Origin of the sequence: Desulforamulus aeronauticus DSM 10349, from assembly GCF_900142375.1 — a bacterium.
In the GTDB taxonomy this organism is placed as follows: domain Bacteria; phylum Bacillota; class Desulfotomaculia; order Desulfotomaculales; family Desulfotomaculaceae; genus Desulfotomaculum; species Desulfotomaculum aeronauticum.
Map to the genome: position 1 here is coordinate 1 of NZ_FRAR01000004.1, position 57,671 is coordinate 57,671.

Annotated in this window: 55 protein-coding genes, 1 pseudogene, 2 riboswitches and 1 other annotated feature (1 of these 59 running past the window's edge); of the genes and pseudogenes, 13 read left to right on the forward strand and 43 right to left on the reverse strand. The window is 43.1% G+C overall.

Going from position 1 to position 57,671, the window contains the following annotated elements:
* A pseudogene (locus BUA78_RS20020) lies at window positions 1–362 on the reverse strand (collagen-like protein); the annotation flags it as partial.
* Between the two features lie 260 nt (window positions 363–622).
* Between BUA78_RS20020 and BUA78_RS00030 the strand changes: the two are divergent.
* From BUA78_RS00030 to BUA78_RS20775, 4 genes are all read left to right on the forward strand, one after another.
* Window positions 623–1,012: a PadR family transcriptional regulator gene (locus BUA78_RS00030; RefSeq protein ID WP_072910235.1), complete on the forward strand. Its 390-nt coding sequence runs from the start codon at window positions 623–625 to the stop codon at window positions 1,010–1,012.
* Between the two features lie 44 nt (window positions 1,013–1,056).
* Complete coding sequence (locus BUA78_RS00035; RefSeq protein WP_072910236.1) at window positions 1,057–2,022, forward strand: biotin synthase BioB; 966 nt, start codon at window positions 1,057–1,059, stop codon at window positions 2,020–2,022.
* A gap of 359 nt (window positions 2,023–2,381) precedes the next feature.
* Complete coding sequence (locus BUA78_RS19810) at window positions 2,382–2,531, forward strand: sporulation protein YjcZ (protein WP_139257204.1); 150 nt, start codon at window positions 2,382–2,384, stop codon at window positions 2,529–2,531.
* 469 nt (window positions 2,532–3,000) lie between these two features.
* Window positions 3,001–3,135 carry a hypothetical protein gene (locus BUA78_RS20775; protein WP_274377359.1) on the forward strand — a complete coding sequence of 45 codons (135 nt, stop codon included), beginning with the start codon at window positions 3,001–3,003 and terminating at the stop codon, window positions 3,133–3,135.
* Between the two features lie 311 nt (window positions 3,136–3,446).
* On the opposite strand, the gene BUA78_RS00040 is transcribed toward BUA78_RS20775, so the two are convergent.
* The 17 genes from BUA78_RS00040 to pdxR form a co-directional block, all read right to left on the reverse strand.
* Window positions 3,447–4,904, reverse strand: coding sequence for a glutamate synthase subunit beta (locus tag BUA78_RS00040; RefSeq protein ID WP_072910237.1), 1,458 nt, complete (start codon window positions 4,902–4,904; stop codon window positions 3,447–3,449).
* Window positions 4,905–4,943: 39 nt separating this feature from the next.
* The gene (gltB, locus tag BUA78_RS00045; RefSeq protein ID WP_072910238.1) at window positions 4,944–9,470 is read right to left on the reverse strand and encodes a glutamate synthase large subunit; all 4,527 of its coding nucleotides are present in this window, start codon (window positions 9,468–9,470) and stop codon (window positions 4,944–4,946) included.
* Between the two features lie 290 nt (window positions 9,471–9,760).
* A complete protein-coding gene (gene glnA, locus BUA78_RS00050) occupies window positions 9,761–11,095 on the reverse strand; it encodes a type I glutamate--ammonia ligase (RefSeq protein WP_072910239.1) in 1,335 nt (444 codons plus the stop codon).
* Window positions 11,096–11,241: 146 nt separating this feature from the next.
* Window positions 11,242–11,826, reverse strand: a complete 585-nt coding sequence (locus tag BUA78_RS00055; protein WP_072910240.1) for an ANTAR domain-containing response regulator — start codon at window positions 11,824–11,826, stop codon at window positions 11,242–11,244.
* Between the two features lie 185 nt (window positions 11,827–12,011).
* The gene (locus BUA78_RS00060) at window positions 12,012–12,350 is read right to left on the reverse strand and encodes a P-II family nitrogen regulator (RefSeq protein ID WP_072910241.1); all 339 of its coding nucleotides are present in this window, start codon (window positions 12,348–12,350) and stop codon (window positions 12,012–12,014) included.
* An 11-nt stretch (window positions 12,351–12,361) separates the two neighbouring features.
* Entirely contained in the window at window positions 12,362–13,738 is a 1,377-nt protein-coding gene (locus tag BUA78_RS00065) for an ammonium transporter (protein WP_072910242.1), read from the reverse strand.
* A 322-nt stretch (window positions 13,739–14,060) separates the two neighbouring features.
* Window positions 14,061–14,864, reverse strand: a complete 804-nt coding sequence (locus tag BUA78_RS00070) for an ABC transporter ATP-binding protein (RefSeq protein ID WP_072910243.1) — start codon at window positions 14,862–14,864, stop codon at window positions 14,061–14,063.
* Complete coding sequence (locus BUA78_RS00075; RefSeq protein ID WP_072910244.1) at window positions 14,842–15,759, reverse strand: ABC transporter permease; 918 nt, start codon at window positions 15,757–15,759, stop codon at window positions 14,842–14,844. The genes BUA78_RS00070 and BUA78_RS00075 overlap by 23 nt, the downstream gene beginning before the upstream one ends.
* A gap of 10 nt (window positions 15,760–15,769) precedes the next feature.
* The gene (locus BUA78_RS00080) at window positions 15,770–16,753 is read right to left on the reverse strand and encodes an ABC transporter substrate-binding protein (protein ID WP_072910467.1); all 984 of its coding nucleotides are present in this window, start codon (window positions 16,751–16,753) and stop codon (window positions 15,770–15,772) included.
* Between the two features lie 218 nt (window positions 16,754–16,971).
* Window positions 16,972–17,217 (reverse strand) — a binding site (T-box leader).
* 102 nt (window positions 17,218–17,319) lie between these two features.
* Complete coding sequence (locus BUA78_RS00085; RefSeq protein WP_072910245.1) at window positions 17,320–18,063, reverse strand: ABC transporter permease; 744 nt, start codon at window positions 18,061–18,063, stop codon at window positions 17,320–17,322.
* Window positions 18,063–18,980 (reverse strand): ABC transporter ATP-binding protein, encoded by a 918-nt coding sequence (locus BUA78_RS00090; protein WP_072910246.1) that lies wholly within the window; start codon window positions 18,978–18,980, stop codon window positions 18,063–18,065. Before BUA78_RS00090 ends, BUA78_RS00085 begins: the two co-directional genes overlap by 1 nt.
* A 26-nt stretch (window positions 18,981–19,006) precedes the next feature.
* Window positions 19,007–20,416 carry a sensor histidine kinase gene (locus BUA78_RS00095; protein ID WP_072910247.1) on the reverse strand — a complete coding sequence of 470 codons (1,410 nt, stop codon included), beginning with the start codon at window positions 20,414–20,416 and terminating at the stop codon, window positions 19,007–19,009.
* On the reverse strand, window positions 20,409–21,095 hold the full coding sequence (locus tag BUA78_RS00100; protein WP_072910248.1) for a response regulator transcription factor: 687 nt from the start codon (window positions 21,093–21,095) through the stop codon (window positions 20,409–20,411). The genes BUA78_RS00095 and BUA78_RS00100 overlap by 8 nt, the downstream gene beginning before the upstream one ends.
* A gap of 274 nt (window positions 21,096–21,369) precedes the next feature.
* Window positions 21,370–22,116 carry a type I methionyl aminopeptidase gene (gene map / locus BUA78_RS00105; protein ID WP_072910249.1) on the reverse strand — a complete coding sequence of 249 codons (747 nt, stop codon included), beginning with the start codon at window positions 22,114–22,116 and terminating at the stop codon, window positions 21,370–21,372.
* 3 nt (window positions 22,117–22,119) lie between these two features.
* Window positions 22,120–23,124 (reverse strand): oxidoreductase, encoded by a 1,005-nt coding sequence (locus BUA78_RS00110; RefSeq protein ID WP_072910250.1) that lies wholly within the window; start codon window positions 23,122–23,124, stop codon window positions 22,120–22,122.
* Window positions 23,125–23,381: 257 nt separating this feature from the next.
* A complete protein-coding gene (locus BUA78_RS00115) occupies window positions 23,382–23,948 on the reverse strand; it encodes a flavin reductase family protein (RefSeq protein WP_072910251.1) in 567 nt (188 codons plus the stop codon).
* A gap of 303 nt (window positions 23,949–24,251) precedes the next feature.
* Window positions 24,252–25,769, reverse strand: a complete 1,518-nt coding sequence (gene pdxR, locus BUA78_RS00120; protein ID WP_072910252.1) for a MocR-like pyridoxine biosynthesis transcription factor PdxR — start codon at window positions 25,767–25,769, stop codon at window positions 24,252–24,254.
* A gap of 116 nt (window positions 25,770–25,885) precedes the next feature.
* On the opposite strand from pdxR, the gene BUA78_RS00125 reads away from it, so the two are divergent.
* Both BUA78_RS00125 and BUA78_RS00130 read left to right on the forward strand, forming a co-directional pair.
* Window positions 25,886–26,611 carry an AzlC family ABC transporter permease gene (locus tag BUA78_RS00125; protein ID WP_139257205.1) on the forward strand — a complete coding sequence of 242 codons (726 nt, stop codon included), beginning with the start codon at window positions 25,886–25,888 and terminating at the stop codon, window positions 26,609–26,611.
* A complete protein-coding gene (locus BUA78_RS00130; protein ID WP_072910253.1) occupies window positions 26,601–26,942 on the forward strand; it encodes an AzlD domain-containing protein in 342 nt (113 codons plus the stop codon). Before BUA78_RS00125 ends, BUA78_RS00130 begins: the two co-directional genes overlap by 11 nt.
* 49 nt (window positions 26,943–26,991) lie before the next feature.
* On the opposite strand, the gene BUA78_RS00135 is transcribed toward BUA78_RS00130, so the two are convergent.
* The 16 genes from BUA78_RS00135 to BUA78_RS00210 all read right to left on the reverse strand — a co-directional run bounded on the left by BUA78_RS00135 (window position 26,992) and on the right by BUA78_RS00210 (window position 42,320).
* On the reverse strand, window positions 26,992–29,079 hold the full coding sequence (locus BUA78_RS00135; RefSeq protein ID WP_072910254.1) for a DNA topoisomerase III: 2,088 nt from the start codon (window positions 29,077–29,079) through the stop codon (window positions 26,992–26,994).
* Between the two features lie 35 nt (window positions 29,080–29,114).
* Window positions 29,115–29,648, reverse strand: a complete 534-nt coding sequence (locus BUA78_RS00140) for a GNAT family N-acetyltransferase (protein WP_072910255.1) — start codon at window positions 29,646–29,648, stop codon at window positions 29,115–29,117.
* A 26-nt stretch (window positions 29,649–29,674) separates the two neighbouring features.
* On the reverse strand, window positions 29,675–30,457 hold the full coding sequence (locus BUA78_RS00145; RefSeq protein ID WP_072910256.1) for a DUF6544 family protein: 783 nt from the start codon (window positions 30,455–30,457) through the stop codon (window positions 29,675–29,677).
* A gap of 376 nt (window positions 30,458–30,833) precedes the next feature.
* A complete protein-coding gene (locus tag BUA78_RS00150) occupies window positions 30,834–31,589 on the reverse strand; it encodes a sporulation protein (protein ID WP_072910257.1) in 756 nt (251 codons plus the stop codon).
* A 15-nt stretch (window positions 31,590–31,604) separates the two neighbouring features.
* Complete coding sequence (locus tag BUA78_RS00155) at window positions 31,605–32,648, reverse strand: ATP-grasp domain-containing protein (protein ID WP_072910258.1); 1,044 nt, start codon at window positions 32,646–32,648, stop codon at window positions 31,605–31,607.
* 25 nt (window positions 32,649–32,673) lie between these two features.
* Complete coding sequence (locus BUA78_RS00160) at window positions 32,674–33,915, reverse strand: TerD family protein (protein WP_072910259.1); 1,242 nt, start codon at window positions 33,913–33,915, stop codon at window positions 32,674–32,676.
* A 39-nt stretch (window positions 33,916–33,954) separates the two neighbouring features.
* Window positions 33,955–34,641 carry a TIGR00266 family protein gene (locus BUA78_RS00165; RefSeq protein WP_072910260.1) on the reverse strand — a complete coding sequence of 229 codons (687 nt, stop codon included), beginning with the start codon at window positions 34,639–34,641 and terminating at the stop codon, window positions 33,955–33,957.
* Window positions 34,642–34,719: 78 nt separating this feature from the next.
* Entirely contained in the window at window positions 34,720–35,520 is an 801-nt protein-coding gene (locus BUA78_RS00170) for an HAD family hydrolase (protein ID WP_072910261.1), read from the reverse strand.
* Complete coding sequence (locus tag BUA78_RS00175) at window positions 35,517–36,770, reverse strand: cysteine protease StiP family protein (RefSeq protein ID WP_338011582.1); 1,254 nt, start codon at window positions 36,768–36,770, stop codon at window positions 35,517–35,519. Before BUA78_RS00175 ends, BUA78_RS00170 begins: the two co-directional genes overlap by 4 nt.
* A complete protein-coding gene (locus tag BUA78_RS00180; RefSeq protein WP_072910262.1) occupies window positions 36,709–38,052 on the reverse strand; it encodes a phosphoribosyltransferase family protein in 1,344 nt (447 codons plus the stop codon). Before BUA78_RS00180 ends, BUA78_RS00175 begins: the two co-directional genes overlap by 62 nt.
* Window positions 37,991–39,178: an HpcH/HpaI aldolase/citrate lyase family protein gene (locus BUA78_RS00185; RefSeq protein WP_072910263.1), complete on the reverse strand. Its 1,188-nt coding sequence runs from the start codon at window positions 39,176–39,178 to the stop codon at window positions 37,991–37,993. The genes BUA78_RS00180 and BUA78_RS00185 overlap by 62 nt, the downstream gene beginning before the upstream one ends.
* A complete protein-coding gene (locus BUA78_RS00190; protein WP_072910264.1) occupies window positions 39,175–39,933 on the reverse strand; it encodes a TerC family protein in 759 nt (252 codons plus the stop codon). The genes BUA78_RS00185 and BUA78_RS00190 overlap by 4 nt, the downstream gene beginning before the upstream one ends.
* Before the next feature lie 31 nt (window positions 39,934–39,964).
* Window positions 39,965–40,417, reverse strand: a complete 453-nt coding sequence (locus tag BUA78_RS00195; protein ID WP_072910265.1) for a tellurite resistance TerB family protein — start codon at window positions 40,415–40,417, stop codon at window positions 39,965–39,967.
* A gap of 82 nt (window positions 40,418–40,499) precedes the next feature.
* Complete coding sequence (locus tag BUA78_RS00200) at window positions 40,500–41,081, reverse strand: TerD family protein (protein ID WP_072910266.1); 582 nt, start codon at window positions 41,079–41,081, stop codon at window positions 40,500–40,502.
* A 28-nt stretch (window positions 41,082–41,109) separates the two neighbouring features.
* Window positions 41,110–41,727 (reverse strand): TerD family protein, encoded by a 618-nt coding sequence (locus tag BUA78_RS00205; protein WP_072910267.1) that lies wholly within the window; start codon window positions 41,725–41,727, stop codon window positions 41,110–41,112.
* Window positions 41,728–41,744: 17 nt separating this feature from the next.
* The gene (locus tag BUA78_RS00210; protein ID WP_072910268.1) at window positions 41,745–42,320 is read right to left on the reverse strand and encodes a TerD family protein; all 576 of its coding nucleotides are present in this window, start codon (window positions 42,318–42,320) and stop codon (window positions 41,745–41,747) included.
* A 178-nt stretch (window positions 42,321–42,498) separates the two neighbouring features.
* Between BUA78_RS00210 and BUA78_RS00215 the strand changes: the two genes are divergently transcribed.
* Window positions 42,499–42,792 (forward strand): helix-turn-helix domain-containing protein, encoded by a 294-nt coding sequence (locus BUA78_RS00215; protein ID WP_072910269.1) that lies wholly within the window; start codon window positions 42,499–42,501, stop codon window positions 42,790–42,792.
* A 71-nt stretch (window positions 42,793–42,863) separates the two neighbouring features.
* On the opposite strand, the gene BUA78_RS00220 is transcribed toward BUA78_RS00215, so the two are convergent.
* From BUA78_RS00220 to BUA78_RS00235, 4 genes are all read right to left on the reverse strand, one after another.
* Complete coding sequence (locus BUA78_RS00220) at window positions 42,864–44,495, reverse strand: GMC family oxidoreductase (protein ID WP_072910270.1); 1,632 nt, start codon at window positions 44,493–44,495, stop codon at window positions 42,864–42,866.
* On the reverse strand, window positions 44,482–45,087 hold the full coding sequence (locus BUA78_RS00225; protein ID WP_072910271.1) for a gluconate 2-dehydrogenase subunit 3 family protein: 606 nt from the start codon (window positions 45,085–45,087) through the stop codon (window positions 44,482–44,484). The genes BUA78_RS00220 and BUA78_RS00225 overlap by 14 nt, the downstream gene beginning before the upstream one ends.
* Window positions 45,088–45,094: 7 nt before the next feature.
* On the reverse strand, window positions 45,095–45,487 hold the full coding sequence (locus BUA78_RS00230; RefSeq protein ID WP_072910272.1) for a hypothetical protein: 393 nt from the start codon (window positions 45,485–45,487) through the stop codon (window positions 45,095–45,097).
* A gap of 119 nt (window positions 45,488–45,606) precedes the next feature.
* Window positions 45,607–45,942: a hypothetical protein gene (locus tag BUA78_RS00235; RefSeq protein ID WP_072910273.1), complete on the reverse strand. Its 336-nt coding sequence runs from the start codon at window positions 45,940–45,942 to the stop codon at window positions 45,607–45,609.
* Between the two features lie 309 nt (window positions 45,943–46,251).
* Window positions 46,252–46,311: riboswitch (Fluoride riboswitch) on the forward strand.
* Window positions 46,312–46,394: 83 nt separating this feature from the next.
* On the opposite strand from BUA78_RS00235, the gene BUA78_RS00240 reads away from it, so the two are divergent.
* The 3 genes from BUA78_RS00240 to crcB (BUA78_RS00250) are packed head-to-tail and all read left to right on the forward strand — an operon-like array spanning window position 46,395 to window position 47,924.
* Window positions 46,395–47,123, forward strand: coding sequence for a sulfite exporter TauE/SafE family protein (locus BUA78_RS00240; RefSeq protein WP_207650472.1), 729 nt, complete (start codon window positions 46,395–46,397; stop codon window positions 47,121–47,123).
* Between the two features lie 45 nt (window positions 47,124–47,168).
* Window positions 47,169–47,549: a fluoride efflux transporter CrcB gene (gene crcB, locus BUA78_RS00245; RefSeq protein WP_274377362.1), complete on the forward strand. Its 381-nt coding sequence runs from the start codon at window positions 47,169–47,171 to the stop codon at window positions 47,547–47,549.
* Between the two features lie 12 nt (window positions 47,550–47,561).
* Entirely contained in the window at window positions 47,562–47,924 is a 363-nt protein-coding gene (crcB, locus tag BUA78_RS00250) for a fluoride efflux transporter CrcB (protein WP_072910275.1), read from the forward strand.
* Between the two features lie 56 nt (window positions 47,925–47,980).
* Here the strand turns inward: crcB (BUA78_RS00250) and BUA78_RS00255 are convergent, their stop codons facing one another.
* On the reverse strand, window positions 47,981–49,213 hold the full coding sequence (locus tag BUA78_RS00255; protein ID WP_274377360.1) for an MFS transporter: 1,233 nt from the start codon (window positions 49,211–49,213) through the stop codon (window positions 47,981–47,983).
* A gap of 160 nt (window positions 49,214–49,373) precedes the next feature.
* Window positions 49,374–49,871, reverse strand: a complete 498-nt coding sequence (locus BUA78_RS00260; RefSeq protein ID WP_072910277.1) for a ferritin family protein — start codon at window positions 49,869–49,871, stop codon at window positions 49,374–49,376.
* Window positions 49,872–50,299: 428 nt separating this feature from the next.
* Here BUA78_RS00260 and ppsA point away from each other — a divergent pair, with 428 nt between their 5' ends.
* A complete protein-coding gene (gene ppsA, locus BUA78_RS00265) occupies window positions 50,300–52,915 on the forward strand; it encodes a phosphoenolpyruvate synthase (RefSeq protein WP_072910278.1) in 2,616 nt (871 codons plus the stop codon).
* 105 nt (window positions 52,916–53,020) lie between these two features.
* A complete protein-coding gene (locus BUA78_RS00270) occupies window positions 53,021–53,914 on the forward strand; it encodes a pentapeptide repeat-containing protein (RefSeq protein WP_072910279.1) in 894 nt (297 codons plus the stop codon).
* Between the two features lie 139 nt (window positions 53,915–54,053).
* Here the strand turns inward: BUA78_RS00270 and BUA78_RS00275 are convergent, their stop codons facing one another.
* Window positions 54,054–55,013, reverse strand: a complete 960-nt coding sequence (locus tag BUA78_RS00275; protein ID WP_072910280.1) for a 2-hydroxyacid dehydrogenase — start codon at window positions 55,011–55,013, stop codon at window positions 54,054–54,056.
* 226 nt (window positions 55,014–55,239) lie between these two features.
* Window positions 55,240–55,357, forward strand: a riboswitch (molybdenum cofactor riboswitch).
* Between the two features lie 138 nt (window positions 55,358–55,495).
* Here BUA78_RS00275 and BUA78_RS00280 point away from each other — a divergent pair.
* Window positions 55,496–56,386 carry an ABC transporter substrate-binding protein gene (locus BUA78_RS00280; protein ID WP_175548936.1) on the forward strand — a complete coding sequence of 297 codons (891 nt, stop codon included), beginning with the start codon at window positions 55,496–55,498 and terminating at the stop codon, window positions 56,384–56,386.
* Between the two features lie 90 nt (window positions 56,387–56,476).
* On the opposite strand, the gene BUA78_RS00285 is transcribed toward BUA78_RS00280, so the two are convergent.
* The gene (locus BUA78_RS00285; protein WP_072910282.1) at window positions 56,477–57,070 is read right to left on the reverse strand and encodes an HD domain-containing protein; all 594 of its coding nucleotides are present in this window, start codon (window positions 57,068–57,070) and stop codon (window positions 56,477–56,479) included.
* 24 nt (window positions 57,071–57,094) lie between these two features.
* On the reverse strand, window positions 57,095–57,671 hold the 3' portion of the coding sequence (locus BUA78_RS00290; RefSeq protein ID WP_072910283.1) for an ABC-F family ATP-binding cassette domain-containing protein. Its footprint extends 980 nt past the window's final position; 577 of the gene's 1,557 nt are visible here — the last part of the coding sequence; the start codon falls outside the window, past its right edge; it ends in the stop codon at window positions 57,095–57,097.

The following is a 57,671-nucleotide window of genomic DNA, read 5'->3' on the forward strand; positions in this document are numbered from 1 at the left end:
GGACCGGTGGGTCCGATTGCTCCGGTAGGTCCAGTTGGGCCAATAGGTCCAGTAGGACCAGTGGCACCGATAGGTCCGGTAGCACCCCTTGGGCCAGTGGGTCCGGTGGGACCGGTAGCACCTCTTGGGCCAGTGGGTCCGGTGGGACCAGTAGCACCTCTTGGGCCTCTTGGGCCGGTAGGCCCAATTAGACAGTCACAGCAATCATCAAAATCACAGCAGTCATCCCAGCCAGTACAGTCGTCAAAATCATTGCAGTCATCGTGGTCATTACAATGATCGCAATTATCCCATCCATAGTAATCAGTATCGCATGGTTTAGTACATTTATTTTTTTTATCAAACCACCTATTATTGCACAAAGTGAATCGTAACCTCCCCGCTTAATTAATGGTATTTTTTCCATATTACGGGGGAGTGGCGCAATAGGTTACACTCTTACAAAAATTTTTAAGATTACTCATTAAAAATATTTTATATCTCATAAGTGTTTTGTTTTCTGAAAACCACGACACATCCAGTTTCTTAAAACCAATTAATGAGTTTTTCTTGACAATCCAAATAAGGTAAATCATACTAAAGATATTAGTATCAGACTATATCTGTTATAGGAGAATATCTTATGTTAGATTTTGACAAGTGCCCTTGTTCGGGAAGTAACCTTGACAGATTAATTCAGCCAATGATTTTGATGAATCTGGCTCAGGAAGACCTATATGGCTATAAAATTGTTCAGCGAATTGCAGATTCACCTATGTTCAAAGGAAATAAACCAGATGGAACCGGTGTTTATCGCTCCCTTAAAGCAATGGAACAACGGGGATTAGTTGTGTCCTCTTGGTCTTTGGATAACACAGGACCGGCAAAACGATTTTACCATCTGACCAATGTGGGAGAAGAATGCCTCTCCCGTTGGCTGAGTACCTTGGAAGAATACCGCAAAGCCATCGGAATGTTGTTGGAAGATGTACATAAGGCATGTGCTCATACCAAGCGTGGTAAAGGGGATTGAAAAATCTAGGGAATTCATAGAGTAATCTGCTAAGGAGGAATAGTATGTCAATTTCTGATTTATTAGCATCAATAAAAAGTGGTGAAATCGTAAACAAAGATGACGCGATCAGTCTGTTAAATATTGATTGCCGGCATGATGATTTTTACAAACTGTTATCCACTGCAAATTACCTATCCCGTACTGAGTACAATAATCAAGGTTTGATTTTTGCCCAAATAGGTATCAATGCAGAGCCCTGTTCCATTAATTGCCGTTTTTGTTCAATGGGACAAGGCCATTACACCTTACCGGTTACAGGAAGGAAAAAGATCGATGAAATACTATCAGAATTAGAGTTATTGGTTGCCAATAACATTCATGATTTTTTCTTAATGACCACAGCAGATTATCCAGTTAATGCCTTTATGGATATTGCTAAAACTGTAAGAAAGAATTTGCCTGACCATATTAGATTTGTTGCTAATATAGGCGATTTTAATTATGAAACAGCTAAGAAGCTCAAGGAAATTGGATTTACTGGGGCTTATCATATTCATCGATTAAGAGAAGGCATTGATACTACGATAAGGCCTGAAATTAGAATAAATACCCTTAACGCTATTCGTGATGCCGGTTTGGAATTATACTATTGTGTTGAACCCATTGGTCCTGAGCATTCCTATGAGGAATTAGTGACAGAAATGATTAGAGCAAGGGATTATCATGTTAAGGTTATGGCAGTTATGCGACGTATCCCTGTAAAGGGAACACCCTTATATGATAAAGGGCAAATTACTGCCATAGAATTAAGCAAAATTGCTGCAGTAGCGAGACTTGTTACCCGTCCTAAGAGGGCTATGAATGCCCATGAGGTCACTCAAATGACTCTATTAGCTGGTGTTAATCAACTTTATGCTGAATACGGGGCCAATCCACGGGATACAGCATCCCAAACTGAAAAAAATCGGGGCTTTTCTGTACAGCAAGCTCAGAACATGCTGTGGGAAGCTGGTTATGTAACTACTTAAGCCGGCACACACCCCGAAAGGTATAACCAATCCAAATTTCTCTAAAAAATAAAGCTACTAGAATCCCTTTTTATCGGGTTTCTAGTAGCTTTTTGTTATGTGTTTACGAGTTTACTAATAAATGGGCTTCCCTTGCCCCCTTGACTGGTTAGCAGGGTTTTTGCAATTGGCAGTGGTCCTTCTTGTTAGTTGAGGTCTGCTCATGTAGGTGGGCAATCTTGTTGTAAATCAGTGCTGCTTTGCCCGTCTTCAGGATTCTTGGAGATAGTCAAAAATTAAAAATTACTATTTTAATATTGTAACACCTAAACTGGATTTCCATAGAATGTATTAATCTAAAAGCAAAGGAGGATATACTCATGGGATTTGGAATTAATGGCGGATGTGGCGGCGGCTGCAATGACGGTTGCGGATGTGGTGGATTTGATCCTGCATTTATTATCTTTTTAATCCTTATTCTACTACTCTTAGGTATGCCGAATGGTGGATTTTTTAGTGCAAATCAATAAGTAGAATTGGATTAAAATCTGTCCAGTAATACTCAAAAAATAACTAACCATTTATTTATGGTTAGTTATTTTTTGAACCCATTGGTAAGACAAAAAACACAAAAAAGAATGCAGCAATGTAACAACTACGTTGTTTTTCCATATAATGTATTATCATAAAGCAAAGGAGGAATATACATGGGATTCGGTTTTGGAGGCGTCGGTTTTGGAGGATGTTCTGATCCTGCGTTTATTATCTTTTTAATTCTTATTCTACTCCTTTTAGGTACACCCAGTGGTGGTTGCTGCAGAGCATAGTCGTAAGTGAACCCCCTAACAACGATACTCACCAAAATAACTAATCATAAATAAATGGTTAGTTATTTTTCATTCTTCAAGACCTAGCTTCAATAGGAAAAAATTCGTTACTGTAACACCTCATCAGCTCACCCATATACTGTACTAATCTATAAGCAAAGGAGGATTACCCATGGGAGACGGAGTTAAAAGCAGTTGTGGCGGAGGCGGCGGCTGTGGTTGTGGTGGAGGTTTTTTTGATCCTACGTTTATTATCTTCTTAATCCTTATTTTGCTCCTCTTAGGTACGAATGGTGGCTGCTGCTAGTCGTAAGTAAACCACGCCAACCATACATCCCAAAGGGGTGTTGCAAAACTACTTTTTTGCAACACCCCTTTTTTGGCATATCGGAAAGTATAAAACTTTCCGACATGCATAAGGGCAAACTTGGCTTCCGCCGGCGTCTAAAGACTTGGCGCAAGCCAAGTTTTTCTAATAGCAGGGGCGAACTTCATTCGTCCGAATGAACTACCCGCAGGGCTACACTGCTGTATCAAAATAATGAACGACCTCAGGTTGCCCCTAGGACACAACATCGGTTGATTGTGCAACAGTCCTATTTTTTATATGCTAATGGACTAAGAAAGATTGGTGCTACCCATTAAATAACGATCACATTCCCGCGCCGCGCCACGACCCTCGTTAATCGCCCAGATCACCAGACTTTGTCCCCGGCGCATATCCCCAGCAGCAAAAACACCCGGTAAATTGGTGGTAAATTGGCCATAGGCAGCCTGAACGTTACTGCGTTCATCCCGAGCTACACCCATTTGATCAAGTAATTGATCTTCCGGGCCGCTAAAGCCCATAGCTATCAACACTAAATTAGCAGGCCAGACTTTCTCAGATCCGATAACTTCCTTGGGTTCTAAACGATCTTGAGCATTCTTGACCCATTCAATCTGAACCGTATGCACCTCTTTAACTTGCCCCTGTGCATCACCAACCATTCTTTTTGTCATGCTGCAATATTGCCGCGGGTCACTTCCCTGCACGGCGATAGCTTCTTGCTGACCGTAATCAACTTTGTGTATTCTAGGGTATTCTGGCCAAGGGTTATTGGCTCCCCTTTGCAATGGGAGTTGGGGCATGATCTCCAATTGGACAACACTCCGACAGCCATGACGTAATGCCGTGCCAACACAGTCTGTGCCGGTGTCACCACCACCAATAACGAGTACATCCTTTCCTGCGGCAGAAATAAAACATCCGTCGGTGTGATTGGAATTGAGCAAACTCTTGGTATTTGCTCCGAGAAATTCCACGGCGTAGTGAATACCCTGAAGCTGGTTACCTTCCACTGATAATTGACGTGGTTTGGTGGCACCCCCACATAGAACAACTGCATTAAATTCATTAAGCAATTGAGCAGCAGGATAATCCTTCCCTACTTCTGTCTTGGTGACAAACTGAACCCCTTCTGCCACCAGCAGATCGACTCGTCTTTGCACGTATTGCTTTTCCAGCTTCATATTAGGGATACCATACACTAATAACCCGCCGACTCGATCAGCCCTTTCAAAAACAGTAACCCAATGTCCGGCCTTATTGAGTTGGGCTGCACAGGCTAGGCCGGCTGGACCGGAGCCTACCACAGCAACCTTTTTGCCGGTGCGTTTGGCAGGAGGCTGAGCCATCACCCAGCCCTCGGCAAAGGCTTTTTCGATAATCGCGCATTCAATGCCTTTAATGCTTACCGCTGTATCAATCAGCCCTGTTGTACAAGCACCTTCGCAAAGGGCTGGACAAACCCGACCAGTAAACTCAGGAAAATTATTGGTTTTGCTTAGTCGATTGTAAGCTTCCCGCCATAAACCCCGATAAACTAGATCGTTCCACTCCAGTGGCAGGTTATGGTTGGGACAGCCGTTATGACAAAAGGGTGTTCCACAGTCCATGCAGCGTGCTGCCTGAGTTTCTAGTTTTGCTTCAGGCAAGTGATCATAAAATGCTTGCCAATCCTTGATTCGCTCTAAGGGAATACGCTCTGTGGCGACTTCCCTGTTGTATTCCATAAATCCGCTAGGTTTACCCATGATGTACCCTCCTAACCACTGTCTCGAGACATTGCCTACTTATTTTCTAAGTTCCATGGTTTCCGTGATGCGTTTGTAATCCATAGGAATAACTCTGACAAAATTAGGCAGTAGGCTTTGCCAATTATTTAACACTCGCTTGGCCAATGTGCTTTGCGTATATTGTAAATGCCGCTCAATGAGACTTTGCACAGCTTTCATCTCTTCAGGGTTTGCCAACCTTTCTAAAAGAACCATGTCTTTGTTGCAGCGGCTGGGAAAAGTACCGTCTTCGTCTAACACATAGGCGATACCACCGGACATGCCTGCAGCAAAGTTTCGGCCAGTGCTACCTAATACCACGACTCGCCCTCCGGTCATGTACTCGCAGCCGTGGTCGCCCACTCCTTCCACAACCGCCTGGACGCCACTATTTCTGACGCAGAACCTTTCTCCGGCGATGCCCCGGATATAGGCTTCGCCATCAGTGGCCCCATAGAATGCCACGTTACCAACGATAATATTTTCTTCGGGCACAAAGGTAGCGGTAGCAGGGGGTGAAACAATTACCTTGCCACCGGATAGCCCTTTCCCGAGATAATCATTGGCATCGCCGACCAGGTTTAGGGTCAGCCCCTTGGGTACAAAGGCTGCAAAACTTTGTCCCGCGGTGCCCTCAAAGGTTATCTGAATCGTATCCTCTGGCAATCCTGCTGCTCCGTAACGTCTGGATACTTCACTACCTAACAGGGTACCAACCACCCGGTTGACATTACGAATGGGTACTTTGGCCTCCACCCTTTGGCCTTGTTCCAGGGCAGGTTGGCAGAGCGTAAGCAATAACTGACTATCCAGGGACTGTTCTAGCCTGTGGTCCTGGGGCACACATTGGTAGCGACTAACATTCTCCGCTACAACCGGTTGGTGAAGCAATACAGACAAATCCAAACCTTTTCTTTTCCAGTGGCCGGCAGCAGTCTCTACTTCCAGGACGTTCGTTTGTCCAATCATTTCGTGAATGGTTCGGAAGCCTAACTGGGCCATAATTTCTCGCATTTCCTGAGCAATAAAATGCATTAGGTTTACCACATACTCTGGTTTCCCTTTGAAATTTTTACGAAGTTCCGGGTTTTGGGTGGCCACACCCACGGGGCAAGTATCCAGATTACAGATACGCATCATCACGCAGCCAAGAGTAACCAGAGGTGCTGTGGCGAAACCGTACTCCTCCGCACCCAGCAGGGTGGCAATGACCACATCTCGACCAGTCATCAATTTACCATCGGTCTCAACCACGATTCTGTCCCGCAAATTATTCAGCAACAGGGTTTGGTGGGTTTCCGCTAAGCCTAATTCCCAGGGTAAACCGGCATGCTTAATGCTGGTTCTTGGGGATGCACCCGTGCCGCCATCATAACCGCTAATCAATACTCCGTCGGCCCGCCCTTTGGCAACCCCTGCAGCAATGGTACCTACCCCTATCTCCGAAACCAATTTCACGGTAATTTTGGCTCTGGGGTTGGCATTTTTTAGATCATGAATTAATTCGGCCAAGTCTTCGATGGAATAAATATCGTGGTGTGGTGGGGGTGAGATAAGTCCAACACCCGCCGTAGTTCCCCGTACTTCGGCAATCCAAGGGTAGACTTTTTTACCAGGCAGTTGCCCCCCTTCACCGGGTTTAGCACCTTGGGCCATTTTAATTTGAATTTCATCTGCATTTACTAAATAGTGGCTTGTTACGCCAAACCGTCCAGAAGCTACCTGTTTAATGGCACTGCGCCGGGAGTCACCGTTAGCATCCGGCAGAAAGCGGGACGGATCTTCCCCTCCTTCACCGGTATTACTTTTGCCCCCAAGCCGGTTCATGGCAATGGCTAGACATTCATGGGCCTCTTTACTGATAGAACCGTAAGACATAGCCCCTGTTTTAAAACGGCGACAAATAGCCTCCACAGATTCCACTTCATCAAGGGGTATCGGTTTTCTGTTTGTTGTAAAGGCAAATAGGCCACGTAAGGTGCAGCTTTTCCCTGCCTCATTAATCAGTGCGGAATATTTTTTAAAGGTAGCATAGTCGTTGTTCCAGCAAGCCTGTTGTAAGTAGTGAATGCTTTGTGGATTATATAGATGCTCTTCGCCGTTATAACGCCATTGGTGAGAAGATCCGGCATCCAGGGTCGTGTCATGACCCGCTTGCTCTGAATAGGCTCGCTGGTGACGTAGGCCTGTTTCCTGGGCGATGGCGGCCAAGTCAAGACCTCCAATACGGGAAGGTGTCCAGGTAAAATATTGCTCAATAACGGCTGGATGGATGCCAATGGCCTCGAATATTTGAGCCCCGCAGTAACTTTGGATCGTGGAAATACCCATTTTCGACATGATCTTAACGACGCCCTTAGTGGCAGCCTTAAGGTAGTTCTTCACTGCTTCTCGGTGGCTTACTTCGGTCAGGTAGCCCTGGTCAATCAAGCTATGGAGGGTCGCCAATGCCAGATAGGGGTTGATGGCACTGACACCATAGCCCAGTAAAACAGCAAAATGGTGCACTTCCCGGGGTTCGCCGGATTCCAGGATTAGGCTTACCTGGGTACGGGTCCCCTCTCGGATCAAGTGGTGGTGCAGCCCCGCAACAGCCAACAGGGCTGGCAGGGCAGCGTTTGCCGCGTTGATGTCCCGATCGGATAAAATCAATAGATTGGCTCCCTCTCTGATGGCAAGGTCTGCTGCTTGAAAGAGCTCCTGTAAAGCTTTCGCCAAGCCTTGGCAGCCTGCCTCTACTGGATACAGCATAGAGAGTGTCGCTGCTTGCAAACCTTCACGGTGGAGCCCCTTCAGCCGGCTCAGTTCTTCATTGCTGAGCAAGGGTGATGTTAGTTTGATTCTCCGGCAACTGTCTGGTTTCGGCTCAATTAGATTTTTTTCTGAACCAAGGGTGACGCCGATGGCTGTAATGAGTTCTTCTCTGATCGCATCAATCGGTGGATTGGTAACCTGGGCGAACAATTGTTTGAAATAGTTATATAACAGTTGCGGTTTTTCAGACAAAACAGCCAACGAGGCATCATGACCCATGGCCCCCACCGGGTCAACGGCACTACTAGCCATGGGAACTAGGATTTTCATCAGATCCTCATGGGTATAACCAAAGGCTTGCTGCTGTTGCAAAAGCTTTTCCGGTGCCCAGCTTTTTTCCACCGGGGATTCCGGCAGATCGTCTAGGTTCACCAGATAATCATTAATCCACTGGCGGTAGGGTTGTTGTCCGGCGATACTTTCCTTTAATTCTTTATCCGTAACAATGCGGCCCTCTGCTGTGTCCACCAGCAACATGCGACCTGGCTGTAAGCGTTTCTTATAGGCAATATTCGCCGGATTGATATCCAGTACACCAACTTCTGAGGCTAGGATAATTAAATCGTCTTTGGTTACATAATAACGGGAAGGCCTAAGTCCGTTGCGATCCAGGGAGGCGCCGATGATTTTGCCGTCCGTAAAGGCAATGGCGGCCGGGCCGTCCCAGGGTTCCATCAAACAACTGTGAAATTCATAAAAAGCTTTCTTAGCATCACTCATACTTTCGTGATGATCCCAGGGCTCGGGAATCATCATCATAACTGCCTGGGGCAGTGACCGACCTGACAGATAAAAAAACTCCAGGCAGTTGTCAAACATACCGGAATCACTGCCTTGTTGATCAATCACCGGTAGAATTTTCTTCATATCCTCCCCAAACAAGGGCGAGCTACACAGGGCCTGACGGGCACGCATCCAATTGACATTGCCCCGTAAGGTATTGAATTCACCATTGTGAATGATATAACGGTAGGGGTGAGCCCTTTCCCAACTGGGAAAGGTATTGGTGCTAAACCGAGAATGAACGAGAGCCAAGGCAATTTCTAAAGTAGGGTCTTGTAAATCAAGATAAAATTGATCTAACTGCTCCGGCGTGAGCATTCCTTTATAGACAATGGTTCTGGCAGATAGGCTGGCAATGTAAAAGGTTTCGCCAGTTGGCAGCAGTAAAGGTTGCATCTCTTTTTCAGCCCGTTTTCTAATAATATAAAGTTTACGTTCAAAATCAAGGTGCTGCATTTGGCCCTGGGCCCCGATAAAAACTTGCACGATGGAAGGTTGGGCTAGTTTTGCTGTTTCGCCTAGCAGTGAGTCATCCACAGGCACATCTCGCCAACCCAGCAGGGTTTGGCCTTCTTCTTCAATGATCCGTGTTATTGTTTGCTGGCATTCTTGACGTTTCGTGGGAGACTGGGGTAAAAACAACATGCCTACGCCATACTGTTCTGCCGGCGGCAGCTTGATATTTAACCGGGCACACTCTTTGGCCAGGAAGCTATGCGGTAGCTGCATCAGAATGCCCGCACCGTCACCTGTATTGGTTTCTGCTCCTTGCCCGCCACGGTGATCCAGATTAACCAAAATGGTGAGAGCTTTGTGTAAAATATCATTGGATTTTTTTCCTTTGATGTTGGCGACAAAGCCAATACCACAGGCATCATGTTCAAAGCTGGGGTCGTATAGTCCTTGCTTGGGGGGTAATCCATAGTTTGTGGGAGACATCATAGTCATCTTTCATTACCTCCTATTTCTGACACGAAAGAAAAATAAAAAAAGCCCACAAACAGATAAACGTAACAGATTATCTGTTGCAGGCTTCATTGCCATTAGTTCAGCACATCATTGTGCTGTTTGATTTATTTTTAATTATATAGAGCAGAATAGCAAAAAGCTATACCCCTTTTAAATGAATTATGTATACTAAACAGCATAAAAAAGCAAACTCGCCCGTTAGAACGAGTTTGCAAATTGTAGGTAAAATCTACGCCGACAATCTGGCAATGCCAACGCTACGCTCTCTTTTAATACAAGGTGAGGTATTTCTTGACTTCCCAATCGTGCACCGCGGTTCTAAAATCATCCCACTCTGCCTGCTTGCCAGCTACCAAATTTTTTAAGATATGATCGCCCAGCACCGAGGAGATAACAGGGTTAGCTTGCAGTTCCAGGATAGCTTCCTGCAGGCTGGCGGGTAGACTGGCGATCCCTGCCAAGTCCCGATCATCTGCAGACATATGATAAATATTGCGTTCAGTAACTTCCGGCGGGGCAATTTTATTCTTAATACCATCCAGGCCAGCCTTCAAGGCTGCTGCAATGGCCAGGTAGGGGTTACAGGATGGGTCGGGGTTGCGTAATTCCACCCGGGTGGACAACCCACGTTTAGCTGGAATGCGAATCAACGAGCTGCGGTTGGCTAAGGACCAAGCTACATAACAAGGAGCTTCATAACCGGGCACTAGGCGTTTGTAAGAGTTGACGTTAGGGTTGGTCAAGGCTGCAAAGGAACGGGCATGTTTAACCAAACCTCCAATGTAGTATTTGGCAGTTTCACTAAGTTGGTCTGGAGTGCTGGGGTCATAGAAGGCATTTTCACCAGCCAAAGTAAATAAAGACTGATTCATATGCATACCAGAACCGTTAATGCCAAAGATCGGTTTGGGCATAAAGCTGGCATGTAAGCCGTGCCGCTGGGCAATGGTGCGTACAACAAATTTAAAGGTCATAATTTTATCGGCCACATCCAGAGCATCGGAATACTTGAAGTCAATCTCGTGTTGACCGGGGGCCACTTCATGGTGGGAAGCTTCAATTTCAAAACCCATTTCCTCCAACGTAAGCACCATAAAACGTCGGGCATTTTCGCCCATATCAATAGGTGTCATATCAAAGTAGCCAGCTTGGTCATGGGTTTCCGTGGTGGGACGCCCTTCTTTATCAATATGGAAGAGGAAAAATTCGCATTCTGGACCTACATTCATGGTATAGCCCATTTCCTTGGCCTCCGCTAAAACCTTTTTTAAGGCATAACGGGGATCGCCCTGAAAGGGCGTGCCATCGGGATTATAAATATCACAAATCAGACGGGCCACAGCCCCTTCTCTGGGACGCCAGGGAAATACCACGAAGCTGGCAGGGTCTGGTTGCAGGTACATATCCGATTCTTCAATGCGAGTGAAGCCATGAATTGATGAACCATCAAACATCATTTCTCCATCCAGGGCTTTGCCCAGTTGCTCTACGGTAATAGCTACGTTTTTTAGAACACCAAAAATGTCCGTAAATTGCAGACGAACAAATTTTACACCCGACTCCCTGGCTTTTTCTAAAACTTCTTGCTTCCTTGCAGTATCCATGTTTATCCACCTTTCTCTTTACTAAATTTAATCGGAAAATAACAAGCGCCTTTTATGAAAGGAAAACATTCCATTCCTTTCATAAAAGGCGCCATTGCCCCTAGCAGTACAGCATCGTACCTAATTATGCAGGTGTCAGGTCTAGGTTAAACATCTTGCATAGCATGCGCCATAAGAATTGCTTCTGCCACCGCACGCATCGACATGCGTTTATTCATGCTCTGTTTCTGAATTCGACGAAAAGCCTCTTCTTCATTCAAATGACTGGTTTTCATTAAAATGCCTTTGGCTTTTTCTACTAATTTCCTGGTCTCAATGTTGTGCTTGAGTTCCTTAATCTGCTTTTCCAGCTTAATAATTTCTTGGTAATTACCTAATGCCAGTTCCACGGCAGGCAGCAAGTGGTACTCTTCCAGGGGTTTAACCAAAATGCTTGATACTCGGGCCTCCTTCGCCTTGATTAGCAATTCCTGCTGCAGATAATCCGTCGTGATAATAATCGGCCCAATTTTATCCTCATACATAATACGAGCTACCTCAAGACCGCCTAGCCCAGGGATTTTGTCATGAATGATTAACAAGTCAGGCTCCCGGGTTCGCGCCAGTTTTAAAGCAGCGGGACCGTCACAGACTTCCCCCACTACCATAAAATCTAATTTGGTTAACAAAGATTTTAGGTGCTTTAAAGAAGCATAGTCTGTATCGACAATCAAAATTCGCGCATTCGCCACTGAAAGTCACCTCGCAAACGCAAAAAGCCCAGACAGATAAACATCTGTTCTGGGCGACATTGCCACAATAGGACACAGCGCTGTGTCCTGCTATTTACTTGCTTTTATTATAGGCAGTGCATCTTAGCTAGTCAATAGATTTCCTTATTGTATACATAACACTTTTTCTGTTCTCCATAGGGAATTTAAACAGCATCCTCCCCCTGCTCGCCTGTTCTGATACGAACAACATTACTTACCGGGTAAATAAAGATTTTTCCATCCCCAATTTCTCCGCTATAGGCAGCTTCCCGGATGGCTTTTATGCATTGATCCACCCATTGTTCTCTGACAATAACCTCTACCTTCACTTTGGGTAACAGGTTAATACTATACTCAGCTCCTCGGTATACTTCAGTGCGACCCTTTTGGTGGCCGCAACCGATAACCTGGGAAACAGTCATGCCATGAATACCAAGTTTATTCAGGGCATCCTTTACTTCTTCTAATTTACCGGGACGGATAACCGCTTCTATTTTGTTCATATTCTTTCCTCCTAAACAGTTTTGACCAGTGTCTTAGGGGCCTCGATGGAAACCTTTGTTTCTTTGGCAAAGGAGCCGATAAAATCATCAGTATAGGCATAAGCATTTTCCCCGTGTACCGAGATATCAAGACCCATTATTTCGTCATCTGCAGAGACTCTTAGGCTCATGAAAGTACTGATTACCTTTAAAATGATGAAAGTAGCTAACGTAGCAAAGAGGATAGTCGCACCAACTCCGATTAGTTGATTTACCAGTAGGCTGGAGTTGCCATAGAACAGTCCGTCAGCACCGGCTGGGTTGACAGATGTACTGGCAAATAGCCCGGTAGCAATAGCTCCAAAGGCTCCCCCTACCCCGTGAATTCCGAAAGCATCTAGGGAATCATCGTAACCTAATTTTGTTTTAGCCACGGCCACTGCAAAATAACAAAGGGGGCTAACCAATAAGCCAATGATCAGGGCAGGCATGGCAGATACAAAACCGGCTGCTGGAGTAATGGCCACTAAGCCTGCTATCACACCGGAAATACAACCCAAAACGGTTGGTTTACCGTGGCTGAACCATTCCGTAAGGACCCAGGCTAAACCTCCGGCAGCGGCCGCAATGTGGGTTACTGCAAAGGCACTGGCTGCCAGACCGTTAGCGGCTAAGGTACTACCTGCATTAAAGCCAAACCAGCCAAACCAAAGCAGCGCTGCCCCTAAAACAGTCATCGGTAGGTTATGAGGAAGCATCGGTTCACTGCCATAGCCTTTTCTTTTACCAATTGCCAGGGCTGCCACCAGGCCAGTCACACCGGAACTAATGTGTACAACGGTACCTCCGGCGAAGTCTAAGGCACCAAGTTTCATGAGCCAACCACCACCCCAAACCCAGTGAGCGAGGGGAGCATACACCAGAGAGGACCAAATAACAATAAAGAGTAAGAAAGCTGAAAACCGCATTCTTTCTGCAATGGAACCAGTAATGATGGCAACTGTAATGAGGGCAAACATTAATTGGAAAACCATAAAAAGTAGATGGGGAATTGTGCCACCGGCGGGTTCTTGCCCTACGCCTTGGAGAAAGAGGTAATCCAGACCACCGATGAAGTCATTGGTATTGGGACTAAAGGCCAGGGTATAACCATATAAGACCCAGATGATTGATACAACACTCATCACGATAAAACTTAGCATAATGGTACTAAGTACATTTTTCTTGCGAACCATCCCACCATAAAATAACGCTAATCCGGGTGTCATAATCATAACCATGGCTGCGCAAATCAAGATAAAGGATGTATCCCCGGTATCAATGGTGGAAGTCTCCCCGGCAAAGGCTCTACCAGGAAGCAGTAACATCGTAAGCAGTACTGTAAGGTACGATAGTAGTTTACTTTTCATATGAATTCCTCCCCAAATTAATTATGGTGAAGTCAACTGGGGGTACCCTACCAGAAGGCTTCTCGAAGACAAAGGTGCTGGGAACAAGAGAATGTTTGCTCCCTTGTTTCCAGCACCTTTGCCTAAAAGCACATCATTGTGATTTTTTAAAAAACAAGGCCTAAGATTCGTACTACGAACCCTAGGCCTTCGTTGGCTTTTTTTGAGGGACATCTTTGTTCCCTGAGATATTGCTATTATAGTCTCTCCAATAGCAGATGGCAATACTCGAAACCCAAAAATCCTGTATACATTTAGGTTACATTTAGGTTATAGGGTCCCGTCACTCACCCGCTACCATCAGCATTCTATCGTTGACCATCGATTGGCCGCTGGCCTTTTTGAACATCTCTAGCAGATCGGGAATGCTGGTAGTTTGGCGCTTTTCTCCTTGCAGGTCTAGGATGATGCGACCTTCGTGCATCATGATGGTGCGGTTACCCAGGCGAAGGGCATCGGCCATGTTGTGGGTGACCATGAGGGTGGTCAGGTTGTGTTGAGCAACGAGTTTTTCGGTGAGTTCCAGCACCTTCTGGGCGGTATTGGGGTCGAGGGCCGCGGTATGCTCATCCAATAAGAGGATTTTGGGCGGTACCAGGGTGGCCATTAAGAGGGTTAGGGCCTGACGTTGGCCCCCGGAGAGTAGGCCCACCCGGGTAGTCAGTCGATTCTCCAAGCCCAGGCCCAATTTACTGAGCTGTTCCCGATAAAAATCTCGATCCTTGGCTTTAATGCCCCAACAAAGTTTTCGACGCAGGCCCCGTTTCAAGGCCAGCGCTAGATTTTCCTCAATGGTCATGGAGGCGGCGGTGCCCCGCAGGGGATCTTGGAAGACCCGCCCGATGAAGGGGGCCCGGTCATGTTCCGGCATCTGCTGTATCTCTTGTTGATCGATCCAGATCCGGCCTTCATCCAGCGGGTAGACACCGGCGATGCTATTTAATAAGGTAGATTTGCCTGCACCATTGCCGCCGATAACAGTAACCACTTCTCCGGCCTGCATTTTTAAAGATACACCGGACAGAGCCAGGCGCTCATTGACACTGCCTGGGTTAAAGGTTTTTTTAATTCCAACGAGCGACAGCATCTTGATTACCCCCTCTTTGCTTTTGGCGGCTTACTAATTTTTCCTTAATCAACGGTGAGGACATGGCTACTACCACCAACAGGGCTGTGAAAAGTTTAAGATCCGTGGTGGGTAAGCCCATTTGCATGACCAGGGCAATGACCGCCCGATAAACCAGCGAACCGGCTACTACTGCCAGCAAGGTTCGGCGCAGGCTACCGTTGCCAAAGATCACCTCACCCACGATAACGGAGGCCAGCCCCACCACGATCATGCCAATGCCCATCCCCACGTCGCTGAAGCTTTGATACTGAGCTACCAAAGCGCCGGATAGGGCCACCAGGCCGTTACCCAGCGCTAGGCCCATGATCTTGCTGGTGTCGGTATTGACCCCCAGGCTGCGGATCATTTGCTCATTATCGCCGGTTGCCCGCAGGGCTAGCCCCACCTCAGTTTGTAAGAAGAAGTAGATTAAGGCTGAGGTTAGCAGCACGGCCAGTAAACCAAAGGTGGCCACGGCCCATTCCCCTGGAACCCCCATGGCTGCAAAATCGGTGTAAAGGGTGTCCAGACGCAACAAAGATAGCATAGATTTATTGCCCATAATCCGCAGGTTAACCGAATAGAGGGCGATCATCATTAAGATACCGGATAACAAGGGGGCAATGCGCAGTTTGGTATTTAATAATCCGGTCAGCAAACCTGCCGCCAAGCCACAAACCAATGCCAGTAGCGTCCCTAGCCAGGGATCATGACCATCAAAAATCAGGCGAGCTGCCACCGCCGCTCCCAGGGTAAAGCTGCCATCCACAGTAAGATCGGGAAAATTCAATACCCGGAAGGTGATGTAGACTCCCAGCACCATGATACCCCACAAGAAACCCTGTTCAATTACACCCAGCCCAATCGCTGTCATATTTATCACCCTACTTAATTACTTTTTTAGCCTTGGCTTTGAGTTCTTCGGGAATAGTTACACCCATCCGCTCCGCCGCCTGCAGGTTGATAGTAAGCTCAGAACCAACCTGACTTTGAATGGCCATTTCTTGGGGTTTTTCACCCTTGATAATACGCAGGGCCATTCTCCCGGTGGTGCGCCCCAATTGGTAATAGTCAATACCGACGGTGGCTAAGGCACCCTTTGCTACTGAGTCGCTTTCACCAGCAATCACCGGCAGTTTGTTTTCTTCAGCCACTTTAAGAACCGCCGCTAAAGAGGAAATCACCATGTTATCGGTAGGTAGATAGATAGCATTCACTTTTCCTACCAGGGATTGAGCTGCCTGCATGACCTCGCTACTGGCTGTGACAGTAACCTTTACTAACTGTACGTCTAGCTCAGGAGCTACTCGCTCTGCTACCTCCACCTGTACCTGGGAATTGATTTCGCTGGCATTATAGATAATACCAATACTTTTCACATTTGGCACAATATCTTTAATCAGTTGTAGTTGATCCTTGACTGGGTTCATGTCAATGGTGCCGGTAACATTGGTAGCCGGTTTATCCATGCTTTTTACCAATTTGGCACTGACTGGGTCAGTGACCGCTGTAATTAAAATGGGAATATCTTTAGTTTCGTTGGCCATCATCATGGCCGAAGGTGTGGCAACAGCCAACAACAAATCATTTTTGTCCTGAACTAACTTGCGAGCGATGGTCTGCAGATTCCCTTGATCCCCCTGCGCATTTTGATAATCCACCACTAGCTTGTCACCCTCCGCGTAGCCTTGCTCTTTCAGGAGATCTAAAAAGCCCTGTCTGGCAGCATCTAAAGACGGGTGCTCGACAATTTGTATAATCCCCAATTTTACCTTCTCATTCGCTTGGTCTTGAGGTGCTTCGCTAGCCCCGCAACCAGTTAACCCAAGAACCATCATCAACATGACAGATAGTAGTATTTTTTTCATTTTTAGTACCTCCAAAAAATTATTTTTGTTTTTCCTCAAATCCCTAGCTAACAACTCAAAGAAGATAAAACCCTCCCTTCGGGCCAAAAAATAAAAAACTCTTCATCCCTAGACAAGGGACGAAGAGTTATCTCCGCGGTACCACCCAAATTGGCTAACAAGCCCAGCTCAAAAGTACGGGATGGCACTCCCCCGGTAAATAAAAAACACTTCATCCTCTAAGGGACGAAATGTTTGATTTCGCTGTACCACCCTACTTGTGTAGTCGCTTTTACCGGTACGGGATTTGCATCCGATACCTCCTCCCTTTTAACGGCAGGACCCCGGCTGCACCTACTTCAATCTTTCACTGCAGCAACTCCGGAGGGAACTTCAATCAGCCATACCATAAAGAAGCTCTCAGTCGCGACTTCTTCTCCCTGGAAGGTTGGGAATGATCTACTTTCCTCCATCAATGTCGATGGTGTATGATGTTATTTAATAAATTAGCATAAGTCCACTGCTAAGTCAATCATTAAATATTTTGGTAAAGGTAGGTTTCAACATTTTTTAGGGAGATTTGCTCCTTATTGAATATCCCGTTTTTCAGAAATGACGAATGCCGTGATGAAGAAAATGAAAAATGCCGGAACTAGAAATTCCCAAGTATGTGAGATGCTACGAATACCCGTTGGGTACCAGTCAATATCTTGTAAAATTACATAATAAGGCAAAGCGGGGAACAATAACGGTCCAATGCTTGGCATGGCTATTGAAATAAAGGCAACCATGATAAAAACTCCCGCTGTAATTAAGGGTGGCACAAAATGACGCGTCCATATACCAATACAAATAATAATGGGCATTAAAGAAAATTGCATGAGACCCGTTTTGCAAGCTAAGGGAAAATATCGTACAAAGGCAGCCCAAGGACTGGTGTTCAGAAAGATAGTGCCAGTTAAAATGATTAAAACATGAGATATCAGGATGAATCCCATAATTGTTATCAGAAGGGTCACTGTCTTGGCTACTAGAATGGATTTGCGGTTTACAGGTAGGGTGTACAAATTAATGATCGCCCCGGTTTGATATTCCTGAACAAAAATGAAAGCAGCAAGGGCGCTAAAGGTCAGAGGAAACACAAACAAATGGTTTACCTGCATACCTAGGGCGATAATATCTACCCACTCGGCCCGAAGTCCCAAATTATTTATTTTTAAGGAAGTGGATAGCAGAGTAATAAAAGGTGCTATCAACACTGCAATGAAGGCAGAAAGCAATATCTTGGAGCGTTTCCATTTCATAAATTCTAAGCGCATGACAGTCAGCATTATTCTTCACCTCCGGTAATTCTCATAAAGCGGTCCTCTAAGGTCTCCTGATGCAGGGTGAGGTGAGAAACCTCAAGGCCTGCTTCCAAGAGTAAGCGATTTACTAAGGCGGGCTGGTCTAGTTGCCCATATACATGAAGATAACCATTTTCCAATAAATCAATTTTTTGCATCGCTAAATTTTGCTTTATCACAGTAATAGCTATCTGGGGATCACTGACCTTCAATTCAAGATACCTCTGTCCTTGCCGATGCATTTCCTCTAAAGTAATCTCTTCTGCCAAAGTCCCATTGTGAATAATACCCACCCGGGTAGCCATTTGCTCAACTTCCGACAAAATATGACTGGATACAAAAATAGTAATATTCTGTTCTCGATTTAAGTTTTTGATGATATCACGAATTTCCTTAATACCTGCCGGATCGAGGCCGTTTGTTGGTTCATCAAGAATAAGGAAATCGGGGCTGTGTAACAGGGCTCTAGCTAGTCCAAGTCTTTGCTTCATGCCTAAAGAAAATCCTTTAACAACCCGGTTGGCTGCCGCAGTTAATCCCATAAAATTTAGTACTTCGTTGATTCGTGACGGTTTAATTTCAAACATTTTTGCATTATAATACAGGTTTTCTTTAGCCGTTAAATTAGGATAAAACCCAGGATATTCAATGGTTGCACCGATACGTCGAAAAAGGTCTTTACCCAAGTTTGTTTTGGGTACACCAAAAAGTTGAATGTCACCCCTAGTTGGCTTAATTAAATCCATGATCATGCGAATAGTGGTGGTTTTACCAGCCCCGTTTCGCCCCAGAAAACCATAGATTTCCCCTCTGTTAACAGTTATATTTAAGTCTTGTACAGCCCAATGATCGTTATATTTTTTACTAAGATTTGCGATTGTTAAAACAGGTTCTTTTAGCATGTGAATGTCCCCTTCGTTTGAGTGACTTAGTGAGGTATTTTAATGCAAAACCGGTAATCATCATTTTGATGCTCTAGCCATATCTCTCCACCATGTAGTTCTATAATATTCTTAGCAATGGATAAACCTAATCCGGCACTCCTGGGCATAACACCCTGTTCCAGGGTGTTAGCCCCATTATAAAATCGTTCAAAGACCTGATTTGCCTGTTCTTTAGTCATGGACAATCCTTTATTAATTACAGCAAGACTCACTCCTTGCTCTTCTGTTCTCAGGGTTACCTTAATGGTTCCCGGTTTAACACTAAACTTTAAAGCGTTGACCAGTAAATTATCCATCGTTCGTGCTAGTTTATCTGGATCAACCAATACCGGTACCGGTGCCTCACCCAATTGATATTCTATTGTGACGTCATTTTTTTCAGCAATTGGCTCAAATTCAACAATCATTTGTTCCATCATTTGATGTAAGTCAATGTTTTGCTTGGCCAGCTTTACTTCACCACTGGTAAGCCATGTGTACTCAAAAAGGTCATCAATCAATTTTTTTAGTTGGCCAGCCTTATTGTAGCTGCTGGAAATATAATGGGCTACTTCTTTAGGGTAATGATAATTTTTTTCTGTAAGTAAAGTTAAATAACCAATGATGCTGGTCAGAGGTGTGCGTAAGTCGTGGGATATATTCGTAATTAAGTCTAGCTTAGACTTTTCAACTGCCCTTTCCTGAGCTATTTTTTCCTGCAACTGCTGAGCCATGATGTTAATATTGTGCGAGAGAGTGCCAAGCTCATCTTGGCTGCATAAGGGTAATCGTATTTGCAGATTGCCATTGGCAATTTCCTGGACACTGTTATTGATAGCTTGAATTTGCTGCATTTTATTTCTGGTGAACCAGTAAAAAAGCAGCGAAAAAATAGTGACAAAAACAGTACTATTGAACAGGTAGTTAAATTTGTAATTTATACCTGTCTCAGCATATAAAGTACCTTTCACTACCAAATATACGTTATTACCATTCACTATTATTGGTTTAACCTCCGAGAAGTGTTTACCCGGAGCAGGGGTTTGGAGAGATTCTTTCGTTTCATACAGGATACGATGAATATCTAAACTGTCTTCTGTGGCCCCGGTGGAATGATACAAAACCTTGCCGGAAACGTCTGTTAAATAGATTCTTAGGTCATCTCCCCGCTTGCTTGCTTCATCTAACAATGAGGACAGCTGCTGATTCTTATTTATCTGTGGGAGCTTCTGCTCTATCCACTCTGCCTGGTCCTTAACAGCGCTTTTACTAGATGCATAGCTGGTGTAGTGTTCTGCCCGGATATCTCGAGTCATGTAGTCCAGGAAATAGAAAAAAATAAAACTTAAAATCAAACAAAAAACGAAGGTGGCCAATAGTTTTAACCGTAGTGAAATATTTTGCCGATTAGACAATTTTATAGCCAACTCCCCATACCGTTTTAATATACTGAGGCTCCCTTGGATTCGCTTCAATTTTGTCCCGTATATTTCGGATATGTACCATTACGGTACTCTCCGATTGCAGGGCCTCTTCCCTCCAGACGCATTCATAAATTTGCTGCGCACTAAACACTTGCCCACGATGACTGGCCATTAACTCTAGTATTTTAAACTCTAAAGGGGTTAACGAAATTTCCTGGCCCCTTAGCTTTACCATATGATGGTCTGGTTGAATCACCAAATCTCCTAATTCAATTTCATTCTCCTTGGTTTCCTGGTTTAATAATTTGCTTCTTCTAAGGTGAGCTTTAACCCTAGCCACCAGTTCCAACGGATTAAAGGGCTTGGTGACATAATCGTCGGCCCCTGAGGTTAACCCCATAATTTTATCCATAGCTTCGTTTTTAGCAGAAAGCATGATAATGGGTATTTGCAAGGTTTGACGTATTTTCATACAGGCTTGCATACCATCCAAATAGGGCATCATAACATCCATGATAATCAAATCCACCCGGTCTTGTTTTAGCATATCAAGAGCCTGCAGACCATCCTCAGCCTGTAAAACCCGATAACCCTCATTTTTTAGGAAGACCTGGACAACCTCGCGAATTTCGGCTTCATCATCAATAACTAAAACAGATATCTGCTCCATCACCTAACCCCTTTTTGGCAATTTTGCTAAACCATACTAGATTTGCTAAAAATCTGCCATTTTAATATACCGTCTGTTTTTTAATTGTTTGCTGTATCAATTATCATAAAGGTATTTTCTTAAAAACGATTTTAGAAAATCTAAAGATTTTCTAAAGAATAGGCTGTGAAGCTGGCGTAATAAAAAACGAAGAGATACCCATTTAAATAAGTATCTCTTCGTTTATAACATTCTATGACCAACCTATTTCATCTCTATAACCAGGGATGTATTTTTATAATTCAGTTAGTATTACAGGGGCGTCCTTGGTTATGGCAAGGGTGTGCTCATATTGAACGCAGATTGAGCCATCAATGGTACTGGCCGTCCAGCCATCTGGAGCTAATTTTGCGCGCCAATCACCAGTGGTAATCATTGGTTCAATGGCGATCGTCATGCCCGGCTTTAATAAGGTACCTCTATTGGGTCTACCGTAATGTGGAATCTGGGGTTCTTCCCAGAGGCTTTGGCCGATGCCGTGACCACAAAATTCCCTCACAACACCATAGTTAAGACTCTCGGCATGGCTTTGGATGGCGTGACCAATGTCCCCGATCCGTTTTCCAGGCTGGGCCTGCTCTATGCCTAAGAAAAGACACTCCTTCGTGACCTGCATAAGCTTTGCAATCTCCGGTGAAACATTTCCTACGGCATAACTCCAGGCTGAATCTCCATGATAGCCCTTATACAGTGCGCCTATATCAATAGTCACAACATCACCGTCTTTAAGCTCTTTTGCACTAGGAAAACCATGACAGATAACATCATTTATGGCTACACAAATAGTAGCTGGAAACCCATGATGTCCCTTAAAACTGGGAATCGCTCCTCTGCTGCGAATGAGTTTTTCTGTAAGCTGATCTAGCTCCAGGGTTGTTATTCCAGGTTTAATTTTCTCTGCTAGCATGGCATGACATTCTGCTACAATTTTTCCGGCATCACCCATAATGGCAATTTCCCTTGGTGACTTTAAAACAATCAATACTTACCCTCCATTCCGCAGGCTTTCTATGGCCTGCTCGGCCCACTTTGAATTGTTCAGAATCGCTCTACCCACGCCAATCAGGTCTGCTTTCCCTTCAGCCAGCAGTTGCTCGGCTGCCTGTGGTTCGGTAATGCCACCGGTGAGGATAACCGGAATCGTCACCACTTTTTTGATGGCTTGTGTCAATGGGAAGAAATAACCTTGCCCCCTCAAGGTCGGCACAGCATAGCCGGAGAAACCACCGGATATATCTAGAATATTTACGCCAGCTTTAGCAAATTCCTGGGCGGCGATTTTGCTATCTTCAAGGGTGCTGCCGCCCTCCAGGTAATCAGAGGCACCTAACCTCAAGAGCAGAGGGAAATCTGGCCCCACAGCCGAGCGTACTGCTTCGATAATCTCTAGATGAAGGCGGATACGGTTATGAATAGCCCCGCCATATTGATCAGTCCGTTTGTTGGTCAGCGGCGAAAAAAACTGATTAAGCAGATAGCCATGGGCAGAATGGATTTCCACCCCAGCAAAACCTGCTTCTTTGGTACGGCGGGCAGCAGCCTGAAAAGCTTGCACAATATCAGTAATTTCCCCTTGGCTCAGTTCCTGTGGCGATTCCCCTCCATGACGAGGATTACAAACTGCCGAAGGACCAACCGGCGTGGTGCCAATGACCTCCTTAGATGCTGCACTGCCGGCGTGATTAAGTTGCATGACCGCTTGAGAGCCATTTTGTTGAATCACCTCGGCTAACTTCCGCAAGCCTTCCACCGTTGTATCTTCTGCCACAGATAGCTGTTGTTTGCTGGCTTTTCCTTCAGGCAGAATAAAACTATGTTCAACGATGATCAGAGATATATAGCCACCCTGGGATTTTTCCTTATAGTAGTCGAGAATGGTCGAACTGACTTTGCCATCGGGTTCCGCTTTAGCAGTTGCCATCGGTGGCATAACCAGGCGGTTATGCAGTTTTAATGAGCCTACTTGTAATGGTTTCAGTAAATGGGACATGAAGCACCTCCTAAGCTATTACCCTCTTAATGATTATTGCTTCCATGCTGACGTTCTTTATCCTGCTTAGTATACTATTTGATTTTGCATTATATTTCTGCAGGGTTAACTGTCTTTCTAAAAAACAGGGAAATAGATATCTTGGGCTTCACTGGTCGGATAATTTTAGCAAGCTTCCTCATAAACCACAAAGTAGTCTTGTAAAGGAGTGTATCTATCATTTTCTGATAGAGCTAGACTTAGTTAGCAGGTATGCCTTATTTATTTTGTAACTTCTTATATTCCATACCTTCTTTAAACACGTTTCCCACAGCCTGGCCTAAATCATAATAACTGGTGCCCATCATAATCATCGGATTAATTTTTAATGGATCAGGCTTGTCATCTGTTAAGCATTGTTTATTTAGGTAGGTCGAAACGATTTCCCCAAAGAACACTTCAAAGCCACAAATAGGAACACTTTGTGTGACCTTACAAAGAAAATTCAACGGACACTCGCTAATCATGGGCGCTTTTTCAAGTTCATCGTAAAACGAAGTGAACATAATGGACTTGTCTGTTGTTTTGCCCGATACGACACCGCAATAATCTGTTATTTGAACCATATCTGCCGAGGGTATATTGATAGTAAAGTAGCCAGTTTCCTTAACCCCCATGGTTGTATAATGAGTGCTTTTTAATGAGATGTAAAACACTGGTTCCAGGCACACCACACCAAATGCCCCAACGGTAGCATAGTTAGGCTTGCCCTTTACATCGGCTCCGACAAGGACCGTTGGAGCCGGACTTACCATAGGGTAATTTTTAATTTTTATTTTTTCCACCTTAAAACCTCCCGAATTTTATTTTGCTTGGTATATCTAAGAAGCCAGCATTAAAAATATAAGGGAAATTCTAAAAAAGGAATAGACTTTTTCTTTCTAATGATTTAACCTATTGTTATAGTATGCCCCAAGGCCCATAGGCCATTTTTTAATTTTCCTGGGCATCTGTGTAAATTTAAAAAAGACTATGTTAAAAAGCCGATTACCCTGATCATGGGGAAAATCGGCTTTTTCATTTTATATTTGAAGGGTCCTCTCTTGTTCTATTCGGAATTGCTGACCCTGTGCTTTGGGCCAAATAGGCTAGACAATTGGGTTTAATTGATTTTCTGAGACGGTCTTGGTCGCTTTATTTTTGTGTATGAGCTCAAATGCTTTGCTTAGCCTTTTTACTCCTTCCACCAGCACTGGTTCGGGGTGGGTGACAAAACAAAGGCGAAACTCACTTTCTTCGCTGGGTACAGTATAAAAGGCCTGGCCTGGGACAAAGAAAACGCCACATTTAATTGCTTCCTGCAATAATCTCGCAGAAGTAATTGGTTTTTTTATTTTGCACCAAAGGTAAAAACCGCCGTCGGGGACATCAAAAGAAATCTCCTTATCCAGATAGCGTCTAACAGTTTTGACCAGGACATCCCTTCTTTTTTTATACTCCCTTCTCGTAAATTTTAAGTGCTCTTCATAATATCCCTGTTTCAGATATAGGTTTAATAGCCATTGGGAAAAATTATTGCTATGCAGATCAACATACTGTTTTTCTAAGGCCAGCCGATTAATTAAGGCAGGGTGACCGGTGAGATAGCCAGTACGAAGGCCCGGTGTAATGGTTTTAGAAAAGGTACTCATATAAATGACACTTTCAGAGTTATCCAAGGATTTTAGTGCTAAGGGAGGTTTTTCACCATAATAGAGTTGGCTGTAAGGGTCGTCCTCCATGATGACGAGGCGATGTCTCATGGCCAAGCGTAATAAATCCCTACGCTCCTGTTCAGTAAGTACTTGTCCGGTAGGGTTGTTATATGTGGAAATAATGTAAAACAATTTGGGCCGGTATCGAATGAGGTAATCCTCCAGAATATCCAGATTCAATGAATTATCCTCGGGTAGGATTAGCATGCGGGCTCCGATAGCCTGAAAGATTTGAATCGCTCCGATATAGGTTGGGGACTGAACGATAACATAATCACCCCGTTCCAGTAACACCTTACTGGTTAAGTACAATCCCTGCTGGGAACCGGAGATGATTAACGTCCGATCTGGGGTCGTATCAATTCCTTGTTGTGAAAGCATACTGGCCACGGTTTCGCGTAAGGGTTGATAACCTTCGGTCGGAATATAGCCAAAGTCCGCAGGATTTGTTGCGCAAAGATACTTTTTAAATAAGCTGTTAAAGATATCCAGTGGATAAAAAGACGGGTCTGGCATACCGGTGGCCAGAGAGATTATTTCACTGGCATAGGGAGTAGAAACCAATTCCTTTAATATCGATGTCATGGGTGTTTGGGGGTAAGGAATAAAAAGCTGTGACCACGGTATTTGAAAGGTTTCGCTATGAAGCGGCGAGTTTTCTTTTACATAGGTGCCACTTCCCACTTTGGTAGCCACCAGCTCTTCCTGTTCCAACCAGCGGTAGGCATTAATAGCGGTCGTTCGGCTAACACCAAAAAATTTGCATAATTCACGTTCTGGCGGCAGCTTGGTTCCCTTTGGTAGGGTGTTGTCAATTATTTTTTGCGCAATACTATTGGCAATCTGTAAATAAAGAGGTGTTTCGGAGGCTGAATCAATTTTGGTTTCAATAAGATATTTGGATATATCCATTTATTCATTACCACCTTATAATATCCAATTAAATAGATAATTAATTAAATTGGATATTTACGATTATCTTCCTGCTAGTTAAGATAATAAATATTACTTTTGGGGAGGCGGCAAATATGGCAAAGCCTGTGGTTGCCCAAGCAGGGAATTTGCAGGTACTAGATGTAAGTCAAGGATTGCGGGAAAGCATTCCGGTTTTGTTGGGAGTCATCCCCTTTGGCATCACCTGTGGCATTATCGGAATTACCACGGGTCTAACTCATGTGGAAACAATTTTGATGTCGTTACTGGTTTTTGCTGGGGCATCCCAGTTTGTTGCTATGACCATGCTGGGTGCAGGCATCGCAGATTGGAGTATCATTGTTTTTACTACATTTTTAATCAATTTAAGGCATTTTATAATGGGTGCTTCCTTAGCCCCCTATATGATGAAACTGCCCCTTCCCTTTCAAGCTTTGCTGTCCTTTGGTATGGTCGATGAATCCTATGCATTGACAGCTAACCGAATTTATAAAGTTGGGTATAGCCCCTATTACCAATTGAGTGTCAGCATGAGCCTTTATCTTACCTGGGTCATCTCTACTGTTTTCGGGGTTATGATGGGTGGTTATCTAGCCAATTGCTTGGAATGGGGGCTAGACTTCGCCATGACGGCAACTTTTCTGGTGCTTTTAATTCCTCGTTTGGTGGATCGGATTAGTCTATTGGTCTGCACTTTATCAGGCATCATTGCGGTTTTAGCGGCATTGTATCTACCTGGCAAGTGGTATATTATTGTCGCCTGTCTGGTTGCCAGTGTTATTGGTTCCATTATGGAAAGGATGCGTGGTCATGAGAAGTGATATTTTATTGATTATTCTTGGTATGGCGGTAGTTACCTTTGTCACCAGATTTGGTTGTTTGATTCTGTTTCGTCAAACTGGCGTACCCGCCTTTTTAGAAGGATGGTTAAAACATGTTCCCACCGCCATATTAACAGCTTTAATTCTACCAAGCCTGCTTCTCCCCAAGGGGTATCTTGATTTATCTTTGCAAAATCACTACTTATTGGCGGGTATCTTCGCTTCTCTGGTGGCCTATAAAAGCCGAAGTATTCTAGCTACAGTGGGTCTGGGTATCATACTGATGTTTTCCTTGCATTGGGCGGGTCAGACAGGGTTGTTATCTTTTTAAATGTGAATGTCTAAAAGCCAGGTCCCCCTGGCTTTTAGACATTATTTAGTTAGGAAAAATCAAAAGAAATTTTACCCTGCTTAAGGACTAATGCGGCATCAAACTTTTTCCCTGTCTTGGCAGAAGTAAATCCTGTGCAGAGTATTTTTCCTTCTGTTACTAACTGTTTGGCTTCTTCAAAAGAGATTGCTTTCTGTAAAATCTGTTTACCCAGGGAGAATTTACATCCCTCACGGTACCCGGAACAAGCAAAATTTTTTGGATACTCTACAATATCCCTGCCGCATACCGGACATGGGCCGACTACCTGCTTGGCGTTAGGGTTATTGCCTTTGGTAGGCTGTTCTTTAATCAGGTTAACAATCCTTTTGGTTAACTCAACAATACCCGTCATAAAGTCAGTGGGATTGACTTGGCCTGCTTCGATATCAATCAGTGCTTTCTCCCATTCACCGGTCATTTGTGGGCTGGAAACCACTTCTGGTACTAAATCGGCTAGTGTTTCGCCCTTTTCGGTAGGGATTAATGCCTTACCCTTTCTTTCTAAGTAACCTACCTTAATCAGTCTTTCAATGATGGCGGCCCTGGTTGCACTGGTTCCCAGTCCGTGTCCCTTCATGACATCCTTTAAGGCTTGATCATCAACAAATTTTCCGGCGCCTTCCATGACTGCCAGTAGTGTCCCCTCGGTGTATCTTTTAGGTGGTTCGGTTTTTTTCTGTTTTAAGGCTGTCTTGGAGATAACAACATTTTCCCCTTTGACTAAGGGCGGCAGTAAAACTTCTTCTTCCTCTTTATCCTTTTTATCGCCTTTGAGCTGCGGCGGGATTACCTCCTTCCAACCCGGACTTAGCTCGATTCTGCCGGAGGTTTGGAAGGTTTCACCAATTACTGCTGTGGTAATTTTGGTTTGTTTGTATTCAGCAGCAGGAAAAAACATGGCTAAAAATCTACGGGCTACCAGATTATAGATTTTAGCCTCCTGGGAAGATAGATTTGAGGTTGGTTTTACATTGGTTGGAATCAAGGCATGGTGATCTCCCACCTTAGAATCATCAATAAACCTCTTTCCCGGCTTAGGTGCCTTTTTAGCGTAGGCCACATAGTGGGCATAGCCGGGTACTGCTTCCAGGGCGCCCAGACGAGAGGGGATAGTCTTTGCCAATTCATTGGTTAAGTGCTTAAACTCCGTTCTGGGATAGCTCAATAGTTTATGTTTCTCATAGAGGGACTGGGCTATTTCCAGTGTTTGGCTGGCAGTAAAACCAAACTTTTTATTAGCTTCTTTCTGTAAATCATTTAAATTAAACAAGGTAGGTGGTGCCTCGGACAGGTTCTTTTCTTCCATTTTGATGATGGAACCGGTTTGTCCAGCAATTTTATCCTTTATCTTGATAGCATCTGCTTCTTGATCAAAGCGGGTTTCGTCCTTATTCTTAAACCACTTACCTTGATACGTCTGTCCATCATGCTTGGTGAAATCTGCTAATAGCTCCCAGTACTGGACCGGTGTAAAGGTCTTAATTTCTCTTTCTCTAGCTACAATAATTCCTAAGGTTGGCGTTTGCACTCGACCGATAGAAAATAAATCTCCGTGTTTCTTGGTAAAGACGCGGGTAGCATTAATACCAATTAACCAGTCCGAGTAGGACCTGGACTCTGCTGCTGCAGCCAATAAATCCTTACCATGTCCCGGCAAAGGATTGGCCAGCCCTTTTCTAATAGCCTCCGGTGTTGTTTCGGATAACCAGAGGCGTTTAAAGGGGCGGTTGTAACCTGCTAAACGCATAATATAGCGTAGAATTAGCTCCCCTTCTCGCCCGGCATCCGTCCCGGCAATTAGTTCCACATCCGGTCGACTCAGAAGCTGTTTGACTACTTGGTACTGTTTAATGGTTTTGGGGTTTGGTTTTAATTGAAAGGAATCCGGTATAATAGGCAAAGTTGAAAGTTGCCATCTTTTTAAGCTAGGATTGTAATCCTCCGGTTCAAATAATTCTACCAGGTGACCAATGGCCCAACTGACAATATACTGGTCGTTTTCAAAATACCCATCCCGTTTGGTAAAAGAACCACCAATGGCGTTGACGATATCTCTCCCCACAGATGGTTTTTCTGCCAGGATAAGCTGTTTCATTTTTAGCCTCCAACAATAGCGGTTATGGAAAATTTTTAGAGCATCTTTTTCATAACGATACCCGGTTCACTCTTTAAACCGACCGGCTGAAAAAAAGCCGGTATCAGGTCAACTTGTTCAAAGCCTAATTTTAGATAGGTTTTCCTAGCTGCGGGCCATTTTTCAGAGACAATTAGGAGAACACTGTTTACTTGGGGGAAATCTTTGCTGGCTTTTGTAATAAGATGCCGCAGCATTCTCCCCCCATATCCCCGGCCTCGGTATTCCGGCAGCACACCCATGGAAGAGACATAAAGTTCCTGCCCCTGGTGACTATGTACTTTTTTAATGGAATGGCCTAAGCTAAGGTTTTCAGCTGATAAATCTTTTTTACTTGACCACAACTCTGAACAAATATAACCTATGGGATCAGCAGATTCGTCTGTCTCCAGCAAAAGAAAACCTTCCGGGAAGACTTCGATTCGCTCCAAAAAGACCTGCGGGGATTCCTTTATACCATTTTTAAAAGACTGATTTTCTATGGCTAAAATCATATCAAGATCACCTGTTGTAGCTTGTCTAAAATGCATCAATGTCCGAGTCCTTTCTTTTGCAATCATCTCAATTCGATTATTTTCAGTGGTCTAACCGCATTTATGGTTCCTTTAAAATATTCATAATCTCCTTTTTCTGTATGCCAGATAGCCTTAAAGTAAGTTGGCATGCGTATGCCATTTTTTTCGAGATAGTTTCCTGCTACCGCGGACCATTTCATTTTTTTATATTCCGTACCCTTTTCGGAATAATATCGATCATCGGTCACAAAGTGCGTAAATTCACCGTTATCGTTAAAGTAAAATAAGCCGCTTACCTTGGTGTTATGATAAGTAATTGTTGCTTTGGCTGTTTTACTATCAATGGCAGTCCAAGCAATATAATCTTGTAACGCATAGGTTGGCACTAGAAAACACTCAGCAAGAACCGTTACTAAGGCGGAAACGTCTATCTCTTTGCCCTTGGCATTCGCCACCGGTATAAATTTTAATAGTTTAATCAGCATATTTCCCTGTCCATCCTGATATTTGTCCCTTCCTTCGAAAGGAAATAGGCCCCCAATAGTACTCTTCATATATACAATACGGGTTGGTTCAGGAACTGAATTAAACTGAGAACAGGTTAAGTTCATCCATTTTGTAGTAGGAGACCTTTTAAATTGAACTTCTGCCCACTGGACTTCGGCCTGGCTCATTTTTACTTTTCCCAGATAGCCACCATGCCGAAAAAATTTTTGTACCGGTTCAGGTAGTGGGGCAAGATCTTTTTCTGTGATTCGTTCATCCGTACACTCTGCATACTTTGCCAATTCTTTTTTGACTTCCGATATATACAGGCTTTTCATAGGTGAATCACCTCATACCATAAAATAAAGAAAGACGACCGCATGTTATTGTGTCGTCTTTTCCATTCACTTACACTATTCATTGTTTAGACCCCATATTCCTCCAGAGCAGCTAATAAAATTCGAAATTTTGAGCAACAAAAACTAGCTCCGTGCTTTTTCGAGTTTGGTGTTATTTTACATGGTCGTATGTCCTGTTAGCACATACTATAAATAACAACACAGGGCAGGGTAGGTGATAGGTTGTGAACGAGATGATTATGGCAGCGTTGATATCGGCGTTTGTTTTCACAATCATGATAACCCAACGGCTAAAAATCTTTAGAATAATAAAAAATCGCAGTAAATACCGTGATAAATTATTTTAACAATATAACTATATTTTACTATATTCCCGCTCAATAAGATCTCTTAAATAAGTCGCAACTTGGCCGGGGCTAGTGACTTGGTGATTGGGGATAGTGACAAATACGTGTCGTTCGTCAAGGTCTAAATTATCTGCAAGGCTAGCAAACAAACCCCTTGTTTTTTTATCAATTTGAAGCATTAGATTAATCCTATCTTCATGGGCTTCTAAATAGAGTTCGAGTTCATCAAGTTTCCCTCTCATAAATTGGGTCGGAGTGTACTCAAATTGCTGGCATTTTCCGTTGTACTCACCTGAACGAGGTTTAGGCTTAAATCCTAGTTCTGTAACAGCATCTAAAATGACCTGTACAGGAGAGTTGGCCTTGACAAAAATGTCATCTACATCCTTAGCATCAATGGCATTTTTAATATCCAAGTTAGTTTCAAAATGATACTTCGTAAAGTAAGTACTGATAGGAATATTGTAGGGTATTTTAAACTGAACCGGAATCGTAATTTCCGGTGAGTTTGCCTTACTATGTAATTTGTTAGCAATCTTTCCGCTGGCAATTTGTTGGCGAACATTTTTTACCCCATCGTCCGTTTTATAGCAGGAGGTTACCACCAGCGCAATATTTATTTCGTCAATCTCTTGGTCCACAGCTCCCCCACGTACCAGAACTTTTCCGTCAATGACTCCACCCAGTTCCACTTGCTGCTGGTTAACAATGAAGTCGACCTTTGCCCCATCAATACCGAGTCCTGCTAATAATTTTTTAAACATTTTACCGCCCCTTTATTATTGTAACTCCAAAAGCATTTCCTTCGGTTGTTTAACAACCATTCTTTCAAGCACAGGTTTTATATCTCGCACTGGTTCACCCAAGGCAAGTTTAAGAGCCAGGTAGGGGAAATTCACTCCTGACATACTGGCAATTGTGATTCCACCGGACATTCTGCGGTTAATTTCAATAAGGTACGGTTCTTCTTTGCAATATCGAAACTGGATATTGCAGATGTAGTCCAGCTTAAAATACCGAATGAGTTTTTTACTTAACTCAATAATTTCTTTCTTATTCTCTAAGAGTTGAACCGAATAACTTCCTAGTTGTGCGTACTCAACCTTACGCCGGGGCACTACTGCAAGGGCTTCACCCTCCCAGCAGAGGCAATCGACACTATATTCAACCCCATCCAGGAAGCTCATGACCAATAAATCATCAAAGAACTTTTTTTGAGAAAGTATTCTTACTGCAGTAGCCATATTGATGGCGGGGCCCTGGTAACCATAGAGTAGATTATCTAATTCATCAAATTCCCGAAGGATTCTAAACCCACGACCTCCTAGACCGCGTCTTGGTTTAAAGCAAATTTCTTCTCCCGCTTCACGTAGTTTCTTTACTGCATCCATAAATTCAGCGATATTGTTTACTACCAGGGAAGTCGGTGCATTAATGCCAATCTCCTGGGCGCTCTGTGCAAGCCTTAACTTGTCGGATACCCGATCGGAAATCTCATTGCGAGGACGGATTACCCGATATCCTTCTTGTTCCAGTATAGCAACTTGCTCACGGTTTAGTATTCGGCTATCCCGTGGGATAACCACATCAATGTTGTGCTCTTGGCAGAGGCCTGTGATAAATTCCAAATATTCTGGCTTATCAGGAGAAGGGCTTACCGTATAGCCCTCATTAAAAAATTCCTCTGGCATATGATCTTCATTGATTGCCCCAGCATGATAGACCTTAATGGAACGTCCTTCGGGATTCTTTTTAAGAAGTTCAGCGATACCTAAATTAGTAGATGACCTCATGCTTGCAATTAAAACCGCTACTTCTTTCATGGCGTAGATTACTCCTTACTGATTTCTAGTCTTTGGATCCCGCTTTCCATCTGAGGCCCCAATTAAAAGCTTTATCCATTTCTGCGTGTCCTGCGAAGTAGCGCATCATGCGCTCAATGCTGAAGGTCTCGTTATTAACATTTTCGATTAGGGCTATAGCACACATAATTTTGCGATTATCGTGTTCATCCATTCTTACCACAATGTCCGGCCCACCCGGTTGCTTAAGGGTTACCACACCATCTGCTTCTGCCCAGTTAGCAACTCCTTGATAGATGAAGGCAAAGACTAGAATTCTCTTAAATTCAGGAATGTGATCGCCATTAATTCTGAGATTTTCCCCAGATGAAACTGCACCGGTTCTGTCATCTCCATCCAATGCGATATAGGGGTAAGCATGCAAATTGCCGAATTGCTTTCCCAAGGCTTGGATGACGCCTTTAGCACCATTTTTCATTTCGATTAAACAACCAAGATCTAGGTCAACTCCACCACTGCCACCAAAGATCGAGCCAAATAACCCTGTAGGCTTACTCGATTTCTGATTCCAATTAAGGTTTATTAGGATTTCTCCTAATTTGTTGTTAGCCTTTTTCTCGAGGTTAATCTTGTCACCCTGCTTTTTGAGTTCAATCTTGGATAAATTAAGTTTTTGCCTTGGTTGCTCCACAGGCGGTTTTTCCACCGGGGGTTTTGGTGTCTCAATGGTCGGCTCATCCGATACAACAATACCAAAATCACCACATAGGGCAGCTAAGCCACCTTGATAGCCCATGGCAATGGGATTTAATTTCCACTCTCCATGATGTCGATAGAGTTCTGCCACGACAATAGCTGTTTCGGTAGTAAAGCCACTGGCTATCGTAAAACGTAATAGCTCTTCATTTCCATTATTAGTTACTCTTAGGTAGACTTGAGGGGTCTGTCCAAAGCTGTGCCCCCTTTTGGGTCCCTCATGTATCGTCAGGGTAAAGGCAATTTTTTGCACATCAGCTGGAACTGCTTTGAGGTTTATGGTTAGTTGTGCTTTATCTGGCGTTTTAGCGGCTTCTACTGTTACCGCCCCGCCGCGTCCGTTGGGATTGCCGTAAAAAATAAAATCTTCATCATTCCTACATTTGCCGTCTTGTTGAAGCATAAAAGCTGCACCATCAATTTCGATGCCGCTATTACTGGTTTCCCAACCCATTCCGACCATAATTTCTGAGAGTCCAGGGAACTTTTTGGTAATATCTGTTTTTTGACCTCTCATGACTGTCAGCGACATGGGAATCACTCCTTATTATTAGGTAACTACATTCAAGGGTTAAGAGTTTCTCGAGGTGGGCAAGAACTGTCTTAACCAGCTGCCAAACCCTCGCGGATTTCTCGTCTGGATAATAACTGGCCCTGGCCCGGTGAACTTACAGACAAGGGCTTCACCGGACGTAAAGGAAGAAATCCAACCCTGTGAAGCCTTTTCAATGGTGTAATGCATATAATCAGGCCAGGCAACTAGGTGACTGTTGTCCACGATAAAGGGTTGTCCTGCTTCCAGGTTGATCACATGGATACCACCATAGGTATTTAGAAATACCATCCCATGCCCACTCACCTTTACCACGAAGAACCCTTCACCGGAAAATAAGCCCTGGGAAAGGTTCTGCATTTTCGTAGACACTTGGAGCCCCGCCGAACCTGCCAAAAAACCATCCTTTTGCACGACCAGACTATAGGTGCCATCTAGTTCCACATCGATAATATCGCCCGGTATAGAGGGTGCCAATAGCACTTCTCCCGGTCCCCTGCGTGCAGTAAGGGTTTGCAAGAAAAAACTTTCCCCTGCTACCATGCGAGCAAGCCCGCCTAACAGTCCCCCCTCCATCTTTCCTTCAACATCTACTGTGGCAGACATACCTACCATGGCATCGGACTCTGCTTTGATGGTTTCTCCTTGTTCCAAATTAACTTGGAGTAATGGGTAGGCTCCCGGATAGAGGATTCTATGCTTCATTTTTAGTACCTCTCTTTTTAGTAGTTACTCACTAAACTATCCCGTTGACTAGCTGGAGTGGGTGTCAAGGGGACGGTTCTATTGACACTTCCACTTCAACTGAACCAGTTCACTGACCAACTGGAGAATTTCTTCACCGGCTAGTATGCCGGAGGCTGCTGTGAAGTTCCAGTCGCCATCGCTAGCAAACTGTTCAAACAATTCCCCATGGGCGGGAGATATGCCACGCTGGGCACCTTTTACCAAAGGAATGTCCAACAAAGAATCACCGGCGCCAAAAACTTGTTCATCCCCTGTAATTTCCACAATTCTTTGGACGGCCGACCACTTATTGATGACCCTTGGCACTAGGTAAAGTTTTCTTCCTTGAATCGACATTTCCCAGTTTTGCTTAATTACCCACTCACTAAAGGACACTAGATCGAGTAGCGGAGCTTTTTCTCGGTCAATAATACAGTAATAAAAAACCCCGTCTGCCTGGCGCAGGGGCTGGGACCAATTTGCGCAGTCTAACTTGCCAAATTCTTTCCGTATTTCTTCACTGGCGAGACAATCATTGACTAAAGTTCTGGCCATGCCTTTCTGGTATTCTATGTCGATGATCCCATCGAATAAGAGGTTGGCGCCATTGCTGACCACGGCATATTTGGGTCTTACTTCTTGCTGAAAGAACTGAATACGTTGGTATTGTTCAATGGTCCGGGTGGTGCAAGGGACAAAAATAGTTTTACGGTTTATTTCTTTCAGTAGCTCGGTAGCCTGCTTGGTCATGTAGGAGTTGTATTTACCATATTCAACGGCCACAGCTTCCTCAGAGAACTCTTTCAGGAACTTCTCTGAGTAAATTAAGGTACGATCTAAGTCACTGGCAAAGATCATTTAGTGTCCTCCAGGTTTTTAATCAAGCCGTAGCAGGAGTAACTCAGCTCGGGATACTCTTCTACCGGTACCCCTCTGTCCTCTGCCAATAGCAGTACGTGTTTGATATCTGCGCTTTTCATATCCTTAACGAGTATTTTCCACGGTACTCGGCGCAGGAGAACTCTGGTTGTCTCCCCTACTCCCGGCTTAACATAGTTGATATTGTGAATACCAAACTCCATTTGAACCTTGGTGGTTTCTTTTTTGCCAAGCCAAGCAGGGGTTTCATCAATACCAACATGGGGTTTATTTTGCAGCATGATGAGTGCTTTTTTTTGGGCATCTAGAAAATAACTTGCTACGGTATCAACAAAGTAGTTTGAAAGATCCTTATCTAACAGTTCTCGATAGAACTTTGCTCCATGAAAATCAATGGGCCCAATCAGATCTTCTCTGCAAACGGTACGGGACATTAAGCCGGATACCGTGGAATTTAGGCAGGCGCTGGGAATTAAAAAATCATCCCTGGTGCCAAAGATATTGGCACAACAACCTGGGTCTGCCAGTACAGCTAATTCCTTACTAATTGTGTCAGGAAGCATGTTAAATTCTTTTTCAAACTCTGTTACAGATTTAATTAATTCCGTGGTAATGGCGCCCTTACCAGTCCAACCGTCGATGAACTGAATCTCACAGCCGGGATGATTTTGTAGGATATAGGCCAGGGCGTTTTTATCGATCCCTTTATCACGAATAATGGAGATACTGTAATGGGGGACATCAATACCGTGAAATTGGTAGATGTATTTTTTTACTAAGACACCTATGGGCGTGCCAGCCCTGGCTAATGATACCAATACCACCCCTTTTCCCCGCTTTTTCAGGATGGTTTCCGATACAATGGCGGTGGCCAGGGCTAATCTTTGTCCCGTCTCCAAAAGGGATCGGTGGAATAGGTCTATGTATTCTTGGCTGGGTTCATATTCTATCGGAAGCATTTCTGAGTAGTGTCGCCCACTTTGAATGGCTCTTTCCCTTTCTTCATTGCCTTGTTCTTGGATGGAAGGTGCAATATCCTTTAAAAGAAAAATTGCATCTCCAGGTGGGTAGCTGCCCAGGGGTTCTGGACTGGGAACCTTTGGGTAGTTCTTAAGACTACCGTATGCGTGGCATTTAGTTGCAGAATTGATAAGAACACCTCCAAGGTTAGTTGCAAAAAGTAACAAATACGATGTGTTCGATACCCAGTTCTTTAAGTGATTGAACAAAGGGGGCTACCTGATCAGGTTTCACCTGTCGTTCCCAAAAGACAAACACTTCCTCATAACAATTAGGTGGGATGTTATAGATAAAGTTTTTAATGCCCGGTCGAAAGGGATCTTCAAAGGCTATGGAGTGTTTAACTGCATAGTCTTCTCTATTATGTAGATGAACCGGACTGCGGGTGGTGGATTGTACCAGGACGTTTTCCCCCATGTAATTGGCAATTAAGAAGGGGATATACATAAACTCTCCGGTACCCAGACAAAGTGTTTTCTTCCCTTTTCTCATTTGAGATAACTTTAAACCAATTCTTTGCGCCTCAGCCAGTGTCTGGTTAGTATCTGAGACATCTACCCCAAAACGGCCTGTATACCCAAGATAGGAAGCTGGTTGTCCACCTTCGGAGATTGTATCTACCTCATATCTCATTTTCTCGTGTACGGTTGTTACGAAAGGAATGTCCTTTTTAATCGTCATCGAGGGTATGTTGATTACAGGGGATTCTCCTTGATGCCAGAAGCAACCTTTTAATAAAGAAAGGACACTTATCTTTATGCCTAATTCCTCTTCAAAGTGACCATAGCGTGTGATTGCTTCTGCAGAACGCCAATCCAGAATCGTTAAAATGGCATAGCGTTTTTGCGGGTATCTCTTTTGTAAGGTCCTTATGATATTCAGACAGGTGTTACCTGTAGTAATTTCATCATCAATTAGTACCAACAGGTCATTATCTGCCACTACAGAAGTATCCGAGATAAGACATCGTTGATCCGGTGCATGACAGTGGTCTTCGGTAAAATAGAGGGTATCCTGGGTACCAGTAAGGTTTTCCCTCGTTGTATGAAGAAAATTTACATTTCCAGTGAAGTTATTGAAAACCGCATGACCAAGGGCTGTGGCAGTTTCAGCAAAACCGATAAATAATGCTTTACCAGGAAACTGGTAAGCTGGGGATTGAAAATCACAATTGGTTCCGGAGGATAAGACATTGGCCGCTTCGTTAATTTTACTTTTGTTCGTCGCTAGCCCCATCAGTTCGGCAATTCTGGAGGCTAATAGAAATCCTGTTATCAGAGGAATGTGTGGCAGAACCGGTATATGCTTACCAATTAGCTTACTGACAAACAAGAAGCTTCTCTTAGGGTTATTTCTTGCGGCCACCCCGAAGATGCTCTCGGGCGGTAAGGAGTAGGGGTTTTCTTCTACCCGAATACCGACCGAGAGACTATCTAATACTTTGTAGTTTCTCTCCTGCGTAGATGATGCTTGTATGGTCATATCTTTCATTCAGCACCCCATAGATCTTAGATAGTGTCATAATTTTTCTAGCCCAATTCGTATGTGGCTTGGCCTCGTTCATTTTGTTACCGTAAACACTCTTGGTAACGCCACCGTTGCCACCGTTGGCTAAGATATCTTTGGCATCACAGTACTCTTCGTGGGTAACAGCATACATTGCCTGTACGGGCAGGATGTGGGACGGATGGATGATTGTTTTACCAACTAACCCATTAGCTTTATCTAACATAACCTCGTGCAAAAGACCATCTATATATCTGCCAAGCAGATCTAAACGAATCCTACTCCCATCCAAGCCAAATTGTTCCCGGAAGGGGGTTTGTCTTAATTGAGGTTTTAACAACCTAGTATGCGTACTGAAATACTCCCAAACAGGACCGGAAATAACATAGCCGTCCTGTGGCCTACCAAATACATTGACAAGATTAGCAATAAAATCCCTAATGACTGAAATGTCATAAATGGTTAGTTCGGGACTTCTTCGGAGACCGTATAAACCAGATAAATCGGTAGCACCCATACGAACATTAAGGACAAGATCTTTGTATTGATCCAGTAAAGACTTAATCTTTAGTAAGGTTTCTGTCCCCGACTCCAGATGAATAACCGAAGATCCCTCAAGAATCGGCATGCCGAAGATGGTTTTTTCAGTGTTCTTATTAACTTCCACCAAGTGCTCGAAATACTCTGACCCTACAACCGCATCGAATTTTGGAAACACAAAACCGGTTAAAACGTTAATTGACTCTCCTAGTGCTTTCGTTAACCGTTTTAATTGTTCTATGTTACGAATCCGGACAAAAATAAAGGGGAGTGAACTCCCCTTTTCTTTCATCGAAAGTAGAGTCCCTAGTTGCAGAGCAAGGTTTTCCTCGGCAGCTTCAACTTCCCGGTCATCTACAGCATCCTCTAAGCAAAGCACTGTAGAAATAAGTCCAGGAATTTCGTTGTTGATTACTTTACTGATGGCCCTATGGGAAGTCCCCGGCATATAGAGGGTTGCACCGAGAGCGTGGGCCAAGGTATTTTTATCTAGTTCCAGCGAACAATCTGCCGGAGGAAGGTAGAACATTTTATCTTTCTGTTCCTGGTTCAGATAATCAAAATAAATCATACAGCCTTTTTACCGCCTTCACGAATGTGATGGAGTACGATGGTACCAATCAGTACTAATGCCATAACAGAGAAGAATATAGTATGAGAGACATGGTAACCAAAGGCCTGACCCATCAGTTTTGCACCAATCAAAGCAATCAGGACATAGGCTGATGCTTCCAATTCGGGGTATTTATCAAGAAGTTTAATAAAGATAGTGGCAACACCCCGCATCATCAGAATGCCTAATAATCCACCAACGAAAAGAACCCAAACCTCACTGCTCATGGCAAAGGCGGCCAGAATACTATCCACACTAAAGGTTATATCCATCAACTCAACGGCAATAACAGTGGCCCAAAAAGGACCAACTAATTTAACCCAGAAGCCGCTTACCTTTACTTCTGCTTCCTCTTCTTCCTCTTTATTAGACTTAGATAAGAAGAATTTGCCTGCCATCCATAGTAAATAGCCGGCACCTAAAATTTGCACCCAGGTTATCTTAACTAAGTAGGTTCCCAGTCCAATCGCCACAAAGCGAAAGAAATAGGCGCCCCAAATCCCGTAAAGCAATGCTTTCTTTTGTTGTTCTTTGGGGAGTTTATTGACAAGTACAGCTAAAACCAGAGCGTTATCACAAGAAAGAAGTCCTTCCAGGATGATTAGCCAAAAGATAATCCCCCAACTCACAGGATCGGTGAGAACTCTCTGAATTTCCTCCAGGTTGAAAAAATGTCCGTAGTTGGCCACTAGGCCGGTCAAAAAAGCTTCCACTAAGGTTTATGCCCTCCTTAAAATCTAGATCTTATAGTTGGAATTCCGAAGGCTCGATACCAATTTCTTTACAGATACCTCTAACCACTTCTTTTTCCTTCTCGTCAAAACTTCCATCCGCCATACCGATAGCACAGCAAACACTTACGACAACGCGGGCTGCCTCTCTGTTCGACCGCATTTTCATGATGGCCTTGTAGGCTTCTGCCTTGCCAATGGTATGGTCAAAGCCAAAGTTTTCGGTGAAATGGTTAAATCTTTCGATTACCTTTGAGGTCTCGAATACTTTTAGTTCTTCACTTCTTTGGATAAAGCCCATCATTTTGGTCTTTTCTGCAGAATCAATGTGTCCGTCAGCGGCGGCCACTAGGACACAGCCAGCAATGACCGCATCCAAAAATTCTTTATTTTTAAAACGTTTAACGGAATCTGCCAAGTTATTTTTGGCATTATTAAAAAATCCTTTTAGTCCAGATAAACTCAACACTTTTCACTCCCTACTATTTGAGATGCTAATATTTTAAGAAGGGGTGCTCAGCACCCCTTTCATCAAGTTAATTGGTTGTTTAGCCTGCGTTTAAGCCGTAGGTTGTAGCTAAGGAAGCTAGTCCACCTTGAAAACCACTACCCACTGCATTGAATTTCCATTCGCCATTATGACGGTAGATTTCACAAGCAACGATACCAGTTTCAATAGAATAATCTTCTCCTAAGTCGTAACGCATAAGTTCTTCGTTGGTTTCACTGTTGGCAACACGAACATAAGCGTTGGAAACTTGTCCGAAGTTTTGGCTACGAGCAGCAGCTTCGTGGATGTTGATGCAAATAGCAATCTTAGCAACATCAGCAGGTACGGTGGGTAGATTAATGGTTAAGGATTCGTCATCACCATCGCCTGCACCAGTGCGGTTGTCCTCAGAGAGAACTACAGAGCCAGAAGGGTCTTGCCTGTTGTTGTAAAAGATAAAAGCGCCATCGCCAGAAGCTTTACCATCTTCTTTTACCAAGAAGGCAACGGCATCCAGATCGAATTCCCCACCACCATCATACTTGTTGGTGTCCCAACCAAGACCAATAAAGATTTTGGTTAGTCCAGGATTGGTTTTGGTTAAATCTACCTTTTGACCTTTAGCAAGAGAAATCACAATAAATACCTCCCATATTGTTTTTTATCCATTACAGGTAACGTCTGCTGAGGCTCTCCAAACCGGTATCGTTAGTTGCCTCACCAGTGGCGGCAAATTTCCATTCTCCGTTATGGCGGTATACTTCGCCAAGGATTAGGGCGGTTTTTCCATCATATCCTTCGGATAAGTTGAATTTGCAGACTTCCTGACCATTGCCACTGTTTACCGCCCGGATATAGGCGTTTTGGATCATCCCAAAGTGTTGTTTCCGTTGAACGCACTGGTAGATGTTGACCACAAACACCAGGCGGTCAACGTCGGCAGGAATCCTTGAGAGGTCCACATGAATTTGCTCGTCATCACCGTCACCTTGACCAGTTAGATTGTCCCCCATATGTTGTATGGAACCACAGGGACTTTTCTTGTTGCCGAAGTAAACCAGATTGTGCTTCTTAGTTAACTTTTGGTTGGTATCCAGCATGAAAACGGAAGCATCACAGTCAATATCGGCATTGCTACCGCCGCCGCCGCCAAAAAGGGATTTTAAAAAACCCCCGCCGCCTCCCCCATTACTTATGGGATCCCAACCAAGACCGATCATTATTTTGGTTAAGCCAGGGTTGGTTTTCGTTAGGTCAATTTTTTGCCCTTTTTGTAAGTTAATCAATTAAATAGCTCCTTTCTTTATGCATCTAAGCCGTAAAGGCGAACTAAGCCTTGCAGCCCATCATTAAAACCTTGTCCAACAGCAGCAAATTTCCATTCTGCACCATGACGATACAATTCCGCAAATACCAGTGCGGTTTCTACACTATAATCTTCGCTCAAGTCGTAACGGAGCAGTTCGGAACCATTCGCATCATCTACTACGCGAACAAAAGCATTGGATACAAGACCAAAGTTTTGACCACGTTCACGGGCCATGTGGATGGTTACCGTAATAGCAATCTTATGTACATTAGCAGGAATCTTACTCAAATCAATGGTAATTTGCTCATCATCACCATCACCTTGACCGGTTAGATTGTCCCCCATATGCTGGACGGAACCGCTTTTGTGCATGAGGTTATTGTAAAAAACAAAGTCATCAGCACTTGCACATTTACCATTTTCACTTAAAAGAAAGGCAGAAGCATCTAAATCAAAGTCTGGGCCATCAAATTTATTGGTATCCCAACCCAAACCAACTACAACCTTTGAAAGGCCAGCTCTCCCCTTTGTTAAATCAACCTTTTGACCTTTTTGTAAATTGACTGCCACAACAAGATCCCCCTTTATATTTTTTTGACAAAATCTCCACCTTTGTGTAGAATTATACTAGATAATTGGTATGAACGCAATATTTGTAAATAAAACTTAATAGTTGAATTCTAAAATTTAACCAACTAAAATTAAATTATGATAACTACTTTATTATTAACGTCATGGAGATGATAAAATGGTTTCTTATAAACCATTAATGCTACAGCTAATGTTACGTGGCATTAAAAAAGCAGAATTGCAAAAAGCGCTTTCTCTTAGTCCGACAACCATTGCAAAAATTAAAAAAAACGAATATCTATCCATGCAAATTTTAGATCGCATCTGTACTTACCTGGATTGTGAAATTCATGAAGTTGTCCAGCATATAAAATCAACTACGAACGTAAGGCCTAAGGTCTCATTAATAAAGCCTCCTAAAATGATGATGCCCGAAAGATTTAGAGTCAAAAACCAGGAGAAGGCTTTCTAGTCTTCTCCTGGTTTAATTAGCCCCCTCGCAAGGACTTTTGCCGAAGGGGCTTTAACGTTTTTCTTATCAACCTAGGACCTTTTGGTATGCTCATTAATTATATAATCTGCTGTTCGAGCGGCAATGGCCATCACCGTTTCGGTGGGGTTACAGCCACCGGAGGTTACAAAGACACTGGCACTGCAAATATAAAGATTAGAAATATCATGGCTGCGGCAGTAGCCATCCACCACAGAAGTAGCAGGATCATTACCCATGCGGCAGGAACCCATCAGATGACCGGTATCAGGTATAACAAAGGCTGGCTCCCCTCCCATAGCCATCAGGATTTCCTGAGCCTTCTCTACTCCGTGGGCAATTAGTTTATTGTCATTTTCGTTATAACTAAAGGTAACGATAGGCCGTGGCATGCCATATTCATCTTTTTCATTGCTGAGGATAACTGAGTTTTGATTGTTAGGCAGAACTTCACCCACCAGGGTGATTTGAGCAAAGAAGTTAAAATCACGCATAATGTCATGAAGTTTCTTTCCCCAGATACCCGACTTAGCAACTAGATTTTTACTTAAGCCCAAAGGCCTGGAACCGTGAGCATTGAGGGTATAGCCCCGTACAAAATCTCGCGAAGGATCCGTCTCATAAAATTCCTGAGTGGCAGCCAGCACTGGGGTGCCCTTATAAAGGCGAACTTCATCCCGGAATCTGCAGTACACATCATGGCCACTGTGGGTCATTAAAGCTTTCCCCACCATGCCGCTGCTGTTAGCTAAACCGTCCGGGAATTGAGGACAGGCTGAATGGAGCAGCAGTCTGGGGGTCTCAATGCAATAGTTTGCCAGAATAACTATTTTAGCCTTTTGAAAATGTTCTTTGCTATCGTGCACAAAGGTAACGCCACTGACATGGCCAAACTTATCCACCTGAACCTGGGTTACCATGCAGTCGCTAAGTACCTCTGCTCCATACCCGATGGCCTTGGGAATATGATGAATCAGGGTACTAAACTTGGCGTTTGGTAAACAGCCCTGGTTGCAAAAGCCCCGATTTATACAAGGGGGTCGCCCATCAAAAGGGGCGGATAGAATCGCCAGCGGGGCCACGACGCTCGGTATCCCTAGCTTTTCACAGCCTCTGCGGAAAATTTCTGCATTGGCACTAATGGGCTCCCGCTCCGGGTAAGGATAAGGCCCCTGAAAAGGCCCCCAGGGAAAATGTTTAGGCCCGGACACAGCAATATCTTTCTCAATTTTTTCGTAGTATGGTGCTAAATCCTCATAAGTGATGGGCCAGTCGTCCGCTACGCCGTCCAGGGTTTTAACCTTAAAATCACTCTCGTGAAAACGGTAAAAGACTCCCGTAAAATGAACGGTGCCTCCCCCCACTCCCCGCCCGGAGTTGTTATGCCCCATGGCTAGAGGATTATTTCCTGCCACCAAACGGGTATCATTCCAGGCCAGGCTTTGCATGGAAAGCTCATCACTGGCAAAATCTGTCTGCGGATTCCAGAAGGGCCCTGCCTCAATAACCACTACTTTAAAACCAGCTTTGCTTAATTCATAGGCCAACACACCGCCGGCTGCGCCTGCGCCAACAACGCAGATGTCTGCTTCATCTTCATATTTTCTGTTTTTTAAATGGTTATAGCGGTGATCTTCGTAATGGTCACAATTGTGAGTAACATAATCGTGATTATTTGTTGACATCTCGCTTCGCCTCCCACGGGTCTGTCAAACCTTGTTCTATTCGTACATAGCCCCGAGGATAAGCTGGGCCTCCATAACCAATTTCTGACCAGACAACGGGATGAGAATAATAGGCACTGATGATTTCCGTCGCTAGCTTTTTAAAGAGTTCTTGTTGAGGTATCCTTTGCCAGGTTCTCATAGGCAGGGCTTTCCCTTGATCAAGCTCTTGCAGCAAAGTATATTGCTCTTTTTCGTCAATCTCAAGAAATGGTGCCCCGTATTGCTTTTGGGATAGTTTATCAATGGCCCGTAACCCATCCCGGACTAGACTCCTTTGCTCCGGGGTATCCACCTTTCTCTGATCTTCTCCAGCTGCGGATGAGAGGCTTTGATCCAGGTGGTGAACCACATAATCTAAGATTTCCTTCCGATGGTCATAAACAATATGTCTGGCAATACCAAAGACCAACGCAGCTTCGTGATCCTCTAAAAATTTGTGCTGATCAAAGGGACCAAGCCTCTTTAATACGATTTCTCGGGTATGCTCGTCCCAGTGCTCTTGTTCTCTTAAAACATCATAGGAAGGATACCTTGTCCTTTTTTCCTGCATAGCTTCTTTACCTCCAGTACAATGCAATTAAACCCAGTATACTTAAGGCAGTCACCATTATGGGCAGCGTCAGTGGCGGACCGATTAGAAAATTCTGGGACTCACCAAATCCACCAACCCGCTCACCTATTCCGTTAAAATGCAGGTAACCACCCACTATTCCCAATCCCAAACCAACAAAGAGCAGAATGCTGGTAGTCAGCTGCAGCATTGGCACATTATAAAAGGCCAGAGCAATGGTGAATATCCCTATTAATGGTCCACCTACGACCGGACCATACATAGCCCAGTGTCTAAAGTTTTGCCGATAATGATACAGTGTTACTTGCAAGGAAATCATAAGAAAGGCAATCCCGGTAAAAAGTAAGAGAATCCTGCTAAGCGGCCAACCGTCCCACATAGTAAAACCTCCCGGATATTGTTTTATCTAATGTTGTCCAGGTAAGGCAAAAAATATAGTAGTGAAACTCAAGATCAATCTAAAAAAGAAACAGCCAACATTTCTGTTGACTGTGATTACTATTTCTTATTGAGTTTTCTTTTTTTGGTCTGTTTTCTGGTAGTTTTGTCACCAAATATGGCACCTAACACAACATCCCAAAAAACTACGGTAGTAAACCTAGCGGTTAGAATTCCTACAAGCAGTAAAACCAAAAACAGTTTCCAATTAAAGAAGATGAAAAAACCTGCATAGGCTATGAAAAGAAAAATGGATAGCTTTAATATTAATTTTACTGTGGGTACCTGATAAAGTTCCGGTATATCAAAGGTGCTAAGTCTTTCATAGGACCCTTTAATCATGATTAATCCAAGCAAAAGTAAAAATCCCAGGGATACTAATACTGTTGCTACCAAACTTTCCTCCCCCCTAATTTTTTCATTTGTTTATAAAATATACGATACTATCAATAGCTGCAAGCGTTTAGCCTAAAAATATTTTTGAAACTATGAACTAAGGCAAAAGAAATAGCCCCAGCCAAAGTCGGGGCTCCACATATCAAATGAATTCCGCGTGATTATGTTGGTTTATTTTGCATCTACCGGGGATTTTTTATTCCTCTAAAAAGGTGTATAAAAAAATTTTAAAGGCAGATAGAGAAATATAAATTTCACCTACCGTCTATAGATATTGACATAAAATCAAAGAGTGTATAAACTTAAAATAATTAATACGGCGATGGAGTTCGCCATAACTGCCCTTGGGCTAATGACTCCTACCTAATTTTCTAGGTAGGGGTTTTTTGTTTTTTGGTTATTTCTTTATTTGTGGGTATTTTACATAAAGATTTAGATAGGAGGGGTGATATTTGGATCCCATTTTACCCTATGTACTTTTATTCATCGGTGGTTTTATTGCTGCAGCTATCTCAGGCGCAGCAGGTTTTGGTGGGGCATTATTGTTACTGCCATTACTAACAAAAACATTGGGTACAACTTTGGCGGTTCCTGTTCTTACGGTAGCTCAGTTAATAGGTAACTTATCTAGGGCGTGGTTTGGTTTTAACCAAATTGAATGGAAACCTGTGAATTACTTTATTGCTGGGTCAATCCCAACAGCGATCCTGGGTGCTTATTCATTTGTAGCTGCACCAAAGGATCTTATTACTAGGGGAGCCGGATTGGCTATAATTCTGTTTGTCATAGTAAAGTATTTTAAAGTCTTAAAATTTGAACCTACTAATAAGACAATGTTTCTTGGAGGCTGTATAGTTGGGTTACTATCGGGCCTAGTAGGCAGTGCAGGGCCAATAGGTGCAGCATTATTTCTCTCCTTGGGCCTTCCGCCTGTATCCTATATTGCAAGTGAGGCAATAACAGCCGTAGTTATGCACATAACCAAGGCATTAGTATACGAGAGATATTTAAGTATAGGAATTAAAGGTCTAAAAATAGGATTGTTCATTGGATTTGCTATGATTTTAGGAACTTGGGTAGGGAAAAAGTTTATTGAGAAAATACCAAAGGAGAAATTTGTTCAATTTGTTGGATGTCTTCTAGTTATAATTGGTCTTCAAATGGCTATTATGGGAAGTTAAGAATAATCAAAAGTAGGTGATTATATTAATTATTTTGCAGTAGGTATAGGCGGTATCTTAGGTGCTATTAGTAGGTATGCTTTAGGCTCTTTTATCTCTGGATTAACTGTAACCGCTTTTCCTTATGGGACTTTAAGCGTGAATTTAATGGGCAGTTTTTTGTTAAGCTTTATTGCCTATGGAAGTAGTTTAAAATGGAATTTACCTAAAAAATTTATACTTGCCATAAATACAGGTTTTATTGGTTCATTTACTACATTCTCAACCTTTTCTGTAGATACCTTACAGCTAGTAAATAACGGCAAATATACGTTGGCAATTTCCTATGTTTTAATCAGCATAATAGCTGGGTTAACCTTGTCCTGGCTGGGAGTCTGTTTGGCTACCAAGCTATATCCAAATGTTGCGATGAAAGCAGAGCAGTAAAGGAGAGATCCTATGAAAATCTACGTTTTACTTGCGATAGGTGGATTTATCGGAGCTATTTCCAGATATGCCTTGTCTAGTTTTATACAATCCAAGCATAATAGCCCTTTCCCCTATGGAACTTTTATCATTAACCTTACGGGTTCTTTTTTACTGGGATTTCTTTTTAGGAGGCATAACTTACATCCAGAAATGTTTCTGCTACTTGGCACAGGTTTTTTGGGAGCTTATACAACCTTTTCTACTTTTGAGTTTGAGTCTATAGAATTGATCAAAAAAGAAAAGGTTGTAATTTCTGTATTGTATCTAACAGTAAGTGTTGTTCTAGGTGTTATACTGGCCTATCTAGGATATTTATTGGGGGCATTCTTATAATTTAAATACTTTTAACAGTCCCTTTCCCATAGTCCAAGTAGTCCGGTTTTTATCACCTATAGGCATTCCTGTTTTTGAGTTTTTGCCAGTAGCTCGCCTGTCCTTTTAAAAAGTGGCACGGTTAATAGCATTCCCAGTAAGAAAAGCAGCCCGGACACCCCAAACATGGAGACCAGGGAAAACTGTACTTTCAACCAACCGGCAAGACTCATGGTAATTACCATGGCACCCATGAACATAGGGTTAAGAACCCCATTTACTCTGCCAATAAACTCTTCCTGGGTAAGTTTTAGGATTAGGGTGTTAATTCCAATGTGGATGCAGGGCATAAACAAGCCATTGAGAAACTCGAAAGCCAAGGTTAACGTCCAGTTGGTAGATAGCCCCACACCGACTACGGTAACAGCATTGATAAATAAGCCCATGGCGAGGAGTTTTTGGGGTGGTATTTTTTTAGCCAAGCTCATTACCAGACCACCACCGATGAGCATAGCAGCACCGTTTGCCGCTAAGAGCCACTGGAGGTTTTCCTTTGGTAAACCTATTCTTTCCATGACAATAAAAATTCCTAAGGGTTGAATAATTCCCACTGCCAAACCCGTCATAACGAATACGCTGCCTAGCAGGATAAATTCTCTCCGATTAAAAACGTAGCGACAGCCTTCCTTTAACTCTCCCCAGAAATCTGTCATCTTGTTTTTATCTACTATCTTGTCGGGCGGCAGCAGGGTTAGAACTGCAGCAGAAAGTAGAAAGGCTATTCCCATTACTAAAATCGATGTTTGAATACCAAATCTCTGGTAAATAAATGTACCTAACATGGGTCCTATAATCATGAAAACGGCCATTAAGGTTTGGAACATCGCCATCCCGGTTTGAAGTTGCTCCAGGGGCACATGGATCTTAAACAGTTTCATGGCCGAGGGTTGGGAGAATTGTGAAAGAATAGCCGAAATAAAGGTGACAAAAAAGATTGCCTCCCAGGAACCAAAAATTATAGTTATTAGTACGACAAATACAGACAAAGCACTTAGCAGATCACACCATACCATCGTTTTCTTGGGTCGCCAACGATCTGCGAAGGTCCCTCCGATAATGGAAAATAAGAAGATTGGTGCAAACTCAACCACAGAAATAAGTGAAACAGCATAGGGATTATTATTGGTTTTTTCCATCACAAACAATAAAATGGCAAAATTACGAACCCAAATACCTATTTGTAAAAGAATAGCTGATAACATGATAGCCTGAATAAAGCGATTTCTAAAAATACTTCCAGTGGGTGTCAATGACCCCTGTCCCCCTCTCTTGTAAAACAGAACTATATAATTTTATAAGGGTTTGCACTTGTATGCAAACCCTTATTTTTAGAATTAAAGGATTATTATAAATTTATATACTGATTTTGCCAATATCTATCTTTTTATCATCGTTCTGTCTACTACATTACTAAGCGGGTGAGAAACCTTGTTCAGCCCACCACTCATTTTTAGCAAAATCATAGGCCAGGTTAAGAGTATCTAAATGCTCCCCCTCCATTTCGGCAAGTTCAAGGTAGACTTTCCTGGCTTTCTCGTCCTTAGTCTTTGCCGATGCCTCTCGATAAAATTCCAGAGATTCCTTCTCCATTTTAACTGCCATTGATAAAGCAGAAACAATTAAAGAAGGTTTCTCTCGTTTTAAATCTTCCTCTTTAAAAATATTGGGTGCTTTTACTAAATTGCAGTTTTCTTCTGCCTTTTTCATATCTATATTGTTTTCCACTGCATCATAAAGCCTTCTTAGGTAATATTCATGTCTTTGTTCTTCTTCTGCAAGATATAAAAAAACATTCCTGACTTCATCAGAGCCCCCCTTTTCTGCAGCAAGAAGATAAAATTGGTGCCCTTCGTGTTCATTTAAGATAGCAGTTTTGATAGCTTGTAATTCAGGCGAACAACTTTCCACTAAATTCCCTCCGTTCCCAATAATATAGATCTAAGAGATAGCTTCCAGTATTATGCCCGAAAATTAAAAACTAAGGCTCCTGTTTCTTTCTTGATTGTTATGACTTCATAAAGAGAGAGATTTAGGAGAAAATAAACAGATTCAATGGAAAGGGCTGGATTTTAATCATCTGCATGGTGGGCTAAAAGGCATATGAGCTGCTTTTTCGAGGAGATGAACTGGGGAGATTACTGCCTGGTAAGGTAGCTATTTTTTAAAGATTAAACTCTTCCTAGTTTCATTATAGCAAATAAAGAATGGTCAATATAGACTATTTATTCTCATTAACTACTGCTAAAATGCAATAGAACTCAAGATCAATTATACAAAAAGCTTTTCCAATAGCGCAAAGAAACCAAAAGAAATGTAATGGTTAGGAGAGAGATAGAATGCGTCCTTTGGTTCTCGGTTTTCAGGAAATGGAAAAAACACAGCTTTTGCTCGTTGGTGGAAAAGGGTTACATTTAGGAGAATTATCAAAAATTCAAGAAATACAAGTACCAGAAGGATTTTGTGTTACAACAATGGGATATCAAAAAGCCATCGAACAAAACGAAACGTTTCAAGCATTGTTGGATCAACTAACACTGCTAAAAGTAGAGGATCGAGATCAAATTGGTGAAATCAGCAGGAAGATTCGACAAATCATTATGGAAGTAGAAATTCCTTGCGATGTTGTGACGGCAGTTGCTCATTATCTCTCCCAGTTTGGCGGTGAACATGCTTATGCAGTGCGTTCTAGTGCGACTGCTGAAGATTTACCACAGGCCTCTTTTGCTGGTCAACACGACACCTATTTAAATATCATCGGCAAAGAAGCAATCTTACAGCATATTAGCAAATGTTGGGCTTCCCTATTTACGGATCGTGCGGTAATCTACCGAATGCAAAACAGATTTGACCATAGCCACGTTTATTTATCCGTTATCGTTCAAAAGATGGTTTTTCCACAGGCTTCAGGGATTTTATTTACCGCTGATCCGATGACTTCTAACCGAAAGCTGCTATCAATCGATGCCAGTTTTGGACTTGGAGAAGCGCTGGTCTCTGGCTTGGTATCTGCCGATTGTTATAAAGTACAGGGTGAGGAAATCGTCGATAAGATGATAGCAACCAAAAAGTTAGCTATCTATGGACTAAAAGAAGGCGGAACAGAGACCCAGCAGATTGAGCCTGGTCAGCAAAAGACGCAAACACTTACGGATCAAAAAATTTTACAACTGGCACGCATCGGCAGACAGATTGAAGCCTATTTTGGTTACCCTCAGGACATTGAATGGTGCTTGGCTGATGATAGATTTTACATTGTCCAAAGCCGGCCAATCACTACCTTATACCCCATCCCTGAAGCGAATGATCAGGAAAATCATGTCTATGTATCGGTCGGTCATCAACAAATGATGACTGATCCCATGAAGCCATTGGGAATATCAATATTCCAGTTAACATCTTTGGGACCCAGGTTTACAGCCGGTGGAAGGTTGTTTGTTGATGTTACACCTATGCTGGCTTCACCTGACAGCAGAGAAATTTTATTAGCTACCATGGGACAACACGATCCGCTCATAAAAGACGCACTCATGACCATCGTAAAGCGAGAAGATTTTATAAAATTGTTGCCAAATGATAAAAAAGAACAGAGTCCCAGTAAAAGCAATAAAACTATATCATCTGGAAGGGTTCAACCAGAAATCGAAAACGATCCGACCATCGTTTCTGATTTGATTAAGCGTAGTCAAACATCGATAGAAGAGTTAAAACAAAACATCCAAAGGAAATCAGGACCGGATTTAGTTGATTTTATCTTGGAAGATATCCAGGAGTTAAAGAAGATTTTATTTGACCCACAAAGTTCGAGTGTGTTTATGGCTGCTATCGATGCTTCAGCATGGATCAATGAAAAAATGAACAAGTGGTTAGGTGAAAAAAACGCAGCAGACACGCTTTCTCAATCTGTACCCAACAATATCACTTCGGAAATGGGTCTGGCGTTATTGGATGTAGCCGATGTGATTCGTCCTTATCCGCAAGTAATTTCTTATTTAGAACATGCAAAAGATGATAACTTTTTATCTGAACTGGTTACGTTTGCTGGTGGACAGGAAACCCAAAACGCTATCTCTGCTTATCTCAACAAATACGGCATGCGCTGTGTCGGGGAAATCGATATTACCAAACCTCGTTGGAGCGAAAAGCCAACCACACTTGTCCCTCTGATTCTCAGCAACATCAAGAACTTTGTGCCTAATGCCAGCCAGCGAAAATTTGAGCAAGGGCGGCAGGAAGCCTTGCAAAAAGAACAAGAGTTATTAGAACGCTTGCAGCAATTACCGGATGGTGAAGAAAAGGCTAAGGAGACAAAACGAAGGATCGACCTAATTCGGAATTTCATCGGGTATCGTGAATATCCCAAATATGGCTTGATTAATCGCTACTTCGTTTATAAGCAGGCTTTACTGAAAGAAGCCGAACAACTCGTACAAACTAATGTTCTTCATGAAAAAGAAGATATCTACTATCTCACGTTGGCAGAACTGCGCGAAGTCGTACTCACAAATAAACTAGATTACCAGATCGTAAGCAAACGAAAAGACGAGTACAAACTCTATGAAAAATTAACTTGCCCACGTGTTATCACGTCTGATGGTGAAATCATTGCAGGAAAGTACACACGAGAAAATCTCCCCGCCGAAGCTATTGTAGGTCTACCTGTTTCTTCAGGGGTTATCGAGGGACGAGCACGTGTCATCTTAAACATGGAAGATGCTGATCTAGAAGATGGAGATATCTTAGTCACTTCCTTTACCGACCCTAGCTGGACACCCTTGTTTGTATCCATCAAAGGTCTAGTTACCGAAGTTGGTGGACTGATGACCCATGGAGCAGTGATCGCCCGTGAATATGGCTTACCAGCAGTTGTCGGGGTGGAAAATGCTACCAAACTGATAAAAGATGGCCAACGAATTCGTGTGCATGGAACAGAAGGGTATATTGAAATATTGTAATTGCTGAATACCCTGACGCTACCCTTATGCAGGGGATTATGGTAAAATACCTTATTACAACTAGATTGGCAATGTGGCGTATAATGCACCTAGGAGATAAACTATATGGCGCAAATAACAGATGAAAATATGTATTTGGACAATTCAATTCATTACATAGATCACCTAAAACCTCAATGTGAAAAATGCTTTGGACTTTGCTGTGTTGCATTGTATTTTTCGGTACAAGATGGTTTTCCCACTGATAAAAGTGCAGGAACCCCCTGCCCTAATTTAGAAGCGGACTTTCGTTGTATGATTCACGAAAAGCTTGGAGCTTTAGGCTTAAAAGGTTGCGTTGCCTATGAATGTTTTGGTGCAGGGCAACAGGTTTCACAAGTCACTTTTGCGGGGCAGAATTGGCGACTGAAATCCGCATCAGCCGACTTGATGTTTGCAGTGTTTTTAATAATGCAACAATTACACGAAATGTGCTGGTATCTTACTGAAGCATTATCATTCAAGCTGGCATCGCCCATATGTGAGGAAATTAGGAAAGCTCTTTATGAAACAGAGCGCATTACCCAGCTCCCCCCACATTCCTTAAGAGAGTTTAATCTTTCAGCTCATCGTACAAAAATTAAAGTTTTGCTAAGGAATGTAAGCAAACTTGTGCGAAGCGAAATAAGCCGTATTAATAAAGTAACTTTCAATGCTGATAAAGAACGTAAAGCAACAGCAGATTTCTTTGGCAGGGATTTGAGAAAAAGAGATCTCAGATGTGCGGATTTGCGAGGGGCTTGCCTAATTGCCGCAAATTTAGAAGGTGTTGATCTAAGTGGAACCGACTTCATTGGCGCTGACTTTCGAGATGCCAATGTAAGGGGAGCAAACCTGTCAAAAAGCATCTTTCTGACCCAATCTCAAATCAATGTTGCCAAGGGTAATTCTAATACCAAGTTACCCTTAACGCTTTTCCATCCAAAACATTGGGATGCAAAAGACAACACAAACGAGTAAAAAAGGAAGCGTCAAGTATGAACCCTGGTCGCTTCCTTAAAACTTCTGATTTGTATAAGCGCAAACTAAGCCTCCGCCGGTTATGTCCTATAGGGTACATCTAAAAACTTGGCGGAGGCTAAGTTTTTCTATATACTGCTTATTTTGCTATGACATTGATGGGTTTTCCTTTTAGATGAGCCTCGATGTTAATGGCTAAGAGATCAATCAGCCTTTGTCTTGATTCTATGGTTTTCCAACCAATATGTGGTGTCATGATGACGTTATCCATAGAAAACAAAGGATTATCCAGTTCCGGAGGTTCCTGTTCCTGAACATCAAGGGCAGCACCGGCAATTTCTTTATCCTGCAACGCTTCAATTAAGTCAGCTTCTTTGATGATTTGCCCTCTGGATGTATTGATGATAAAAGCAGTTGATTTCATTAACTTTAATCTTTCCTTGTTGATTAGATGTTTGGTATCGGGTGTTAGAGGACAGTGAATGGAAATAAAATCACTTTGCCTAAGTAACTCTTCCAGGCTGGCATTTTGAATGTTAGAATCATGCCATTCTTTAGGGGTTCTGTTGTATACCAGAACTTTCATGCCAAAATTAAGAGCATGATCCATGACCTGCCGTCCAATGGAACCGCTACAAATGATACCAAGAGTCTTTTCTTGTATTTCAAAGTGGGGTAACAGTATGTCCTTGGTAAAGTTATCGAAATTTCCTCGCTTGATCATCAGTTGCTGCAGGGTTAAGGAAGAACAAAAATTTAACACCAGTGTCATCACCAATTGTGCCACTGCTTCGGTACTGTACCCCGGCACATTGCAAACCACGATATTCTTTTCCTTGGCTGCCGCAATATCTATGTTGTTATAGCCAGTTCCAGCCTCACAGATGATTTTAACAGAAGGTGGGAATTGAGATATTAAATCCCTTCCTACAGGTAATTCCTTAGTAATAACAATATTTTGGCCCTGAACCCGGGCTAAAATATCTTCATTACTGCTGGCTTCGTGTTTAGTGAGTTTCGTTAGTTTAGTTATTGAGGAGAAATCTAGTTTTTTGTCAAAATCCAGCCTTTCTACATTAAGGAATACTGCGTTATTCATGCTAACCTCCTGTTATTCTGTATGACACAGATTATTTTTTATGCTTATTAGATATTGTGATGTAAAATACCTGCTTGTTACTAGAGGAATTCTATATAGTATTCCTGTTGGAACATCTTAGTATTATTAAAAGGTGAAAATACGATACCGGAAAAATTGCCAAGTGTTAAAAGGAACTTTATTTTAATTGTAGAATATAACTTATAATTGGCAAGATTTATTAAAATTAAATATTGAACTCCGAGCTTTGGGACCTACGATAGGATTATTATGGTTCCTTGGCCGATAGGGTTTGTTTGGAAACGGACAAACCTCCCGTGCGGAAAGGAGGATTACTTGAGCAGAAATACTCCGTATACTGTATTCTTTACGCACAGTGCACGGTTTTTTATTTTTTATGGCAGGAGGTGAATTAAACGGAGTTTACCTCTTACTAGAATGGCAATGCTATTCTAGGGTATGCAATACAAATACAAGAATTCATGGAGGTCGTTAACGTGAAGAAAAGAGCTACCATACTTATTGCCCTGCTGGTAACACTAAGCATGCTGGTTTTTGCCGGCTGTGCCAAGCAGGAAGCGCCCAAGGACGAGGTTAAGAAAGAAGAAGTAAAACCAGTAACCAATCAGGACGTTATCCTGGCTACCACCACCAGTACACAGGATAGTGGTTTGCTAGATGTGTTGCAGCCGGAATTTGAAAAGCAAACGGGTTATAAGTTAAAAATTATTGCTGTTGGTACCGGTGCTGCTCTGAAGATGGGTGAAAAGGGTGAGGCGGATGTGCTCTTAGTCCATGCTCCAAAGTCCGAGCAACCTCTGGTAGACAGCGGTGTTGGTATTAACTACTCCCTAGTCATGCATAATGATTTCATCATAGTGGGTCCCGAAAATGACCCAGCTGGTATTAAAGATGCCCAAACCACAGCAGATGCTATGAAGAAAATTGCTGACAAAGGTACCGTCTTTGTTTCCCGCGGCGATGACTCTGGTACCCATAAGAAGGAATTGGATCTTTGGAAAGAAGCTACCATCGAGCCCAAGGGACAAAAGTGGTACCAGGAAGCCGGCAGCGGCATGGGAGCTACTTTAAATATTGCTTCTGAAAAACAAGGCTACACCTTAACTGACCGGGCTACCTACCTAGCTCAAAAGGATAAAGTAAAATTGGCTATTCTTAAACAAGGGGACAAGTCCCTGCTTAACATTTACCACGTAATGAACGTAAACCCAGAGAAGTTTGACAAAGTAAATGCCGAAGGCGGCAAGGCTTTTGTTGATTTCATGGTGTCTAAAGAAACGCAAGAAATTATTGGTAAATTCGGTGTAGACAAATACGGTGAACCCCTCTTCTTCGCCGATGCCGGTAAATAAATAGTAGCAGAAAACGTAAAGCAGCCAGAGGTCTCTTTTAGGGGACACTGGCTGCTTTGTTTTTATCATGATTTAGCTATTATAAGTTCCCTATCGCTGTAAATAACCCTTATTAATAGAACTTTCTATAATCTCTTTAACGTAGTCATAAAGCTCTGGAGCATTTTCTTCCACCACAGCATTCCGTTGATAAACCATTTGGCTAGTGACACCAGGTTTTTTCCAAGTATGGCCGTTGGTGTGGTAATTCAGCAATAAAGGTTGTATTCGATCAAGGCAGGCTGCGAAACGAGCCTCGGGAGTCGTTAAATCCTCAAACTCACGCCAAAGCTCCATGATTTCACTGGCTTGATCCGATGGCAACAGGTTAAATAAACGATCGGCTGCCTTTTGTTCTCTTTGAGCTTTATCCTCATAACCCTTAGCATCATAGCAAAAGGTATCCCCTGCATCTATTTCCACCAGATCATGGATAAGAACCATTTTGACAACACGCAATATGTCTATTTCCTTGGTTGAGGCATATTCCGAAAGCAAAATGGCCATGACAGCCAAGTGCCAGGAATGCTCTGCATCGTTTTCATTTCTTACACTACCGGTGACAACACTCTGCCGCAAAATTTGCTTTAATTTATCAATCTCCACAATGAACGCAAGTTGTTTAGATAACCTTTCAGAAACCACGGCCAAGACTCCTTCGCTTTTACTTTAAACGATTTTAGTAGTCCAATCCTCGACATTCCAGATATCGGTTACCCAATCCTCATAAAAATCTGGTTCGTGAGATACCAGTAGCACGGTCCCTTTAAATTCCTTTAATGCTCGTTTAAGTTCCTCTTTGGCATCCACATCCAGGTGATTGGTGGGCTCATCCAGCACCAGCCAGTTTACATCCTTGAGCATCAACTTACAAAGCCTTACCTTAGCATTTTCACCACCACTTAAAACCATCATTTGACTGGTGATATGTTCATTGGTCAAACTGCATTTGGCTAGGGCTTGTCTAACTTCATAATTACTAAGCCCAGGATATTCGCTCCAAATTTCTTCCATAGCTGTGTTGTCGTTATCTCGGCTGCTTTCCTGTTCAAAGTACCCGGAAGAAAGATTATCTCCTAAGGAGATTTCTCCCGCAAAGGGCTTAATAACACCTAGTAAAGTCTTTAAGAGAGTGGATTTACCCAGGCCATTAACCCCACGGATGGCTACTTTTTGATTTCTTTCCAACATAATTTTTAAAGGTTTAGTTAACGGTTCGTCGTAACCCAAAATGAGATTCTCTGTT

Coding starts and splice junctions, on each gene's coding strand:
- BUA78_RS00030 (WP_072910235.1), top strand. CDS start 623: ATGTTAGATTTTGACAAGTGCCCTTGTTCGGGAAGTAACCTTGACAGA.
- BUA78_RS00035 (WP_072910236.1), top strand. CDS start 1,057: ATGTCAATTTCTGATTTATTAGCATCAATAAAAAGTGGTGAAATCGTA.
- BUA78_RS19810 (WP_139257204.1), top strand. CDS start 2,382: ATGGGATTTGGAATTAATGGCGGATGTGGCGGCGGCTGCAATGACGGT.
- BUA78_RS20775 (WP_274377359.1), top strand. CDS start 3,001: ATGGGAGACGGAGTTAAAAGCAGTTGTGGCGGAGGCGGCGGCTGTGGT.
- BUA78_RS00040 (WP_072910237.1), bottom strand. CDS start 4,904: ATGGGTAAACCTAGCGGATTTATGGAATACAACAGGGAAGTCGCCACA.
- gltB (WP_072910238.1), bottom strand. CDS start 9,470: ATGACTATGATGTCTCCCACAAACTATGGATTACCCCCCAAGCAAGGA.
- glnA (WP_072910239.1), bottom strand. CDS start 11,095: ATGGATACTGCAAGGAAGCAAGAAGTTTTAGAAAAAGCCAGGGAGTCG.
- BUA78_RS00060 (WP_072910241.1), bottom strand. CDS start 12,350: ATGAACAAAATAGAAGCGGTTATCCGTCCCGGTAAATTAGAAGAAGTA.
- BUA78_RS00065 (WP_072910242.1), bottom strand. CDS start 13,738: ATGAAAAGTAAACTACTATCGTACCTTACAGTACTGCTTACGATGTTA.
- BUA78_RS00070 (WP_072910243.1), bottom strand. CDS start 14,864: ATGCTGTCGCTCGTTGGAATTAAAAAAACCTTTAACCCAGGCAGTGTC.
- BUA78_RS00075 (WP_072910244.1), bottom strand. CDS start 15,759: ATGACAGCGATTGGGCTGGGTGTAATTGAACAGGGTTTCTTGTGGGGT.
- BUA78_RS00080 (WP_072910467.1), bottom strand. CDS start 16,753: ATGAAAAAAATACTACTATCTGTCATGTTGATGATGGTTCTTGGGTTA.
- BUA78_RS00085 (WP_072910245.1), bottom strand. CDS start 18,063: ATGCTGACTGTCATGCGCTTAGAATTTATGAAATGGAAACGCTCCAAG.
- BUA78_RS00090 (WP_072910246.1), bottom strand. CDS start 18,980: ATGCTAAAAGAACCTGTTTTAACAATCGCAAATCTTAGTAAAAAATAT.
- BUA78_RS00100 (WP_072910248.1), bottom strand. CDS start 21,095: ATGGAGCAGATATCTGTTTTAGTTATTGATGATGAAGCCGAAATTCGC.
- BUA78_RS00110 (WP_072910250.1), bottom strand. CDS start 23,124: ATGTCCCATTTACTGAAACCATTACAAGTAGGCTCATTAAAACTGCAT.
- pdxR (WP_072910252.1), bottom strand. CDS start 25,769: ATGGATATATCCAAATATCTTATTGAAACCAAAATTGATTCAGCCTCC.
- BUA78_RS00125 (WP_139257205.1), top strand. CDS start 25,886: ATGGCAAAGCCTGTGGTTGCCCAAGCAGGGAATTTGCAGGTACTAGAT.
- BUA78_RS00130 (WP_072910253.1), top strand. CDS start 26,601: ATGAGAAGTGATATTTTATTGATTATTCTTGGTATGGCGGTAGTTACC.
- BUA78_RS00135 (WP_072910254.1), bottom strand. CDS start 29,079: ATGAAACAGCTTATCCTGGCAGAAAAACCATCTGTGGGGAGAGATATC.
- BUA78_RS00140 (WP_072910255.1), bottom strand. CDS start 29,648: ATGCATTTTAGACAAGCTACAACAGGTGATCTTGATATGATTTTAGCC.
- BUA78_RS00145 (WP_072910256.1), bottom strand. CDS start 30,457: ATGAAAAGCCTGTATATATCGGAAGTCAAAAAAGAATTGGCAAAGTAT.
- BUA78_RS00150 (WP_072910257.1), bottom strand. CDS start 31,589: ATGTTTAAAAAATTATTAGCAGGACTCGGTATTGATGGGGCAAAGGTC.
- BUA78_RS00155 (WP_072910258.1), bottom strand. CDS start 32,648: ATGAAAGAAGTAGCGGTTTTAATTGCAAGCATGAGGTCATCTACTAAT.
- BUA78_RS00160 (WP_072910259.1), bottom strand. CDS start 33,915: ATGTCGCTGACAGTCATGAGAGGTCAAAAAACAGATATTACCAAAAAG.
- BUA78_RS00165 (WP_072910260.1), bottom strand. CDS start 34,641: ATGAAGCATAGAATCCTCTATCCGGGAGCCTACCCATTACTCCAAGTT.
- BUA78_RS00170 (WP_072910261.1), bottom strand. CDS start 35,520: ATGATCTTTGCCAGTGACTTAGATCGTACCTTAATTTACTCAGAGAAG.
- BUA78_RS00180 (WP_072910262.1), bottom strand. CDS start 38,052: ATGAAAGATATGACCATACAAGCATCATCTACGCAGGAGAGAAACTAC.
- BUA78_RS00185 (WP_072910263.1), bottom strand. CDS start 39,178: ATGATTTATTTTGATTATCTGAACCAGGAACAGAAAGATAAAATGTTC.
- BUA78_RS00215 (WP_072910269.1), top strand. CDS start 42,499: ATGGTTTCTTATAAACCATTAATGCTACAGCTAATGTTACGTGGCATT.
- BUA78_RS00220 (WP_072910270.1), bottom strand. CDS start 44,495: ATGTCAACAAATAATCACGATTATGTTACTCACAATTGTGACCATTAC.
- BUA78_RS00225 (WP_072910271.1), bottom strand. CDS start 45,087: ATGCAGGAAAAAAGGACAAGGTATCCTTCCTATGATGTTTTAAGAGAA.
- BUA78_RS00230 (WP_072910272.1), bottom strand. CDS start 45,487: ATGTGGGACGGTTGGCCGCTTAGCAGGATTCTCTTACTTTTTACCGGG.
- crcB (WP_072910275.1), top strand. CDS start 47,562: ATGAAAATCTACGTTTTACTTGCGATAGGTGGATTTATCGGAGCTATT.
- ppsA (WP_072910278.1), top strand. CDS start 50,300: ATGCGTCCTTTGGTTCTCGGTTTTCAGGAAATGGAAAAAACACAGCTT.
- BUA78_RS00270 (WP_072910279.1), top strand. CDS start 53,021: ATGGCGCAAATAACAGATGAAAATATGTATTTGGACAATTCAATTCAT.
- BUA78_RS00275 (WP_072910280.1), bottom strand. CDS start 55,013: ATGAATAACGCAGTATTCCTTAATGTAGAAAGGCTGGATTTTGACAAA.
- BUA78_RS00280 (WP_175548936.1), top strand. CDS start 55,496: ATGGAGGTCGTTAACGTGAAGAAAAGAGCTACCATACTTATTGCCCTG.